This is a genomic window from Bacteroidales bacterium (genome assembly GCA_013141385.1).
In the GTDB taxonomy this organism is placed as follows: domain Bacteria; phylum Bacteroidota; class Bacteroidia; order Bacteroidales; family Tenuifilaceae; genus UBA8529.
On record JABFRB010000002.1, the window covers coordinates 403,700 to 461,370 of the forward strand.

Sequence of the window (57,671 nt, forward strand, 5' to 3'; positions counted from 1 at the left end):
AACAAGCATCACTGGCTGCTGCTCAGGAAAATGGTTCTGCTTCGTGGATTGACTATGATAATGATGGTTTTCTTGATATTTTCGTAGCAGGTTATTCAAGTGGTTATGGCAGCGTTAGCGTAAAACTATACAGAAATACCGATGGCAATACATTTAGCGAGGTTACTCCTCAGTCCTGGCCCACCCTTATAGGTCAAACTTTTTGGGCTGATTTCGATAATGATAATAGAATAGATTTTTTACTAGGAGGATATGGAAATTCATTCACTGGTTTGTATCACAACAACATAAAAACATTCAATACAGCACCACCAACGCCAAGTAATTTGAGTGTTTCCAAGCAGGTTCGGACAGGTACATTTAAATGGGAATATCCAAAGCTAGCAGAATCAGCAAAGTTCAATTTAAGGGTAGGAACATCTTCTGGATCTTCAAATATAGTAACTGCACAGTCGTTAGCTAATGGTACTCGGTTATTATACAATAACTCAACACTTATCAGGGATACCTCATTTACTCTTAATCCATTGAAAGTAGGGAACTATTTCTGGTCTGTTCAGGCAGTTGATGCTAATGGAAAAGCAAGCTCTTTTGCTCCAGAGCAAACCTTTTCAGTTGATACCATTCAATCATCCAATTTGGTAGCCTCCAACGTGAATAGTACAACAATCAAACTAAAGTGGAAACGAGGAAATGGCGATGGGTGCATAGTTTTCTGTAAGGCAAATAAATCAACCCCATCTTACCCCGTAAATGGAGTTATTTACAAACACAGCTCCCGTTTTGGTGAAGGTAGTCGAATTGCAGGAACCGATTGGTTTTGTGTATACAACGGGCAAGCCGATTCTGTTACAGTTTCGGGCTTAAATACAGGTTTAACGTATACCGTTCATGTAATGGAGTACTCTACTCTTAGCAATAGCGATAAGTATTTCCGAAAGGTAGTAGATAATAATATTGGGTACTTTAGCCCATCTCTTTATACAGATATACAAACCCTAGCCTCTGTGGGCGTTTTATATGGTTCTGTGGAATGGGGTGATTATGATAAAGATGGCTACCTTGATATCCTAGTAACTGGCGTCCTCGTTAGTAATCAGTTTTATGCAAGGGTATACCACAATAATGGTGATAATACATTTACACCCCTTGCCACCTTTAATCTCTTACTTCCCGATAATGCAATCACTCGTTATAATGATAGGTTCCTAGGAAAATGGGCTGATTTCGATAACGATGGCTACTTAGATATAGTGATTGTTGATGCTCATAATTACGGAAATGCCAAAATATTACGTAACAATACTGACATAAGCGGTACAACATTTACTCAGCAATTTGATTTTGGAAATGATTTTAGCACTGGAACTTGCGAGGATCTAGATAATGATGGCTATTTGGATGTTGTTCTTACAGGGGCTAATGATACTAGAATCTATAAAAATAATGGAAATTTTACATTCACCCTTCAAACTACCATCCCTTTTATGACCTATAACTCGTCCCTTTCGTGTGGCGATTTTAATAACGATGGTTTATCGGATATTTTATTAACGGGATATCATAAGTTAGGTGAATATAACTTTGCTGGTGCATCTAAAATATATCAAAACAAAGGGAATTTTGAGTTTGTTGAAAAAACTGATGTTACATTGGAGGGAATATGCTATGGTGTTGGTCAATGGGTAGATTATGATAATGATGGTCTTCTCGATATTTTTCTAACTGGCAACCAGCGTTTTAGTGATCCACCATTAACATTGTTATATCACAACGATGGGAATGGAAATTTCACATCTATATCAAATACTGGTATTGGAAGTTTTATGGACTCTAATGCCGATTGGGGCGATTACAATAACGATGGTTATTTAGATCTTATCGTTGGAGGACAGAATGGTGGCTTGTACACGAAAGTTTATCGTAATAATAAAAATGGCACATTCACTGAAGATACCGATTTTTTTATTACTGGTTGTTTCTACGGTTCTGCAAAATGGTGTGATTACGATGACGATGGAGATCTTGATATTCTATTCGCAGGAAATAATAATTTAAAAATATACCAAAACACTACTACTTCAATTGCAGGGAAATATGCTATAAATAAAAAGCCCAATGCGCCTACCAATTTAGAAAATGTTGTAACACCAAATAAGGTTACACTTAGCTGGTCATCAGCACTAAATGATGAAACCCCATCAATATCTATGAGTTATAATTTACGTTATAGAATTGTTGGAGCAACAAATTGGAGCTATGCACCGAGCACCAATGGTACTGTAAGGCTATTTAGCGCGTTAGGAAATGTTCAAATGAACAAACGAATCGACTTAGCCAATCTTCCTGTGGGTCAGTACGAATGGAATGTTCAGACCATTGATCAGGGATATTTGGGTAGCGATTGGTCTGCAAATGGAAATTTTGAGGTTAGGGATCTTCAAACCTTCTTCTCGGCAGAAATCGTTTGCCAGGGGCTACCTACACAATTTACCGATCAATCCGTTTCAACCGATGGTATAGCCTCGTGGAAATGGGATTTCAAGGATGGATCAATTTCAACAGTACAAAATCCTACACACACCTTTGCTGCTGGTGGTGCTTACACTGTAAAACTTGTAATTACTAGTACTGGAGGTGCAAAGGATTCGCTCGAAAAAAGTGTTACTGTAAAACCTAAACCAATTACAGGATTTACAGCAACTACTGCATGCCAAGGAACTTCAACCACAATTACAAATACAACAGATGCTAATGGTTTAACCATTGATTCATGGAGTTGGGACTTTGGCGATGGTCAATCATCAACCATTCAGCAACCCTCACCACACGGATATCTTAATACTGGAGATTATCTGGTTAAGCTTAAAGCTATTTCAAGTAATGGTTGTACCGATTCAATATCTAAAAATGTAGCAGTGGCAAGTTATCCAATAGCAGCAATCACTGCAAATGCCCCATTATCATTCTGTAAGGGCGATAGCGTAACCCTATCTGTTCCATATAATAATAAATTTATTTACACGTGGAAGGTTGACGGAACTAATCTTACTAATTCTGATTCAAGTAAATACATAGCCAAGTTGACAGGTAATTATGTTGTGGAAGTTGTTAATTCAATTGGAAATTGTACAACTTTATCATCTCAAGTAAATATCATTGCGCAAAATGCACCTGTAGTTCCACTAATCACTGCAAATGGCTCATTACAATTCTGTCAGGATGAATCGGTTACTCTTAGCGCAACAAACGTTGATGGTTACACCTATCAATGGAATTTGAATGGTGGTGCGGTTGGAGAAAATTCGAACCAGTATATTGCAAAAGATAAAGGAAAATACTCCTTAACTGTGGCTAATTCGAACGGCTGCTCTGTGAACTCAACCAACTCCTTAGATGTAGATGTACTTCCTAAACCAACCCTTCCAATTTTGAACCTAAGCGGGCCAACTAGTTTCTGCTCAGGGGGAAGTGTTACGCTTAACGCAACATCAAATTCAGAGTACACTTATAGATGGAAGAATGAGCTCGGTGTAATTAGCGGAGCAAATACAAACTCGCTAATAGCATCAACATCAGGAAAATATCAACTTGAGATATCCAATACTCAAGGATGCTCGGTGATAACCCCAGTGGTAAATGTTACAGCTAATACATTACCCGCCAAACCTATTATTGCCGAAGCAACTAACACCACGCTGTACTGTTTAGGCACCGAAGTTGAGCTTAAGGTTACAAACTCCTCATCAACGCTAAACTATCAGTGGAAACGATCGGGCGTAATTGTAGATGGAGCAACCCAATCAAACTATAAAGGTCGTCTAGCAGCGGGCGATTACCGAGTTGAGGCAAGTCAGGGTAACTGCGCTACAGAATCCGATATTATCACTCTAACCACCAAACCTGCACCCGCTAAGCCTAATTTATATGCATGGGGTCCCAACGTTTGGATTCTTGCGTGTGATAATAATTCGGCTAAAGATTATCGCTGGTATTATAACGATCAACTCATTGTTGGTGCAAAGACTAATCAATACGTTGCCAGACAAAACTTTGGCAATTACTACGTAGAAATCAGCGATGGTGGCGAGTGCTACGCCATGAGCGATATAATAAATATCCCAACGGGCAATGTTATTAATGGAATTGACGATCTTGTTGACGATGTGGTAACCCTATTTCCAAACCCAACAGATGGGCTAATTACAGTACTATTGGGCAATACGCTCTCAGGCGATTTGAATGTTGAATTTGTGGACGATTTAGGTAAAGTTATTATCCAAAATCAATATCATAATTCAAATGGATTTTCTATTGATCTTACTGGAGCACCTAAAGGAATATACTTCTGTAAGTTACATTATAAGAACAGTTTAGTTGTAAAGAAAATTATTAAACAGTAGGCCTTTATTCAGATGATTATGAGATACGTGCAATTGTTGAAAAGAAGAGTAATTCTCACAATATGTTTAGTGCTAATTGGAGGATATGCAATTTCGGCCGATTTTACCGATAAGCAAAAGGCTATTATTTATAACGAAGCAATTAAAGCCCTTAAAAACTATCAGCTATACACCAATCAATTGGCTGATCAAGTAGTTGATTTGGTTGAACTTAACAAAACGAGCCAAAAACTGATTGACCTATTCGTTAGCCGCAAGGCTATTGTTTACAACGATCTCGATCCTGCCCACAAATTAAGCGATGTTTATGAGATGGAAACCTATCTTGCAAACCTATTGCTTTGGTATCCCGATGGGATGAAGATCTCCTTGGATTTTGATAACCTTAAGGCAGGAAATATCATTTCGCATGGGAACGATATCTACACCGTTGATATTATGACCTCAAAGCGCATTGATGGCAACTACCTAAATCAGCAAAGAAATAACCTTACAGAGGAATTGCTTTACCGTATTGCATTCTTTCAGAAGAACAACGCATTCGAAAACTATAGGATTGCCGGTATTAGGAGCAATAAAACAAAAACGCTTGCCGATGATTCAAGGCTACTTGCAGAGGTTAAAAGCATCACCTTTTCCGAAAAGGATATGCAGTTGATTAAGGAGCAGACAAAATTCTTGCTGAATGACTATATCAATTTCCTAAACCTACTAACCGATCCCAAGGAGAGCCGTGAGGATAAAACCTATTACAGCATCTCATTTATGGGGCTATTCAAGGATTCAACCCAAAATGTAGCAAACGATATTGAACCAGATCCACAAAAAAGATGGGTGCCATTAAGCGATTACAAGAAAAACATCGTTTCATCGTACCCAGAGGGTATTCGTAATCTTGGACTGAATATCGATTCGGCTCAGTACGGGAAAGTAATACCCGAGGGGAACGAGAAGTATTACATTAACGGGTATATCGATAAGTTTTTCTCGGGGAAATACATGGCAAAAACGGTATTCCGCGATAACGCAAAGTACGACTTCAAGGTATCGTTCGAGCGTGATGAAAACACCTTTAAGAATTTTAAGCTTACAAGTATCGATAAATTTGGGGTTAACCTTTATAGCCAAACTGCTGCCAATGCCACGCAGGAGTTACCCAGCAAGCCCATTTCAACACTTAAAAGAAGCGGTTTATATGTAGGTTTCTCAGTGGGTGGTGGGATTGCAAGTCTTAAAGATCCTAATTTAACCGATAATAAAATACTTTCGTGGTCGGTTAAGGGAAAAAGCACAATAAACCTTCATGCAATAGCTACTTGGTATTTTCACGAGAGGTTGGGGGTTTCAATGGGTCTTGGCTACACTAAATTCAGCGCAAATGCTAATCTCTCAGGGGATTTTCGGAACACAGCATACTCCACCGATTTGAATAATGAATCCTACCTAAAAAATGTTTCCGCAAAATACGACTCCCTCCTAACCGTTAACTGCATATCTATCCCCATAACATTGATATTCCATAGCAATAGCAATCCTGAGAAATGGGGTATTTATGCCGAAACAGGCTTGGTTGCTTCGTTAAATATTAAGTCCAACTTCCATACAACAGGTAACTTTGCAACATCGGGCTACTACGAGCAACACCCTGTTCAGATTATCACTGCGCCTGAATTTGGCTTTGTTAGCCGCTCTAATATCGACAGTAAAGGGAAAAGCGATATTGCAGGTTTTAATTTATCATTTAAAACTTCTGTAGGCTTTACCTATCCTATTAGTTATTTTACAACAGTTTATGTTGGCCCTGAAATTATTTGGGGTTTGAATAACCTATCAAAGGCAAGTGAGTATACCGATGCTTTTGGAAATGCATCCTCGGCAAAAAAGGTTGTAAGTTCAAAATATGGTATTAAGTTTGGATTATCATACAAATTCTAGTAGAAAAATTATAAAACGATGAATATGAGATACGTATTGATTATTATTTTTTGTGGCATCCTTACCAATTCCTACTCTCAGGAGCCCTCAAAAACTGCTGCAAGTAGCAAGGAGGCAAAGATTGTTGATGAGATAAATCTTTCCGATGCCGATATCGAGGTTTTCAAAGAGCAAACAAAGCAGAAGGTTGATGAGTTCCAGCAGCATATTGTTACAATTGGTAGTAAGGATCAACCTGCCGAAAGACGCAGTATGGCTGAAAGGGAGGCGCTAAAGCTCTTCTTCAAAGGTGCAGAGATGCAAACATCCGTTATTATGCCCGATGGCACAGTAACCATCCAATCGCGCCCAATGGAAAAATATCTTGCTCGGTTAAAATCGCTGCCATTTACATCTGTTGTTATCAAATTCTACGACTTAGTTTACATATCAAGCTTTACTAAGGGTCCCGATGGTCGATACTACTCATCGGCAACGGTTATTCAAGAATTCACTGGTTTCACTGGCGATAATCTTGTATACAAAGATGTAACCAAAAAGGAGATTGAAATTGTAATAGATCTAGTTGAAGATAAATTCTTTAACGAGAAAAAATGGAAAGTATTCCTTGGTAACATCAAAGCAACCGAAACCAAGAAGTCATTGTAATGAGCAGGATAAGGCTAATTGCGCTATTTACATTACTCATTGGGAGTAATCTTATCTCCTTTGGGCAGCAAATTCAAGGTTCATCCCTTAGCACCCCAAAGGAGTATTACCTTCAGGTAAAGCAGTTTGGTGAGTTTATCGATAGGTTCAACTACAAATCCGATTGGAAAGGAAACCTAATTAGCGATGAGTTTAAAAAGAAGATATCCCGAACCAGCTACCTTGCATATCTTCTAAATGCCGAAGATCCAAGGCTTAGCAATTCTACCGACTCTTCATACAGGAAAATTTGCAGCGAATTCATTGAATACATTGCAGATTCTATGGCTCCCAAAACAATTAGCCTTTACAGCGGGCAGGTTAAAGCGTTGGCTAAAGTTAATATTACCTACAACGGGAAAGATAATCAGGTTAATATGGAGCTGATCCCCGAAGTACTCTCAGACAGATCAGTCAAATGGGTAATATCTAATATTGATACGGATGTATTCAAATTTAACCCCGATAGCCTACAGAAGTACTTTATTGCGCCCAACAGCCACGAAACCAATTTTATAAACATCCGAAAACTGAATAGCACAAACAATCCCTATTACTTTACATCAACATCGTTGACCAAAACCATTCTTTTTTTGAAAGAGGTAGAGCAAAAACGGATAACCATTCAAAACACCCAAAGCGTTACCTACTATATCAACTTTCCGGGCTGGCAAATCACCGTTGAGGAATTCAACAGAACATCAAACAACTCGGGATGGCTAATTAGTGATATTAGAAAGATTTAAACCCAAATTTAGTTGCTGGTTACTAGTTGCTAGTATCTAGTATCTAGTAACTAGCAACTGCTTCCCTACCTATACCCCACCGATGCATACCCAACCCAATGCCTCAAAGTAGCCTTTGCTGTTTTTCCCATCCGCAAATCCTCAATAGGAATTGGTTTATGATCAATGCTGGTAGAATAACCAACAAATTGCCCCTGTAATGGCTTAGCACCCAGCTGCTCCTGCAAATCTAACGCAGTAATAAGCCCAAAGGGGATGCTATACCTGCCGCACCATGTCCATTTATACTCCTTATAATCATTCTTTTGAACCGTATAATCCACAAACCAACCAACCTTTTCCTTACTTGGAACACCCTTCAAACAGCTATCGATAATTGCATGCTCGTGACTAACAGCCTTTTTATACCCAGCACTATCCACACCATAAGGAGCCATATTCTTACCGCCCCAATCATCATTGCCGTAGTGAACAGCATCTGTAGTAATTAGTAGGGCAATATCATCACCCCATCGCATTTTGCGATTTTTTATCACCTCAGCTATCGATTTTGAAAGGGGCTGCGCAATAGCCTCCATCCTTTCCATTGGCATAAAGGGAACTAGGATTGATACTATTTCAACATCCCTATTAAAGTACTGGAGGAAAGGCAGCATACTCTCAACCGAATGCTCAACCTTTTGTAGGCTATCGTTTACCTGATAGCAACCACTCGGCAACCCTTTAATTATCTCCTCCCTTAACGATGACACTTTGATATTCTTGTATGGCCCATGCCATTGCGTGTAGGAATCGAACACAATTTGATCCGACACATTCATAACCCTAGCCTTATGCGCCACACCAAAAATAATTATCGTTTTAGCCTTTATATTCCCAAGCAGGGCAGGGTATTGCCACCCAACGTAGGTATGATCATCGTGAGGGCAAATGGCAACCCTCCAAGGGGTATCCTGATTAGCCTTGGCATTTGCCAATTCGGCTGTCTGTAACCGATTAATCCTACTCATCACCGAATCAACCTGCCAGCCAAGATGCGCAAAACCAACAGTATCCTTCATTTGCCTTACCTTCTCCTTATTCTTAGCTGATTCTGTAGAATTGCACCCAAGTAGCACAACCGAAACAGCCACAATAAAACTCAAAATCCTTGTCATACCTTAAAAATTTAATAGTTGAAAGCATTGTGATATGCCCAAATATAGGAATTAAGTTGTTGGTATCAAATGGTAAGAGTTCCGAACTTTTTTATCTACATTTATAAGCGTATAACTAAACAAACCATATTCAGCGTCGGTAAAATATCGAAGGGAGGCAAACTCCGATAGGTTCTTCGAACTCTATCGGGTTATCCTTCCACGCAAAAGACCTTCCGGAGTCGATAGACCCGGAAGAGTCTATAAAATATCGCTAGCCAAACAGCACAGAATTGTATATAATAAACTTAACCTTTATGCAAGAACAGGAAAAAGAGACCCAATTGGTTGAAAAAATCAAAACCTTAAGAGCCAGCGGAAAATATCTTCCTGAGATTATTAAGGATCTATCTCCTGACGAGCTCCAACTAATTAACAATGCGGGCATCTCATATAAAACCATCCTCGATGGAAAAGATTACGATAAAATTTACCTTACCAGTGTTTTCTTTTCCATAATTCAACCCGATCCCAATAAAAGTATCCTTTGCCTTAACGAGTTATTAGTAGAATACCACAATGATTACGTATTGTATCGTAATCGTGGCAGTGACAGATCAGATTTAGCGGATTATAAAGGGTCAATTCAGGACTACTCCAAAGCCATTGAGTTGAATCCAGTTTTTGCAGGGACATACTATAACAGAGGGCTTGCTTTCTATGAGCTAAAGCAATTCGAAATGGCAATTCAGGATTACTCCAAAGCCATTGAGTTGAATCCAGATAATGCAATAGTATACTCGCTTAGAGGGATGGTTTTCGGTGAACTAAAACAACACGAAGAGGCAATTCAGGACTACTCCAAAGCTATTGAGTTGAATCCAGCTTTTGCAGGTGCATATAATAACAGAGGGTATGCTTTCGATAAACTAAAACTTTACCAAACAGCCATAGAGGATTACACCAAGGCCATTGAGTTGCAACTAAATTTTGCAGAGGCATATAATAATAGAGGGAATGCTTTAGATAAACTAAAACTTTACCAAACAGCCATAGAGGATTACACCAAGGCCATTGAGTTGCAACTAAATTTTGCAGAGGCATATAATAATAGAGGGAATGCTTTAGATAAACTAAAACAATACCAATTAGCCATAGAGGATTACACTAAAGTCATAGAGTTGGATTCAGATTTTGCAGGGGCATACTATAACAGAGGTCTTGTCTATGAATTATTAGGTTTACATAATTTGTGCTTTCTAGATTTTAGTTCCTACCTATACCTATGTATATACAGTCAGGATATATCCAATCTATCTAAATTAGTTGATTATTTTGAATTCTCTTACCCTCAAAACATTAAAATTATTACAGAAACATTTGAAATTGAACCATCCAGTATAGTATTTTGCCCATTTGAAAGCGCAATAGATAAAATTCGGGATTTTACGCTACTACTAGATTTTTATGAGGCAAAGGAACACTTTAATAATAGCGCTCTGCTGGGCGTTAAGGCACTGCTATACTACTACTTGGGCGGTTCTGTTGCCTCATACATTATTTACGATGAGGAGTTGGATTGCGGCGATTACAAGCTAACATCCCAGGAGCTATACTACTACGCGCTATCGGCCAAGGATGTTAACCTAGAGCATGAAACGGTAATTGCTAATTGCATTTGCGAAATTGCTAAGGAGAATGATACTGACTATTACTATTTAGCCCATTTATACCTGCTACAGAATAGTAAGGAGAATGCCATTGAGGCATTTAAAAAATCCAGTTCGTTTATCTTCTCGCAAATTATGCTTGCTTTCTTAATTGATGATGAGAATGAAAAAGAGGAATATTTAGCCAAGCTAAAAGCCAACCACACCAAAGAGTTTCCTGCACTTGTAAATGCAATAGATAGCCAAGCCACGGATTTATTGCAATTCCAACCCTACTTCCATTACCGTGAATGCTCCGAGGCAATAGAGGACATTAAAACGAATTATGAAATTCCAATTTACTCATGCAATAAACCCTTTTGGGAAACATTCTATTTGGAAGAGCTGGAGAGGGATAGTATAAACGAGGCGATTAACGAAGTAAGAATAAACAAATTGGTTAGCCAGCTAAAAGAGGAATTTACTAAGCATCTGGAGAAAAATATCCCTGAGAATAAGGATGAGATTGTAAATGCATTTTCATACATACTAAAAGAAGTTCTGGAATACGAAGTAACTGATAGATTAGATTACCTGAAAAATCGTATTGATGATGGAAGTGATTTTGAGAATCAGCTTGCAAAGGTTATAAAACATTGGAATCCGGCACAACCAAAACTCTACCTAATTTTTATTCAGTACTATTTTCTTAAAGGCATCATTAACCCCGAGCAAACGTTCTCTCTGTTTATCTATTTAATCAGCATTTTCACCAGGGAAAAGGAAAAGAACTTCGAAAAGTCGTTTGATATTCTGTTTAATATCATAATGGATTCGGGAAAAACCATATTACCCAGCTTAGCGTTGAAAACCACTTTAGGCGTGGCAAAGAATTTAAAGCCTTTCGTTAAAACATTCTTTAACGATTACAATGAATTCGAGATTGAACCCATTAGCGATTACCACAAGTTTAAAGCAAGTATGTGGAAATTTATAGGAATTGAAAAGGAAACGCTATCCGAGAGTCAGTTCAACCAGAAATATAAAGTATTCGAATGGTTCGATACTTACAAATTCGTTTGAAACTCTTAGGAAAGTCAAACTGCCAAGCGCATAAATTCAGTAAAAAAAGTTGCCGCAGGGGATCAGCAAACCGCCAAGTTCTTATACTTATAGGCCGTAGCTCTACGAGGAACAATCTTTACTCTATGGAGATGTGTTGCAGCATTACGGAATATAATCTTTACTCTATGGAGGTATGTTGCAGAGCTACAGGGGTAAATCTATACTATTATGCTGGTGTGCCGTAGCTGTGCGGCACATATATTTAGCCAAAAGTATACCCCGCTGGGAGTAGATTGGTTTCAGCGAATTCGCAAAGTTGTATGGTTAGAGATGCGTAGTTTCATTGTTTTTAAGTAGCGGTTTCTGATGAATTTAGGAAAGGGCTTTCATCAACCAATTTCTCTCAACAGTGTTGAGAGATTTGGAAAACCCTTGTAAATTTCGTAAAACTGCTTCATTCTCCAAAGATTTTTATCGGAAAAGCCTTTGATGTCTGGTTCATTTTGTTGGATATATTTAGCCAATTCTGACACAACAGAATCTCCCCATTCTGCAAGTTCAATTTTTTTGCTAATATGTTCCCCAATGTTCCAATAAAGGTTAATCAACTCTGTATTAACAACTTTTATAGCATTAATTCGAGAATATTTTATGAGCTGAATAATATCAATAAACCGTTTGTCCATTCTTTCAGTTTTGAACAAAGCTATAAATTTTTACCCTTATTTTTTTCAACAATGCTGGGACTTTTTAATTCTTACATGTTACCTTGCTCGGGAAAGTTTACTTTCAGCGAATTCGCAAAACACACTCGGTTCTATTTGGGCTGATGGTGCATTTGGAGTTCTTAACGCTTTTTGGTAGTTTTACTAACGGGGAGATAAGAAAAAAGTTTCAACCGAGCGTTATTTGCGAGCTCACCGAAGGTAAACTCCCAAACACAACAAATACTACCCGCAAGTGTTGTGGCTATTAAAATTTTTTTAGCAAAAACTATTTGGAAATTGTCCCCCTTATAAAGTTTCAATCGTTATGTAAATGAACTTTAAAATTTATAAGCCATGAAAGAATTTGCATTAATTTTCAGATTGAACAAAGAATCGAATACCAAACCATCACCTGAACAAATACAGGAGCGGATGAATTGGTTAGGTAACATCGCGGCTCAGGAGAAATTGGCGGACAAAGGAAATACCTTATCCCCTGTTAATGCCAAAATTGTTAAGCCGGGAAACGTTGTAACAGATGGCCCTTATGCTGAAATTAAGGAGATTATCAGTGGTTATATGATTGTTAGAACGGAAACCATTGAGGAGGCAGTTGAATTTGCCAAAGCTAACCCTATCTTCAAAATTGGTGGAAATATTGAGGTTCGTGAAGTATTGCAACTTTATAACAAAAAGTAAAACCGATTGTGCAAAAACCGTAAATTAGGAAATATGCTTTTGTTAAACCTGTTTTGGTTAGAATATTTCAAGGAGGCTGTCTAAAAAGAATTTTCACGCAAAGAACGCCAAGTTTTCGCAAAGTTCGCTAAGCATATTATTCATTATTTCAACACTTTACGATCTTAGAGGTTTTTCTTTGCGGGCTTTGCGAGAACTTATTTTGACTTTTTAGACAGCCTCTTTGGATTAAACTACACCAGCTAAATGTAGTTTCTATAAAAGAACTATTTTTATCCAATAAATTCTGTTGTGAACATTAAACCTTGCATAATATGAAAGAATTTGCATTAATTTTCAGAGCAACTAAAGGAACTGATGATAAGCCATCCCCTGAACAAATACAAGAACGAATGAACTGGTTAAGCAGCATTGCTGTTCAAAACAAATTGGCAAATAATGGTGTTAGCTTATCGCATATTAGTGCAAAAACCGTTAAAGCAGATAACATTGTAACAGACGGCCCTTATGCCGAAATTAAGGAATTTATTAGTGGTTTTATAATCGTAAAAACGGAGACAATTGAGGAGGCGGTTGAATTGGCAAAGACCAATCCAATTTTCAAAATTGGTGGCAATATTGAAGTTAGGGAACTTTTACATCTTTATGACAAAAATTTAATTTAATGAGTAGTACTTGGGTATCAGAAAATGAACTTTTACCCAACCTGTTCAGGTTAGAGTATTCCAAGATGATAGCTGTATTATGCCGTTATTTTGGATTAAAAAATATTGAGATTGCTGAAGATATTGTTAGTGAAACATTTTTAAAAGCATCGGAAAATTGGCCCATTAATGGCATCCCTGAGAATCCTACCGCTTGGCTTTATACGGTTGCTAACAACAAAGCAAAAGACTATTTAAAGCATGTGTCAATTTTTGAGAATCAAGTTAGGAATGCTATAAAAGAGGATGAAATCCTGAAAGAGCAGGATTTCGACTTTACCCATCAAAACATTGCAGATAGTCAATTAGCTATGATTTTTGCTGTTTGTAACCCCAGTAATTCTAAACAAGCACAAATCAGCTTAGCGCTTCAAGTTCTATGTAGTTTCAGTATAGAGGAAATTGCAAGTGCCTTTCTTACAAAAACTGAGACCATTAAAAAGTACTTGCAAAGAGCTAGAGCCAATCTCCGCAACAACAGTTTTCAAATAAGAAAATTGCCCGAAGCAGATATAAAGTCAAGGCTTGATACAGTTTTAAAGACGTTGTACCTGCTATTTAATGAGGGCTATTTTTCAAAAACCAACAATCAGCTAATTCGTAAAGAACTTTGCTCAGATGCTGTAAGGCTAATGCTTATCCTAACAGAAAACCCATTAACTGATACACCACAAACCAATGCGCTGCTTGCCTTGATGTGTTTTCAAAGTTCGAGGCTTGATGCTAGAACCGATGACAGCGGAAAGATGATTCTGTTTGAAGAACAGGACAGGAGTTTGTGGAATAACGACCTAATTGAAAGGGGTAATTATTATCTGGTCAAAGCTTTTTCGGGTAATGAGATTTCAAAATACCATCTGGAGGCTGGAATTGCCTACTGGCATACTATTACAACTGATAAAAATAAATGGGAGCAGGTATTACAGCTATACAACCAACTTATTATAATCGAGTATTCTCCAATAACTGCTTTAAATAGGATATTTGCTTTTGCAAAAGTTTATGGCAATGAAAAAGCAATACATGAAGCCAAGAAACTGAACCTAACTAAAAACAGCTATTATCATAAATTATTAGGCTATCTATATGAAGAAGTGAACATTGATGAAGCGATTGCCCATTACAACACAACCATTTCACTGACCAAATCCAAAACTGAAAAACAAAATCTTGCAAAAGAAGTGGAACGACTGAAACATAGAAAATTGGGTAGGTAGGAAAAAATCTCTATACAAATCTCTTGATTAACTCTTCAGTCGTGAATTCGCTTTACTTAGTTCTGTTCTTCAGTTCAGTCGTTTATTGTTTGGCCTAATTACCTTCGTTAGTCGGGCTCTCCCCTTGGCCGGGCTAGAGCCTTGTTCTCTCAAAACCACTTTGCTAGTTACCAGTCCTTAAGGAATTCGCAACTAATTGTAAGGTGCTTTTATCCTTAAGTTTGCTCCTCCACTTTAAATAACTTTTGCTATATTTACAATTCAAGGTACATATCCTCCTGCATAAAACAAAATTCTATGGGATAAATAATCCTGATAATACAGCATTGCGAACAGCTTTATGGAGAGCATTGCACATTTTTGCCGATGACAAACCTTATATCATTGAGGATATTATAGGGTTTAACCTAATCAAACCTGAAAAGGATTGGCAAGAACGCCCTGATATGAAATACACAAAACGACTTCGTGCTTCCATTGTTGCTCGTGCCCGTTTTATTGAAGATATAGCCAAGGAACAAATAAAAAAAGATGTAAAACAGTACGTTTTGCTTGGTGCTGGGCTTGACAGTTTTGCCCTACGAAATACGGAAATCGGTTCACAAGTTGACATTTATGAAATTGACCAACCCAACACATTAGTTTGGAAAGAAGAAAAACTTATTGAAAATGGCTATAAAATTCCAGAAAATCTTCATTTTATTCCTGTTGACTTTGAAATTTCATCTTGGTGGAATGAACTATTGAGTAAAGGTTTTGACATCGGTCAAGCGACTTTTGTTTCCTGCACAGGTGTTACGCTTTACCTTACTAAAAACGCAATTATAGACACACTTAAAAAAATGACTTCACTTGCTTCTGGTTCAACTATTGCAGTGGCATTTTATTTACCCTTGGACCAAATTGATATAGAAGACCAACCTTTAATGGAAATGTCGATAAAAGGAGCAGCCGCATCAGGAACACCGTTTGTGAGTTTTTACTCGGTTAACGAAATTGTTACGCTTGCGGAAGAAGTTGGATTGAAAGAAATGTACACCGTTTCAACAAAGGATATGATGGAAAGATACTTTAAAGATAGAACTGACAATCTGATACCTGCAAGCGGAGAGTTTTTCTTGATCGCAAAAACATAAAAACACCTCTAATACAGCGACTTGTACATGAATACGTACAAAATACTAAAACTTGGTAAGAACACTTCTTCTAACAAATCAATCATTTTTTCTGCTGACAATAAATGGGAAATGCAAAGTTGAACACCAAATGAAATGAGTAACATGCGTAAAAAATTATCAATAGCCTACTGCTAGATTACCCTGAAAAAATAAAATGAATTTCCGTGAATAATGAACTATTAATATCGTTTTAGTAGTATGGTGCAAAAGTGCAAAATTTGAACATTAGGCCTCACTTTAATATTTAAAATTTATTGAACAATAGTATTTTGATAACTCCCAATAATTGTAATGTTTGTAAATGCTAGCAGTCATTTCAAGAATCGGTTTTAAGCTCAGCAAAAAAACTGAGATTAACGGTAGAAACATTTGGCCAAATTACTTACAGTTGCTTTTAACAGTTTTATTTGCAGCACATTGCACAACACAGGCATATGTAAATTTTGCATAATTTGATAAATAGAACAATATAAACTATATGAACCCTATTGTTTACAAAGCCTATCACCCAAAAAGGAAAACTAGTAATTGCTATGTATATTCATAGCGTCCAAAATAAATCTATTAAAATGTTCATCTTTTTACTTATTGTAACTCGGGTACATTATTTTTCAATTGCCTATAAAATTGCTACAGAAAGCTGGACTTATTCGGGATTTCCAACTAAACAAAATTAGTTTGTACTTATTACTATGAATTAGGATTTTAATAAAAAGTATTTTCGCAAATTCAAGCAAATTAAAAAATTGGTAACTTTGGATTTCTATATGCACCGCTTTGACAATTGGCTCAAAATACTTGCACAAATGGTAATTACAAAACAATTAAATGAGTTTAATTATTGGAGGATTTATCATATTTTCACATTTCTTACAACACCCATAGCTGTTTAATTTTTATTACAATCTTTAGAAAATTTGCAATTGTTTTTCTATGTGCCTTTGCTTTCAACGGATACAAAAAACTTTCTTCGAAAAGTTTCCTCAATCAAAAAGTATTTATAGATAAAGCGCAAACATTTTTGGGAATAAACTTACTTAACTACATTCATCGATTATTAAAAGGATAAAACATGAAAAAAGCTATTCTAATAACCACAATTATCGCAGGTTCCTTAGATATTTCCGCTGCGTTTATTCAAAGCTATTTTATGTATAACGTTATGCCCTCAGGAGTATTGCAATTTATTAGCAGCGGTATTTTAGGAAGTGCGGCTTATTCAGGAGGGTTTGGTATAATTGCATTAGGATTACTTGTGCACTATTTAATTGCCTTGTCGTGCACAGCTTGTTTCTTTTGGCTATATCCCAAATGGCGTATTTTCAACCTAAGTATTTGGCTTAATAGTGTATTAATAGCTCTAATTACATGGGTGGTTACTTCTCAAATTATAGTTCCATTGAGCAGGATAAAACACAGAAATTTTGATGTTCATAAAGCATTCATAGCTTTAACAATCTTAGTAATTTGTATAGGTATTCCAATAGCTTACTTTGCCAAAAAATACTACGAACAAAAAGATCAATAAAAACTTTTAAAAAGTGTAAACCAATAATTCAATGAAAAAGGTATTATTTACTTTAACATTTTTACTGGCAAAAACTATAGTTTTTACTCAAACCATTGAACGCATTGAACCCAATAGCTGGTGGGTTGGAATGAAGTATAACACCATAACATTGTTGGTTTATGGGAATAAAATTTCTGATTTGCAACCAGCAATTTCTTATCCCAACGTTCAATTGATAAAAACTGATACCGTTGAAAACAAAAATTACCTTTTTATCACGCTTAAAATAAATGCTTCTGCAATACCCGGTATTGCTAAAATAACTTTCAATAAAAAGGGTAAGGTTTTAATAACAAAGGACTTTCAAATCTTACAGCGTGAAAAAAACAGCGAAAAAAGAGAAAGCTATACACAAAAGGATGCAATCTATCTTATTGTACCAGATAGATTTGCTAATGGCGACAAGACAAACGACAATGTTCCTTCACTTCTAGAAAATTCTTCGGATAGAAAAGGTGAAGGCAAAAGGCATGGTGGGGATATTCAAGGAATTATAAACAACTTAGGCTATATTCAATCTTTAGGTCTCACTCAAATTTGGTGTACGCCTTTGATTGAAAATAATGAGCCCGAATACTCATACCATGGATATGCAGCTACGGATTTTTATAAAATTGACCCGCGATTTGGCACAAATGAACTCTTTAGACAATTGGTCCAAGAAGCTAAAAAGAAAGGCATAGGGTTGATTTGGGATGTTGTTTTAAACCATTGTGGAACTGAATACTATTTTATAAAAGATTTACCATCAAAAAATTGGGTTAATTTTCCCGACAAGTATAGGCGTTCTAACTTCTTAAAAACAACATTAACTGATACCTATGCCACAGAAATTGACAAAAAGGAATATACCGATGGTTGGTTCGATAGTTGTATGGCCGATTTAAACCAGCGAAATCCTTTTCTGGCTAAATTTTTAATTCAGAATACTATTTGGTGGATAGAGTATGCAGGCCTCTCGGGTTTAAGGGAGGACACCTATTCTTACGCCGATAAAGACTTTTTATCGCAATGGGCAAAAACTATTCTTGAGGAATACCCCAAATTTAATATAGTAGGCGAAGAAATGACAAGGATTGTATCGCAAGTAGCTTATTGGCAAAAAGGTAAGCAAAACTTTGATGGCTATACATCCTATTTACCCACCCTAATGGATTTTTTGTTAAATGATAATGTTGTTTCTAGCTTAACCAGATCAAATGATTGGTTTTCGGCATGGAGAGATATATACCAGTGTGTTGCACAAGATTATCAATTCCCTAATCCAGAAAATCAGTTAATATTTCCAGATAACCACGATTTGGATAGATTTTATACAAGGTTGAATAAAAAATTTGACCATTGGAAACTTGGTATTGCTATATATATGACCATGCGGGGCATTCCTCAATTTTGTTATGGTACAGAAGTTTTGATGACCAATGATAAATTAGGAAATGATGGACTTCGTAGAGGCGACTTTTATGGAGGATGGGATGGAGACACCAAAAATGCTATAACAGGTATTGGCCTTACGGAAGAAGAAAAATGTGCAAAAGAGTATTTCTCTAAATTACTTTCTTGGCGAAAAACAAATTCCGCTATCACAAATGGCAAATTTATTCATTACGCCCCTCAACAAAATGATGTTTATGTATACTTTAGGTATAATGATAAACAAAAAGTAATGATCATTCTAAATAAAAACAGCGAAAATGTTACACTTGATATTAAAAGGTACTCTCAAATGATATCAAGCAAATTCAAAGCAAAAGAGATAATTTGCGATAAAGAATTTATTGTGGAAGACTCTTTAATAATTCCATCTAAAACTGCAATGATATTGGAAATAAAATAACGTTAGCTCAATGTAAACATAACATATTGATTCTAAGCATAGTATTTGATTGCTGCTCTGTTATGCTGAGCGAAGTGAAATCCAGAGGATTCGCTGAAAGCAACCATCTAGTTTTTAGATAATTATATCCTTCGCTTCGCTCATAACCGAGCTGCCATTTCGGCGCAGCCAATGACACCTTAAATCGACTCACGTTAATTAAATATATCATTAAAAAGGAAGGATTTAGCGATCATTTAAGTCCTATTCTAGCTAGCTGGTTAAAATATCGTGCTATGACTATCATTGTTGTTTGGGCATTGTCAATTTTAATTTCCCTTATTTTCCCTATCATTTCGAGATTTTTTTCCTTCTTATATTTATTTTACAGTATTATATTGACAGGCATTTCAGAAAGGAACAAAAGAAGCACAAAAATTAAAAATAGACGAAAAGGGTTTCTTCGACTTCACTTCTAAATCGAATCTTTCATCGGGCTTGTGACTGAGATTGGCTAAAAATGTAAAACTTGTTTGGTAATTTTCTATTTCATATCAAACTCTTTACTAAGTATGTTTTGTCTTCTAGTGCAGTTGATGCAAATGTGCTACCCTTAAGTTAGTTTTTAGCAGATAAAAAAATCTACAGTAAACTAGCATCTACTGCTCAAACTTTAGTAATTTTAGCAACAAGCCAATGAAAAATAACTTTTTCTGTTATAGGCGCAATTATTTATATTGGAAAACAAATTTTTGAAAATATTTCTAAAACGTTTTAATATGAAAATTTTTGCTAAAAGTAAATATTATCTACTTTTCTCGGTTTTACCAATTGTAATAATTTTTGGTGGTCTTAAAGTTGGAGTTCACTTGCTTGGTTGGGAAGTTATTCCCAAGGAGATGACTTCTTTTTTTCCAAGTATTTTGACAGGAATTATCTTTTTACTTGGCTTTCTATTAGCAGGTGTGGTTACTGATTATAAGGAAAGCGAGAAAATACCAAATGAGTTAGCCGCTTCTCTATATACCCTTTGGCATGAAGTTGAATATGTAAAGCATGTATCAAATTCGAAGTACGCTGAAAATTTGAAATCAAAGATTAAAAACTTTATTCCAACTTTAAAGAGAGATTATTTTGTATTACGAAATGATAATTTGGAAAAGCTGCTAGATTCGTTTTCATCTGATATTATAGATATGGGCAAAGAGGGCGTTCCGCCAAATTATATCGTTAGAATGAAAAGTGAAATAACTACGCTTAAGAAAACCATTAATCGAATATCAATAATTAAAAGCACCGATTTCGTACCCTCTGTTTTTATTTCAATAAATACAATTGCTGTAATATTTCTAATTGTTTATTGTTTGCTTAGCGTTGAACCATGGTGGGTAGGAGTTGTACTTGTGAGCATTTTCACTTTTATAATTTTCTCTATACTTTTCTTGATAAAAGATATGGACGATCCGTTTGAATACGATGAAAGTGACGATGTAAAATCAGACGAAGTTAGCCTTGAAGTTCTTGATAATTTGCAAAAGGAATTCAAAGACAAATGATTTAAAAGGAATGACTTTTGATTAAAAACTTCTTGTTCGGCTTAGGCGTAAAGTCTAAGCCGTTTTTTTTGCTTGTATCTAAGATATAAACTCATCTAACAATTTCTTATAAAAAATTCGAAGGCTTTGAGCCACAAGAACAACCTTTGATAGAATACATTGGCATGCAATAGTTCAGTAATACCTATTTTTATTTTCTTCAAAAATACATTAATCAAAAAAACATGTTTTTGTCTAATCGTACGTTAATTTGTACGAATCGATAAAGGCTTGTTTGTACTATTATATCACTTTTGCAGCATTGGAAATAAATTGAATTAAAAGATAATATAATCCAATAAGGATTTTTATTACTCTATTAATATCAGCATCCAAGAAATTCTTTGAATAGCCGAAGTTAAATGGCATTAGTACAAATTGCTAGGATGTTTCACAAAATTATTTTAGCGTAATAATTATTCTATTTAACGTCATGAAAAACAACTATTTATTGGATAAATAATTTTTCTTTTTTATTAATTTAATTAACCAGTATGAAAAAAGAATTACTCTCACAATTTTCGTTTTTCTTGTTTGCATTGCTTATCTCCTTTCAGGCGACAAGTGTTTATGGTGGAACTGGTTTCCTCCCTGTTGCTGGAACAGACTGCAACGTACCATTTACTGCAGTAAAAGGTATCAACCATTCCGACCACACTGGTGTAGTAGATCAATGGTTTACCTACACAGCAACATCTAATTGCCTAATCACAGTTTCCTCGTGTGGTTACACTACCAAAGCAACAAGTTTTTATGTTTTTGATAATTGTTCTGGCTCTGGACAACGCTATTCCAGACAATGTGGTACAACTACTCCCTATCAAAGCCAAATGGTTTTCGAGGCGGTTTCTGGGCAAACATATTTAATCAAATGGCTCAACCTTGGTGCTGCTGAGAGCTATGACTGGTCGTTAACCGAATCGCCATTACCAACCGGAACAAAATACTCAACAGCTATACCCGCTATTGAAGGTAATAATAGTACTTATCACTATGGGAATTCTGTGGATCAGTGGTATTCCTTCTCTCCAAATGTTGATGGGATGTTTGAATTATCATACCACATAACTGGATTTATGATGGAAAAGGTTGGCGGAATTTTATATCTCGAAACCTCCGAAGGTGTTTTGACTCAAATAGCCAAATTAAGCGATCTAAAAATAAATATCATAGTTGCAAAAGGGAAGAAATACTATTTACGATGGTCAAAGGATAATTCCGATTTACAGTCATGGTCACTAAACTTTCAACCCATGGCGCTTAAACCTGGTGATATGTGCGAATCACCTATAACTGCCATACAAGGTATTAACTCCGCATCAAACGTTACCGGTTCACAGTGGTTTTCATATATCCCTGCTATTGATGGAGTAATGACTGTTTCTACTTGTGGCATGACTACCGAAGATACCAGAGTATATATTTACGATGGTTGCAATGTAGTAGACATAGACAATTCGGATGATGATTGTGGTGAAGGTGAAGGTTTTCAAACCGAAATTTCGGTAAAGGTTACTAAGGATACAAAGTACCTGACAAAATGGGTTGACGACTACACATCGGATACCTATAATTGGAATCTATCCATGAGTCCATTCTCCAATGTAACAGATATAAAATCATTCTCCTTTGCAGGGATTACAACCAGTAGTACTATTGATGCAACGAATCATACCATAAATGTGGTGGTAGGTAAAAATGTAGACAAATCCTCACTAATTGCTACCTTCAACCTTTCGGCTGGAGCTTCAACTACCATTGGAACTGACACTCAGGAAAGTGGTATAACATCTAACAACTTTTCAACAGCCAAAACCTATACTATTATTGCCGAAGACAATACTACCAAAACAGACTGGACGGTTACAGTAACAAACGCCTCAGACCTAAGCAGCGAAAAGGCTATACTTACTTACACGATGACTAGTATTACTGATTCAACGGTGTTTGATGCGGCTAACCATAACATTAAGGTTTACATTCCTTACACTCTGTCTGTTAATAATTTAGTTGCACAATTCACCCTTTCCAACTTTGCAACTGTGGCAATTGGGGCTACTACTCAAATAAGTGGTAGTACTCCTAACGACTTCACAACGGATAAAACCTACACCATCACTGCCGAGAATGGTACAACGCAGAATTGGGTTGTTCAGGTTATTACAAATACTAAACCCCTTGGCGAAACATGCTCGGATCCAAAAATTGCAGTTGAAGGGGTAAACCATTCCGACAAGGTTTTTAGCCCACAATACTACATGTACACACCAACACAAACTGGATACATCAGTTTAACTTACTGTGGTGAAAATAGTAAAGAGGCAATCATTTACTCCGATTGTTCCACCTCGGAATTGGATAATAACATCAATTGTGGCGAAGAAATTAAATGGGCGGTTGAAGTTGGAGTTCCAATCTATATTAAATGGTATAACTTAAATGGTGATTCATGGACATTAACCCAGCATGGCGGTCTTCAATCGGGAAAACAGATTGAGTATATCTCATTTATGGGTGGCAAAATGGATATGGAAACGCCAATCGATCAAATAAACCATACAATAAGTGCAATGGTTGAGCCATTTTTTAACCTGTCGAGCATAATGACCCAGTTTGGACTTTCATTTGGTGCTAAAGCTTATATTGGAACAACTCAAATCTATTCTGACGATATTATTAATTTTACCAACCCCGTAACAATTACCGTTAAAGCACAAGATGGTGGCTCTCAGGATTATCTTGTAACAGTAACCCATAGACCTCTTGAAATAGGCAATAGCATAACTTCTTTCGCCCTAACCCAGCAAACTGGGCAAGCGGTTATCGATAGTACAAATCATACTGTAAAATTGGGAGTTGCCTCAGGCACTGTTATTACAAATCTAATCCCTCGTTTTACTCTTTCTCTAAGTGCTACTGCTAAAATTGGAGCGGTCAATCAATCTTCTGGTCAGTCCTTCGTAGATTTCACAAATCCTGTAGTATATTCGGTAAAATCGGAAGAGGTAGTAATTGGACCACCGATTAAATCGGGAAAAGCAGTAACTCAGGATTGGACTGTAACTGTTACCGTTGGTACCGTTCAAAATATCTATGCCGATATTACCTCGATACGCCTCAATGAGCAAACCCAACCAGCAACCATTGATATTGCCAATAAAACAATTACTTTTTTGGTTGCGCAAGGAACAGATCGTTCGGCTCTTATACCAACATTCTACCTATCATCAGGTGCAACAGCAAAAATTGGTACAACCCCTCAGGTAAGCGGTGTAACCTCAAATAATTTTACAACTCCACTTGTTTATGCTGTTACTTCTGAAGATGGCTTAACCACTAATAATTGGACAGTAAAGGTAAAGAATACTGAAACTAGCATTACTTCTTTTAGTTTACCCGCTCAAATAAGTAGCACTATTGATCCTATTAATAAAACCATTGCAGTAGTTATGCCTCAAGGTTCTAATATAACCAGCTTAGTTTCTACTTTTACCCTCTCAACTGGAGCAACTGCTAAAGTTGCCACAATGGTTCAGACTAGTGGTGTTACTGCAAATAATTTCACAAATGCTGTTGTATATGTTATTACAGCAGAAGATGGAGTTACTATTCAAAATTGGACAGTTAACGTATCTGTTGCAAGTGGTATAAATGAAAATCCTGCTGAAGTAGGATTGGATGTATATCCTAATCCATCGAATGGTATTTTCCATGTTAAACTAAACACTGCATTAAAAGGAACTATCAAGTTGGATGTATTTTCTGTTACTGGAGCAATGGTAATGAGCAAGTTTGTTGATAGTAGAGAAGAACAGATTATTGATATTGACTTAACAGGTAAACAAACTGGTGTTTACTATGTAAGAATTCAATTTTGTGGGGAGAGAAGTACCTTGAAGCTAATTCTTAAGTAGGAAATCTTTAAGGTATATTGGTTTAGAAATGAAATGGCTACCAAAAAATGGTAGCCATTTCTATTTTAAAACTTATGATCATCAATACGCAAACCATATAAAATCCGATAGGAGTATGTTTAAGCGAAATTAAGATCCTAAAAAATAGTATCGATAGTTCGATAGAAATTTACCTCTACAAGAGTTACAAAATATAATATCAAACGTTTGCATAGTGAGTTTTAGCTGAAAAATTTTACTTTTGCTACAGTTTTTATCAAGCCATAAATTAATGTGATTCTATAAATGGCTATAAATTCATTGAATTTACTCAAAAAGAATAACTAAAACACTTTTTATGAGGTGCGAGCATAAGCTGTTTCATGGTAAAACTTTGGCAATACTAACTGGTGGGGGTGATACACCAGCAATAAATTCAAGCATTGAAGCGATTAGAAATAGAGCCTCTTTTTTAGGGTATAAAGTTTATGGTATTCGGCATGGATGGAAAGGCCTATTAGGCAATGGAGATGTTCTGGATCTTACCAATCAACCATACGATGGGTTTTACGGAGGAACAGCATTGCGTTCAAGCCGCACCAACCCATTCCCATCAAATAAAAACCCTGAGGATCGTGTACCTCAGATATTAAGAAACCTTGAGAGATATAAAATTGATGTTATTGTTACTATTGGTGGCGATGACACCAATGGTGTTGCAAAAGCACTATATGAGGCTTACGGCATACCAGTTATAGGCTTTCCAAAAACCATTGATAATGATTTAAGGACAAGAACAATGCATAATTTCAATGGAGAAGAAATTGAAACTGTTCTCTGTCCTGGTTTTCCCTCAGCTGCAAAAGGAGTAATGGAGTACGCTGGGAGAATTAGAACAACTGCCGAATCCCACTCAAGAATTATTGTGCTTGAAGTAATGGGTCGCGATGCTGGTTGGCTGAATGGTGGTGCTTCGTTTGGCGGTGCCGAAATGGCTCTTGTTCCTGAGTTTGAAATCACAAAGGAGCGAAAGGATTTTTTCTTGGAGAGCGTTAAGGAGGAATATTTACGATCCCCAAAAAAATCCTTGGTTATTTCTGTTTCCGAGGGAGTGCGTTGGTACGATGCTGCTACCGATAAGGTTGATGTAGTATATGCCAGCTCAGAGGTTGATGAGTTTGGACATCATCGATTTGGAGGAATAAGCGGAATTGTAGCTTCAGAAATCTCAAATAAACTAGGAATTCAGGCTAGAGCTGAGTCTACAGGGTACTATGCAAGATCGGGCGAATGTAGATTATATGATCGTCGGTTAACCACAACCCTTGCCGATAAAGTGGTTGATTTACTTTTACGGGAAGATTACGGTCAAATGCCTGTTCTTAAAAAAATGGCAAAGTATCAGGAACTTGAGGAGTTTAACACAACCTCAATCGATATGGGTGATATTTGTAACCATCCATTACCCGATGTTTACTATGATATTAATAAGTTCAAATTCTCTGATGCATATATGGATTTTATGTCCTATATCCTCGATAAGCCCCATTTCCTAAAATTTGATTACGATTTTCCTGTGGTAATTCCTGAGGATTAGAAGATACTTACCACCTTAGGCACAATAGACTATATCTGATTGCGATCTAATGTGCCTATTGTGGTTTAACTTTTTTCATCCGTGAGTAGATAAGCTCTCCAAATCTTTTCATAAACGGAACTCCTACATCATCGTACTCATACTGATTATCATTAAGGATTTCATCCTTGTTAACGTACATGTAGATTGATAGAAAGAATTCCACGTTATTTACTGTATCTTTTAGATAGGAGCAATCTGCAAGAAAGCCATAAGCCATTGCAGATTTATTGAAGTATTCGATGTTAGGATATTGAATTTTTTTATCGCGACCAAAAAGTGTAAATCTCAGGAAATTAGAATGGAATACAGAAGTATCGGAGTAATCAGTTGTATTCGGGTGTAATGGGCTTGTTTGAAGGAATTTAATTATTGTTTCTCTTTGGTTTTCAGTAATATTAAAAGGATTTCGATTTACAAGATTTGGATATTTTAGTGATATCATCATATCATGAATATCTCGGATATCAACATAATTGTGGAATTTAAAGCTTTTGGGTTTTGTAATCAACGAATCATTGAGGAAGTATCCAAATCCAATAAGGCTATCCGCCATACCATGCCGGATTGGGGAGTAGATAGAATCGGCAGAATGTCTATAAATAGTGTCACAGGTTGAATTTACAACTGTAACAGGCAATGCAGTTTGGTGGTACTTTGTACTACCCGATTCAAAACGATGAATAATAATTGTATTTAAATACTTCTTTTTAATCAGGTTAATATTTATATACTTGCAACCCAGCATGTTATAGATTCGGTTGAAAGCACGATTATCGCTGGCAGATAGCATAAGCAGCATGTCATCGTTTAGCGATCTTTCTTTTACATAATTGGATGAATCGATTAGAAGGTCGGAAAGATCTGGGTTGAATGTCTTTCTTTTGTTAATAAACTGCGTACTTGTTAAAGCCAGAGGTATTTTGGCTAAGCTTGCTGGGTAAAAGTATTCGGTTACGGTATCGCGATAGCTCCAAGTCGATAGTTTTTTGCATCCAAAATCATCGGAGGATACTTCCGTTAAGATAATTTTAAGCCGATAAAATTTTGAATTAGAAAATACCTCCTTGATCATCAAGGAGGTATCGGCATCAATTATTTTTTGTATGGAATCGGTAAACTGCGATTTTGCTATAAGCGAAAAGCAAAGCGAGATAAGCAGTATACCTCCAAATCGTTTCATTGTTACTTCCTAACAGGGAGTTTCATTACACCTTTTTTAACAGCATAAAGCATGTTAATAGATTTTGTTTTCCAGTTATAGCCAAGTACAAAAGGTACTTTTCGGTAAACTGAATCTTTGTATGCTTTAGCTAAATCAGGTTCATTGATGTTTCCAAATTCCTTGTTGGGTTTTTGGTATTTACCATAAAGACGAATATCCCATTTTGTTTTATCAAAATACTGGTATCCAATGCCGGAATCATCTTGAAGGATGCAATCACTCTTCTCGAAAATTGTATTACGAATCATCGAAAACTCTTTCCATTGCATTAGGTAGGAGGCTGCCTTCAAATAAGAATATGAGTTTGGTAGATGTGATAGGTATTTTCTAAATCCTGGATTAACGTTAAGCCCATCATTAGATAAGTCTGTTTTAAAGTAGAATACGGATTGGGGTTTATTGCTATCAATATCAACAAAATCAATCTTAACACCTTTTGTAACGCCTTTCATGCCTTTAAGACTATCCAAATAATTCCACTTACCAGTTGGATCAACACCTATCGATTTAATCGATACAATATTATGACCTGTACGTTTGATGAATAGGCTAATTAAGGGAACCGTTCCGTTTACGCTATCTTTATTTAAAGCGCCTAGCATTTTCATGGTGATGAAATAGCTGCGCATGAATATATCAGATAAAGAACGATTTACATTAGTGAGATAGTTGTTTATCCCTTTTGGTTGCATCTTGCAAAGATTTGGTATATCACCTATAGGTTCAAGGGCAATCATTATATAATTTTCGGCCTTTGGGAAGAAAACGTTGGCGTTAAGAAAATCGGGTCCCGAAAATGGGTAAAAGACAGTTGTTGGGGCTTGATTATTTACCAGCTCACTATCAGCCCAATTTCTCATTTTCTGCAAACGATTAACTTCAATTTTTTTAAACATTGAATCCATTGCGTAAGAAAATGACTTCCAATTGGTTGTTGTGTCGAGACCACTTAAACACTCTGTTTTACCATGAGCAACACCTGAAATGAATGCTACTCTATTATCGATGATAGTATCGTAAGGGAATGTAATTCTTTTTATTACAGTTGTATCGGCAGAGGTTGTAACGTTTGCAGGTTTCGAATTGCACGAAAGGGCTATTACTGGTAACAGTGCAAGACAAACAATGAGTTTTCTAGTTGACATGTTTCTTCGATTTAATTAGTATGTAGTAGAATATAAATCCTATTAAAGTTATTGCAATTCCAGTTAATGATTGTAATGGTTTGTTTTGAAACACGTAAATCATCATACAGCCCTCAATTAATATAAAGAGTAGAGGAATATATGGGTATCCAAATGTATGATAAATATTTTCGCCGTTCTTTTTCAACCTATATCTAAGTACGAATATTCCAGATACAGAAGATATTGTGAAAATACTTAAGGTGAAGCCGATTATTGTCATTATTTGCTCAAAGGTCGATGTCCAAATAAGTAGAAGAGAAATAATGGTTAAAAAGATTGTGGAGTAAACTGGAGCACCATGCTTATTTTCAATGCCAAACCAACGAATTGCTTTGTAATCTAATGCAATTGCCTGGCTAACTCTAGGTCCAAGGATTAGTAATGAGTTTATTGATGCAATTAGTCCTATTGAAATAAGTACAGCTACAAATTTCCCTCCAGTTTCACCGAATATTTTTTGTGCTGCTATAAAAGCAACATCTATCTTACCTGATAGTTCAGGAATTGGAACAACGTAAAGGAATATGAAGTTGAGGAAAGTGTATAAAATCATTACTATAAGAGTTCCAATTATTAGAATAAATGGAAGATTCTTAACAGGATCTTTTATTTGATGGGTAATATAGGCTGCTGAATTCCATCCTGAGTATGCGAATGAAACGTAAACTAGTGAAACTGCAAACGAAGAGCTGAAAATTTGCTTAATATCACTTACATGAGCAGTGAAATGAAAATCAGCGTGATGTCCTTTGAATAGTCCGAAGATGCAAAAAGCAATAATTAAAACAATATTTATTGTAGTGGCAATAAAATTGAAGTTGGCTCCAATCCTAAAACTACTTGAGTTTAGTATTGTAAGTATAACTATAACAGCAATTGCAATTACAATTGGAGAAACAGCCAAAAAGTTACCTGCATATGTGCCCAAGGCTATTGCCAACATGGCCATAGGTGCAGCAAACCCAATTGTCATGGATATAAATCCTGATAAGAAGCCAAATGATGGGTGAAATAATTTTGATAAAAAGATATACTCACCACCGGAACGGGGCATCCGTGCTGCCAACTCCCCATACGTTAGTGCTCCACAAATGGCAACAATACCACCTGTTATCCAAATAAATATTAGAGCAAGAATTGAGTTGATTCCCATAGCTTGAAATCCAAGGCTTGTGTAGACTCCAACACCTATCATATTTGAAACAACTATGGCAATTGCACGCGAGGGGCTAATAAGCTTTACAGATTCCAATTGTATTATAATTTAAAATTGAACAAAAATAGTAAAATGATTCATACCGTGACTGCAATGGGTTCAATCGTGACAAAATTTTTATCTAGTGGTAGTGTCGAAAATTGTAGCGAAGGTCTAGATAAATTCCTAGCCAAATATAGACTAATTGGTTTAAAGGATGATAAATTGAAGATTGAATATACTTGGATGTAACTGTTAATTTATACAAAAAGTAAGCAAATTATTACATCCTATAATTTACTAATGCTTATTACGTGGTGTTTACATTAGAACCTAATTCTGAGTTGCCCATAGATTGTGTTAAATCTATCTTTTTGTTGAAAAGTTCCTTCGTAGTTTACGGATAGTAAGATATTCTTATAGATTTGCCATGAAACATTTATATCACCTACTTGTTGATGGATATCTAACTTGCTTATTAAAAGATCGTAATCTAAAAAACGACATCCAAGTTCAGCTTGAAATTTCCCTTTTAACAGGACTCGGGAAATGTTAATGCCGTAAATTTCTCCTATTATATAGTTCGATTTCAAATAGGTACCTGAAACAGTAGCTGAGATATTTATGCCTGGAATATTGTAATAGGTTAAATAGCCGTATGCGTTGTAGGTAGGATGTGGATCCGATTTCAGAGATCGATAACCTCCTTGTAATCCAAACATAATGTTCTTTGTAATCTGGTAATTTGCTTGAAGTCTGTAGCTTTGTCGTTTCTCCTTTTCAAAAGTGCTATCTATTAGGGTCTTGAATGACTCATAGTAAATAATGTTTTTTCGTGCATCGTATGAGCCAGTTAAAGTTAACCTTTTAGTCATCCTATATCGTAACGACAGGTACATTCCTGTAAGATTTGCGGTACTTTGAGGTTGATTATTCTTTACTTTATATAAGTCTAATTCGAATGTACTATAAAAGTAAATGTTCTTAATAAGTGAGTTTGAATGCTGTAGGTAAAGGAATCTACGATCAGTTTTGGAACCATTCATCTGATTCATGAACGCCACTGAACTCTCGGTAAATGTATTTTCTGATTTAGTATCAAATGCCAAATATGCTCCATATTGAAGGAGTTTGGAGTTAAATCCATAATCCATATAATCTGGTCTTGAACCAACAACAGCACCAAAACCAAATCCTTTTATCTTCTTATCAAATTGAAGTCCATCCATCGCTCCAATACTGGAAATCCTAGAATTCAATTTACGACCAAAGCTGATTTGAGTAGTTTTGTTAAGGTCGTATCTAACTGCCAAATTATATACTTTCAGAGCATTAAAAACATTGCTTTTTACATCAGCCCAATCTCCAATCTTATGACGAAATGATAAATAACTTTCAAAAGACAATCTTGAGTTTGAGATGTTGTCAGCATTAATCGAAAATGTATATCGAAAGAGTTGAGAATTTTTGGCTGTAGTATTTGAGAAATATGAATAGGAATTAGCTGAAATACTCCCCCTAACTTTTTCACTGTATTCGTTATCTATATGCATTTTATCTGGTTTTTTAGTCTCTTGAATTTGATTCTTAGTATCAAGTTTTTCAATAACCTTTCCTTGCTGATTTTCTTTAACAATTTTGGGCTTTGCTATAATCTTATCGGTAACAGAAAGACTTACTTGCGATAAAAATGAGCAAACACAGGATATTGACGACAGGTTATTAACCTTCAGAATTGGTGTTAAATTACTGTTGGGAGAGGAGTAGAGCGTATCGCCAATAGAGATACCTTTAGTGGAATTGAATTTTACATACACATTTTCGGAACTCATAAATGTTACTTGACCAGCTATTTGCACACCAGTCACTTGTCCGAAAAGCGTATTACCAAAGGCTATAATGCAAATAGCAAAGAATATCTTTTTCATCTGTACAGAAATTCATAAATAATTACTATAGAATTAGTTATCATTTCTCATCTGAATGATACTAATTACCTAGGCTCAGATGAACCCCAAAGGGCTCAGCGAAGCTAAATGTCCATGTTTTGATCATTGTGCTTGGTGTTCTTTATCAACATGGACATTTCATAAATCAACATTAATCACTGGTACCTCGTGGATGACATTGGAAGCATGCAGCACTAGTATATGAATATCCAGTTCTCCCTCGGTGTTTATTATCCATATCTGTTTTATTATGCTCGTGACAGGTAATACATGTAAACTGCGCATAACTCGAAGGATTTGAATGACAGTCAGTGCATGAGTTCCATTGATTTCTATGTTTTCCAGAATATATTGGAAATGATTGGCTATCGTGTTGTAGATATGATGCCGGTTTCCAACCGGGATTAGTTGTATGGCATTGTGTACATACGCTTGAAAATCCTAATGTTTGATGGTTAGGATTGACCGTCTTATTGTAATCAGTTTGATGGCATGTGATACAATCCGATGATGTGGAACTATAGTTTCCTTTATGACAATCATTACAAGTCGGAGTGGAATGCCCTAAGGTAAGCGCAAAACTGTTGTGATTAAAGGTTGTTGGTTTCCAGCCCGGATTAGTTGAATGACATTGAGTACATGACGTTGAAAAACCTGAAGTTATGTGGTTTGGATTGGTTGTGGATTGAAAATCCTTTTGATGGCATGAATAGCAATCCGAAGAAGTTGAGGCATAATTGCCGTTGATATGACAATCTGTACATTTTGGGCCAGAGTGACCTAACGTAAGAGGAAATTTGCTATGGTCGATTTTGGCTGGAGTCCAACCTGGATTGGTTGTATGGCACTGCGTGCAAACTGTTGAGAAACCTGAGGTACTATGGTTGGGATTATTAGTTCCTGCATAATCCTTTTGGTGGCATGTGTAGCAATCGGTAGATAATGAACTATATGTACCGCTTGTATGACAATCAATACATTTTGGGACAGAGTGACCTAATGTAAGAGGGAAACTTCCATGATCAAAACTTGCAGGCTTCCATCCAGGATTAAGAGTATGGCAATTCCCGCAAGTTGTAGGAAAACTGGATGCGCTATGATTTGGATCTGTTGTTGAGGTGTAATCCTTTTGATGACATGAGTAACAGTCAGTTTTTGCATCTGAATATCTACCTGTTGTGTGACAATCAGAACATTTTGGAGTTGCATGTCCTTGTACAAGAGCAAAGAAACTATGATTAAAACCTGTACCATTCCATTGCATAGAGGTTGATGGATGGCAAGTATAACAATCTTCGGAAAATCCTGCCTGAATGTGATTGGGATTTGTGGTTGCCATGTAGTTTTGCCTGTGGCAGTCAATGCAATTTACGCCAGCAACATCAAAACTAGTTTGACTCTCTGACTTATGGCACTGAATGCAGTCGGCAGTTTTGTGAGCACCTAACAATGGGAAGTGGCTCAATTGGTGAATTTCGCCTATATTGTTTACCAACCATGAATTTGGAGTGTGACAATGTGAGCAGTCAGGGACAGTTGTTGTTTTATGCACATCTGTATGACATTCGTTGCATTTGTTTTTTGCTTCCTTAAATATAAGATTTTTATGACATTGTCTACAACTCACATCAGCATGATGACCAACAAGCGGAAATTTAGTTGTGTTGTGGTCAAAGGAGTATGTTTCCTTATCAAGTTGCCAACCTTTGGAACTATGACATGTTTTGCAACTAACTTTAAAATCAGCACCATGAGGCGATTGGGTCTTCTGATTTAAAACGATTAGCAATGCAGGGATGATCAAGAGTGACAAGATTCGCATGTGAAAGTTTTTAGTTTATATTTAACATAAGTCCGTGATCCTTCTTGTTGCAGTTTATGGCATTTTATGCAAGGTACGCTAATATGTTTACCATCAAGTTTAAAAGCTGCTATATTGTGATCGAATTTAGAATCATTCCAATTATCAGTACTATGACATTCAGTACAATTTGTTATCCCGTTTTTTTCAAATTGCTTAAAGTGATTATCGGTATGGCAACTTGAACAATTTGTTGGTAATCCAGAAAATTTTTGTTGTTCAATGCCATTAGCATCTTTTTTAAAGTGACATTCTTTACAGTTTTGTTTAAGATGAGCACCAGTTAGTTTAAAGTTGGTTTTTGAGTGATCGAATGAAACATCTTCCCATTGGGCTTCATTATGACAGATTTTGCAATTTGAGTTGGGATAGTATTTTGATGGAATATATGTTTGGTGTATATCGGTATGGCAATCTTTGCAATTATTACCAATATCCTTGAAACTCCACTTTTCCTGCTTTTTGTGACATTCATTACATGCTGTGGCTTTATGAGCACCCAAAAGCGGAAAGAAACTTTTATTGTGCTGCTCAAAGGTGTAAGTGACGAAATTAAATCCCTTCACAACATGGCATTGCGAACAATCAGGTGACTCCCCGTTTTTAGAAAATTGATTATTGTGGTAATCGGTATGACAATCTTTGCAATTTTTCCCAATATTCCTGAAACTCCATTTCTCCTGTTTCTTATGACATTGGTTACAAGTTACTGGTGCATGAGCGCCAAGTAGAGGGAATGAACCTACATTATGCTGTTCAATTGTAAATGAGTATAAATCAAAACCTTTTGTGGTATGGCATTGGGAGCAGTCAGGTGAAATGTTGTTTTTAACGAATTGATTGTTGTGGTAATCGGTATGACAATCGGAACAACGATCATGTTTAATTGGGTCAGTAAGTTTTGTCTTATGGCACGATTTGCAGTCAACGCTAAGATGTTTATCCACCAGGTTGAAGTTTGTCTTACTGTGATCAAAGTTTTTGCCCTTAATTGCATGGAATGATTCCTCGCTATGGCATTGACGGCAATTCTGCCCGAACTGATTCTGATGAGGATCTTTATGGCAACTTGTACAATTAGTATGCGCAACTCCCTGAAATTCCTGAAATCTTTTCCCGTCTTTCAAATCAACTTTATGGCATTTTAAACACTCCACATTAACATGTTTTCCCACCAATTGAAATTTAGCGTTAGCATGATTAAATCTAGTGGCTGGCTTAAATGCATCAGGATTATGACAGTTCAAGCAGGAGGAGGAAAGCGTTTTTTGGTGATAATCTTCGTGGCAGGTTAAACATTCCTTATTTACACCCATGTAGGTGTATTTTTTTGACTTTATCTTCGAATCGGAAATGAATTTAGCATTATGACAATCTTTACATTCCTTTTTAGAATGGGGAAGAGACAAAGGAAATCCAGTAAGATTATGGTTAAAAGTTTTAACATCAAGGCGAATAAGCTGAAAGTTTTTTCCATGATGATCGTTATGGCAGTCAAAACATTGTTTGCCTTTAACATCGGTTGATGAATGATACCCTTTTTGAAGACTAATACTTGCTTGTATTTCGGTATGGCAAGCCAAACATTTTTCACTAGATACTTTGCTGCCGAGAACATGGCATTGAGTACAATTTGAAATACCTTCGAGATGCGAATGAGGGTTAGATAAATCACCGGGTGAAATTTGCGCTGTGGCGTTAAAAAACAGCAACATCAACGTAAGAAAAACTCCTAAAGTTATTCCTGATTTATCGTGCATATTCGTTTAGTTTTTGTCTTACCACTAGTGTTTTAAAACTGTTTCACCAAATTTCTTCGTAATTTTAATTCCCGCTTTTTCAAGAAATTGAGTTGGTAGTTCGCCCCCTGCAAAGATATAAACAAGATCATTTTTTAATGTGAGATTTTCACCCTCTTTACCAACCGAAAGTATAACAGTATCGTCTTCGATTGATAAAAGATTTGAACTTAGCCTAACCTCAATCCTTCCCTCAGCCACAGCCTTATTCAAGGCCATACTATTTTGTGGTTTAATGCGATTGAAAACCTCATTGCGGTAGGAGAGGATTACATGGTTTTGATCTGCTAGGAGTAGGGCTGATTCAACAGCAGAGTCGCCACCTCCTACAACAATTACATGTTTACTAGATATTGCCTCGGGTTCCAAAAGGCGATACGCCACTTTTTCTTTCATCTCTCCTGGGATATTCAATTTTCGAGGTGTTCCGCGTCGTCCTATTGCCAGTAATACAGTTGCAGAGGTATGTTGATCACCCTTTAATGTAACCACTTTAAATATCTCATCTTCAGAAATAATAGAATCGACCTTGGAATTCTCATTGACGGTAATATTGTTTTTCTTCAGTACGGTTTGCCAAAGATCAAGCAGCTCAGTTTTACTAGTTTCATAAAGTTTGATTTTCCCGAAAAGGGGCAAATCCATTGGAGATGTCATCACAATTTTTTTTCTGGGAAAAGTGAATACAGTTCCTCCAAGGGTATCCTGTTCCAGTAGTAAAAACTTTAACCCATGCTTTTTTGCCATAAGACTTCCTGATATACCAGCAGGACCTGCACCTATAATGATCAAATCGTATGAGGCGTTATGATTATTTTTTATTGATTTAACTATGTTTTCAACAGCTTGCTTACCTTGCTCAACTGAATTCTTTATGAGCCCCATTCCTCCTAACTCCCCTGCAATAAAGATTCCTGGCACGTTAGTCTCAAAAGTCTGGTTTACATGAGGAAGTTCAACACCACGTTTCTCAGTTCCTATGCGTAAGCTAATGGCTTCGGTTGGACAAGCATGAAAACAAGCTCCGTGCCCAATACACTGGGAAGCATTGATGATGGTTGCTTTACCATTTCTTATTCCTAGAATATCATGTTCAGGACAAGCCGCAACGCATGCTCCTGTTGCTATACAACTATTTATGTCAACTACTGGATGAAGTGAGATGGGTTCGTGAAGGCCATCTTCTTTTGCTTTCTTTATTTTTTCATCAACGATTTTTGATTCTCTCTTTTTCTTACGCAGATAAATTGCAACTACAACAATACAAAGGATTGCTGCAAAAGAGTAAATCAATATACTTTCAATTAATTGTTCCATACTCAAAAAATCCATCTATAACCAAATGCAATAGTTACAGCAACATGAATAATCATTATAATTAGCATTACAAGTGCAAAAGGAGAATGAACCACATGCCAGTATTTGAATAAATTTTGCACCGTATCGAGTCGTTCAATTTTCCGATTCAGCGTGATATCGTTTTTAACCAGGGCAAGTATCTTTTTATATTCAGTTCTGGTTAGATTATTCTTTTTTAGTAAGGTCTTAACTGTGTAAATAGATTTACGATCATCGAAATATTTTCTAATATAACGGACAATTGCAAATTTATGATATAATTCAACTTTCTTTTTAATGGAATCGGCTAAAATGTTATAGCTTTCCTCATCAAGGTTGTAAGATTTTCTTACTATACCTGCTACATCGCTTTTCATCTCCCTAACTTCATTTAGGCTAAGCTCACGACCTTCAATTGATCTTGGAATTTGGATATAAATGAACCGTCCGATTATCCCACTCAAAAAAACGGCAACCATGCTCCAGAAACTTATAGCAACTAACCCACCAAACTTAAAGGCAGTATGAAAAAGAATTAGTATTGGACCCAATGTGCATAGGAAGATGTGAAATTCGAGCCAGTGTTTTAGTAGTCCCAGTCGTGATAATAACCGATATCTTTTCCGAACCATATAAATACTTACCCCAATAATCATTGATAAAGATCCTAAAATTCCCATTCCATGACCCCAAATGCCACTCGGTTTTAATAGGCTATGATCCGGGTGATAAAATCTTTCCTCAACGCTAACTTTGTAGTAAGATATTCCATTATAAAGCAGTACAATTAGTGTGGTTACTACAATAATAACTAATATACTTAAAAATATTCTGTGAGCGATTTTAGACATTTTGAATGATTATTTTATTTGAGGTTCTCCAAATTTAAGAAAAGTAATGATTCAACCAGTAAATTCCCCAGCATTATCAGCTGAATTTACCTTTCCAGAAAAGAAACAATTAATTAAAGTAATTGTTGTTTTTGTAACATTTTGGTAATTGTCAACCTGATTTTTAAGACAAAATAGAATTGATAATTGACAAAATAGGAGCAAGCACTGAAACATTAATTTATTAATTGAAAAAATCTATCAGTTTCTTGTTTTTGATAGTCAAAAAGCAAATATGTGGACAAATATGGAATCACACATATTTGTCCATATATTTTAAATGAACTTAACACCAAATTTTATACCGCAGCAAATTTAATTGCAGAACTATCCCATTTAGGAGCGTTTTCAATGGCTGGAATTATATCTTCAGGTTGATCAACGAACTGCCATATTTCAACGTGTTCAGCGCGCATAAAATGTTCGTGGATCATCTTTTCGAGAAGCAATTTAAGGTGGTCGTAAAAGCCATTAGTGTTTAGGATAATTATTGGCTTAGTGAATTTGCCAAGCCTTTTTAAGGTGATAACTTCCATAAGTTCTTCTAGAGTTCCACAACCGCCTGGTAGTGCAACAACCGCATCAACATCCTTTATTAGCAATTTTTTACGTTCATGCATATCCTTAACAAGGGTGAGTTGGGTAAGCCCTTTGTGTCCCCATTCAACCTTATCCATAAACCTTGGAAGTATTCCTACTACTTGGCCTTTGTTTTTGAGCACATTATCTGCTATACATCCCATTAAACCGGCAGATCCACCACCGTAAACAAGAGTAATTCCTCTTACAGCCATATCTTCGGCTAACTTTTGAGTGGCTTCAAAATAGGCTTTATCTACCTTTGAGCTTGAGGCGCAGTAAACACAAATTCGCATTAATTGAAATGTATTTGTTTAAAGTAAAAACTTAATGAATGCTAGATTTAGCATTAATTAGATAAAAACAAACCGAAGGGGTTACCTCCGGCTTAAACATTCGGAAGCAATTGTTATAGTAAAGCTTCAAGCTTAGAAACAAGACCGCTTTTAGGCACTGCACCAACCTGTTTATCTACAACCTGGCCCCCTTTTATGAAGAGAATGGTTGGGATATTCCTAATACCAAATCGACCTGCAATACCTGGGCAGTTGTCTACGTCAACTTTTACAATAAGAGCTTTGTCTTTGTACTCGTCAGCCATTTGCTCAACGTAAGGAGCAATCATTCGGCATGGGCCACACCATTCAGCCCAGAAATCGACCATTGCTGGTTTGTCAGATTTAATTACAATCTCCTCGAAATTAGAATCGTTTACTGCTAATGCCATGGTTTCATTTATTTAAATTTCACACTCTAAAATTATAAAAAATAACACTTAAAGCGCAAAAATGTTTTAACAAGTTACTCTCTTACCCTAAATTCAAATTCGTTACTTCTAAGATAGTTTAAGAATTTAGGTGATAAATTCACCTTCATCGTTCTGGAAAATAGGTCGATAGATATTTTGCTTTCAGGATCAATAACTTTGAATTTTAGTTGAATTTTTCCTTTGTTAGATTCTACCTGTTTTTTAATCTCATCAACTAAATTATCGGTTATGTCGTGAATTGGGATGGTGATATTCACCATTTTTATCATCTCCTCCTTAACGTCCGATAGCATATTCATGCTTTTAATCTTAAACTCTAATTCCGCAGGATTATAGGATTTTGGTTGAACTCTTCCTTTGATTAAAAGCGAATACCCTTCGAAACAAAACTTTCTGTAATTTTCAAAATCCTTACCGAAAAGAGCCAACTCCCAAGAATCGGAGTAATCCTCAAGGCTGATTTTCCCAAAATAGTTGCCATTTTTACTCGTAGCAACCTTTGCCGAGGTTATCATCCCTGCAATAGTAACATCTTTCCCATTAAGTAAAGGCAAATCTTTCATTTCGGTTAGTGAGGTGTTGCTGAAATTATCAATCTCTAACCGGTAATCGTCTAGAGGGTGCGCAGAAAGGTAAATCCCGATAACCTCCTTTTCACGATTTAGTTTTTCAAGTTTTGACCAGTCTTCGCCCACTGGCGTTTCAGGCTTTTGTAGATCGTAGCCAGTACTTGCTCCAAATAATGAACGCTGATTGTTGCTCTTTTCAATTTGAACTTTTGAACCGTAGCGCATTATCTGTTCGATGAATGATACTCCTTTTGAATCCAATGCAAAGTATTCGCTACGTTTAATTGAGCCAAGACCGTCAAAAGCACCAGCAACGGCTAATGCCTCGAAATTTTTCTTATTTACCGTTTGGAGGTTAACCTTTTCGGCAAAATCGAAGATATCCTTGTATTTACCATTGGTTTTTCGTGCTTCGATGATATTTGCAACAGCGTTTTCGCCAACCCCTTTAATTGCACCAAGTCCAAAACGAATATCGCCACTTGGGCTAACAGTAAATTTGTAGGCACTTTCGTTTACATCGGGTCCGAGAACCTGCATTCCCAGCCTCTTGCATTCATCCATGAAGATTGTAATCTTTTTGATATCGGAGATATTTCGGCTAAGTACAGCGGCCATAAACTCGCCAGGAAAGTTAGCCTTTAGGTAAGCGGTTTGATAGGAAATGTAAGCGTAACAGGTTGAGTGCGATTTGTTGAATGCGTATTGTGCAAAGGCCTCCCAATCGTTCCATATTTTATCAATCTTTTCCTGTTCATAGCCATTTGCAAGGCAACCCTTGGTGAACTTCTCCTTAAGTTCATTCATCACCTTAATAAGCTTCTTTCCCATGGCTTTGCGGAGACCATCGGCTTGACCCTTGGTGAAACCAGCCAATTTCTGGGACAGGAGCATAACCTGTTCTTGATATACAGTGATTCCGTATGTATCTTTCAGATATTCCTCCATTACAGGAATATCATATTCGATTTTCTCTCTACCGTGCTTACGATTAATGAAACTTGGGATATACTCCATTGGCCCTGGTCGGTAGAGCGCATTCATAGCAATCAGATCTTCAAACCTATTGGGTTGAAGCGCCCTGAGGTGCTTTTTCATCCCTGGCGACTCAAATTGGAATAGAGCGGTGGTTTCACCTCGTGAGTATAGCTGGAATGTTTTTTTATCGTCGAGGGGGATTGCATCAATATCAAGATCAATACCTTTTGATTCTTTGATAAAATCAAGCGCATCCTTAATTATAGAAAGGGTTTTGAGACCCAAGAAGTCCATCTTTAGTAGGCCGATATCCTCAACCTGTGATCCCTCATATTGTGTTACAAATAGATCAGCATCCTTGGCAGTGCTTAGCGGAATGTACTCCTCCAGATCATCACGACCGATGATAACACCACATGCATGAACACCTGTTTGGCGGACATTGCCTTCAAGAACCTCTGCGTATTTTAATGTATCACGAATCAGTTCATTCTCCGAATTTCGGGCTGCGGCAAGTTCAGGAACCTCCTTGAATGCCATTGCTAGAGTCGTACCTGGTCGTTCAGGAACTAGTTTGGCTAGTTTATCCGATTCAAAAAGAGGTAATTTTTGTACACGTGCAATATCACGAATAGCCATCTTGGCGGCCATTGTGCCAAAGGTGATAATTTGGGCAACCCTTTTTCTGCCATACTTTTCAACAACGTATTTCAGAACCAGTTCACGACCATCTTCGTCAAAGTCGATATCGATATCGGGCATAGAAATACGCTCTGGGTTGAGGAAACGCTCAAACAGCAGATCGTACTTAATCGGGTCGATATCGGTAATTCGTAAGCAATATGCAACTGCTGAACCGGCTGCTGATCCTCTGCCAGGACCAACCGAGACTCCCATTTCACGTGCGGCCTTGATGAAATCCCAAACGATAAGAAAATATCCAGGATATCCCATTCGGGCAACAACCTCAAGTTCAAACTCAATGCGTTCCGTGACTGTTTCGGAAAGATTATCTCCCCAACGCTTTTTTGCCCCTTCGTAGGTTAGATGCCGTAGATAATCGTTATCATCCTTGAATCCCTCTGGAAGAGGGAAATAGGGCATAATAGGGGCATTGGATAAGCTAAAGATTTCTACCTTATTGGCAATCTCTGCGGTATTATAAATTGCTTCAGGAAAATCGGGGAAATTGCCAAGCATCTCCTCCTCGCTCTTGATATACTCCTGAGTAGTGTAACGCAACCTATCAGGATCATCAAGGTCTTTTCCTGTACTTAGGCATATTAGTCTATCATGTGCCTCAGCATCTGATGCATTTATGAAGTGAGCATCGTTGGTAGCAATGCACTTTGTGTTTGTTTTCTTTCCAAGGTCAACTAGCACTTTGTTAACCTTAAGCTGATTCTCATACACTTCCTGATCGATTCTATAATCGCCCGATTGGTGAAGTGTTAGTTCGAGGTAAAAATCTTCACCAAAAATTTCTCTATACTCATAGATTAGTTTCTCAGCGTGATCTATATTACCTGCAAGGATTGCCTGAGGAATTTCACCGCCTAAACATGCGCTGCTGGCGATTATACCTTTACTGTACTTCCTTAGCAGTTCCTTGTCCATTCGGGGTTTGTAGTAAAACCCTTCGGTCCAGCTATACGAAACCAGTTTTACAAGATTATGGTAACCCTCGTTGTTTTTGGCAAGAAGGATTAGGTGATATCCTCCGCGATCATCCTTATCAGTGCGGTCGAAACGGCTATTCTTGGCAATATATGCTTCACACCCAATAATCGGCTTAAATAGTTTACTTTTCTCAGATTGTAGTTGCTTGGTAAGTTCATCAAACTTTTCAGGGTTTTCGCTCTGGATAATGCCATCAAGTTCGCATTTTACCCTCTTAATCTCGGCATTAACGGGGTCATTCTTCTTTTCAACTGTATTGATGAACTCCTTAACACCAAACATGTTACCATGGTCAGTAATGGCAACGGCTTTCATGTTCAGCTCCTTTGCCCTTTCGATTAGGATTTTGATATTCGAAGCCCCATCGAGGATTGAATACTGAGTATGGACGTGTAGATGAACGAAACCGCTCATTGGATTAGTATTGAGATATTTACAGTGATTACTATTTTGAATTATTCCTTCTTCAAATGTAGTACAATAAAAGCCTCGGGCGGGTGATGTTGATAACTATTGGATAAAATAGATTCGAGTTAGAAGTCCGAAGTCGAAAGACCGAAGACCGAAGGTGGAAGTCAGAAGTTAGGAGATGGACGTATGAAGACCGAAGATGGGGGATAAGAGTCAGAAAGGAAGGGGCAGAAATAAAAATCGAAATATATAACTATAAGCAAAAAACCTTTCAGAGTCCGAAGAACCTGAAAGAGTTTTCTAACCAAGTAAAAAATAATGAAACTTCCCAAAGATATTATCTGTAATAATAAGATATATAGTGAGTTGTGAATTATATTACAACCTATGGGAATTAAACAAAAATTTCATATAATTTTATAGTGGTTAAGGAAACGTACAATTTATTATAGTTGTGCGTTTTTATTTTGAGAAAAAAAAGAAATAAACCATGCAATTAGCAGAATGATTTATAACATGAATTTCGTAACTCTGACAGGGTTTTAAACCCTGTCAGAGTTAAACATAATTGACTTTTGAATTAAATAGAAACTACTAAGTAATAACATAAAACTTTAAAACAATGAAAAGAATAGTACTAGTACTCATCGCTTTTTGCTTATCGCAAATTATATACAGCCAAACCAATACATTTCCTGCTACTGGTAATGTTGGGATTGGGACGACAACGCCAAATAGCAAGATAGAAGTATACGAAGGGAATTTTAGAATCTCGAAAGTTGCGGGTGTAGGTGGCACATTTGGACAAATAGAGTGGTATCAAATGCATGGTACAGGTCAAGGATTAGCAGCATCTATTGAAGCATATAGAGCTCCTAGTAATTGGAAGAAATCATCCATAATTTTTAATACAAGCGATGATATTAATCTAGTTGAACGAATGCGTATTAATTATGATGGCAATGTTGGGATCGGAACAACAATACCCTCTACTAAATTAGAAGCAACTGGAACGATTAGCTCTTCAATAGCGTCAGCAAATGTCGTTTATTTTAATGGTTATATTAATGGAACGTATCCGAATAGAGTAACATTGGGTACATCTGATTGGAGTGGATATGCTTCATTATGGAATAGTGGTAGTGTTAAAACAGTTCATTTTAATAGTAGTGGGGATTCATACTTTAATGGCGGCAATGTTGGTATTGGGACAACAACCCCCACTCAAAAATTGCACATATCAAATATTGGTGGTAGTTCTGCGACCAGTGGAACTATACAAAATGGTATGATTAGACTTTATGAAGAAGGTTTTGGTAATGTATTAGATATTGGGATTACTTCAAATAATGCAGGTAATTCTTGGATACAAGCGGGTTTTAAATTTGACTTGAGCGTTAATAAATCATTGTTATTAAATCCTAATGGGGGCAACGTCGGCATTGGCACTACCACTCCTCAGAACAAACTTGATGTAGCAGGTACTATCCGTTGCACTGAGGTAAAGGTTGTGGCATTGCCATGGTCAGACTTTGTCTTCCACCCCACCTACAAACTCCGCACACTTGGCGAGGTGGAGCAGTTTATCAAAGCCAACAATCATCTTCCCGAAATCCCTACAGAGAGCGAGGTTAAACAGAATGGCGTTGGCCTTGGTGAGATGAACGCTAAGTTGTTGCAAAAGATTGAAGAGTTAACACTTTATATGATTGAGCAGAATAAGAAGATTGAGAGAGTTGAAGCACAGAATAATCTATTAATGAAAGAGGTGGAGCAATTAAAGGCTAAATAGATTCTAAGGTTTTCTGAAATTTAGCTTGTAAATTAAAACTTAGCTCAAGTTGTAAGTTCATCGAGGTCAGGTTGTACCTTGCAACTTGAGTTAAAATTTAGCTAAGTATGTGAATATTTTCCCCTTGTTTTTTTGACTGATTAATTGGTAATTTGTAGCAGATATGAGTAAATCCTATGGAAAGTCAAGATGCAATTGATAAGTTTAATAGTTATCTAAAAACAATACCGGGTTATAGTAAGGATGCATTTGAAATGGCTTTACCATTCATTCAGGTTCGGAATCTAAAAAAAGGAGAGCATTTTGTTGAGAGAGGTAAAACATGCCGACATTTTGCCTACGTTGCAGATGGTATTATGAGGGCTTATTCTCTCTACGATGGAGATGAAAGCACAACCTGTCTTTGTAGCGATAATACCTTTGCAACCTCTACTATAAGTTTTATTACCCAAACCCCTTCGAATGTTAGCATACAGGCATTGGATAATGTAACGCTTGTGCTAATTAGTCACGAGAACTTACATCAGTTATATGCAAAATCGCCTTTTTGGGAGAAAGTAGGCAGAGTAGTGACCGAACGGGAGTATATTGAATTGCAACAATCCAGCTGGCGAAATGGTCCCATACCCGCTCACGATAAATATTTAATTCTACTTAAGGAAAATCCTGGCATTACAAACAAAGTACCGCTTCAATATATTGCTTCTTACATTGGTATTACCCCCGAAACATTGAGCCGAATAAGAAAAAAGATTGCTAAAGGAAATTCTTGATCTAGATCAAGAGATATCTTTTTGCGCCAAACGACCTTTGTATCATAAAAAAACAATAAAAAGGAGGTCGTTATGATATCGCAAATTTTAAATGTTCTGTCAGGTATACTGAACTATCTGGTTCATACCTTTGCTGCCAATTGGGCAATACTACTATTTGGAATAGTAATAGCAGTTATTATCTCCGTTTACGTTGATGCTGAAAAAACACGTAAACTATTCCTACGTCGTCCAAAATATTTGATACTTGGGAGTGTGCTATTTGGCGCACTTACCCCGCTCTGTGCTTGCGGAACAATGGCTGTAGTACTTTCACTTATATCAAGTACAATACCTTGGGGGGCAATAATGGCTTTTCTAGTATCATCGCCGTTGATGAGTCCAGATACTTTTGTAATGTTATCAGGATTTTTGGGTTTAAATTTTGCAATTGCATTGGCTGCTTCATCAATTATTCTGGGACTTGGTGCAGGTTGGATAACCCATTTGATTGAGAAAAGAACTAGTTTTTTAGATAATCAGCTAAGGCTAAAAAATCAATCGTTGGAGAATAAAGTAGAGGTACAATCTCATGAAAATGAAGGAATTTATGTGAAAAAAAATAAACAGAGAGTACCTTTGGCAAATCTTGGTATGGTTACACTAACTGTCGATGGAAGATCAACTACAACTTGTTGTAGCACTGTTTCCAATGATATTTGTTGCGATGAACAATCTACAATCGCATCAACTGAAAATTCTTTTTTAGGCTTTATTAAGAGAGTAAGCAAGAGTCTTAAACTTAAGAAATTCTTAGTAAACTTCATTGATCTTGGTATTGTGAAAGTGCTACCCTTATTCATACTATTTGTTGTAATTGCATATTTAGTAAAGGAGTATGTTCCTACCGAATGGATTGTAACGCTTTTCAGTGGTAAGCATTTCTATTCGATTCCGCTTGCTGCACTAATAGGATTACCAATGTATGTATCTGATGCTACTGTTTTACCCCTTTTACAGGTTCTTAGAGATGCTGGTGCGAGCGATGGAGCAATACTAGCCTATATGATATCTGGCCCAGCAACTAGCATTGGTGTTATTGGTGGTCTTTCAGTAATAATGAAACGCAGAGCAATATTTCTTTATGTTGCAATAATATTGATTGGTTCAATTTTGCTAGGCTATGGGTATGATTTGGTGCTTACAATAATTTAAATAGTTCAATTTTGCTGTGGCGATGCTGTAATTCTGTGTCACCGCTTAATAGCATAATTGCATCACATTTTCAAATATTTATTCTTACTTTTATTGCCTGATAATCAAAAATTCTACTACCTTTGCCGCGCTAAAAATATGTAGGATAATTAAAAAAAGCGTAAAGTATGCCTGTAAAAATCAGACTAAGCCGTCAAGGAAGAAAGAAACTTCCTTTTTACCACATTGTGGTAGCGGATAGCAGGGCGCCACGTGATGGCAGATTCATCGAGAGGATTGGTTCATACAATCCTATTACTAATCCTGCTACTATTGAATTAAATTTTGATAGGGCATTAGATTGGCTGCAAAAGGGCGCTCAACCTACCGACACTTGTAGGGCTATCCTATCGTACAGAGGTGTAATGATTAAGAAACATCTACTTGATGGTGTGAAAAAAGGTGCTTTCACCCTTGATCAAGCGGAAGTAAAGTTCCAAGCATGGATTACTGATAAAGATTCAAAAATCCAAGCTAAAAAAGATTCTCTTGTAAAAGGGAAACGTGACGACATGAAACAACGCATCGAGGCTGAGAATAAGGTGAAAGAGGCTCGTGCACAAGAAATCGCTAAGAAAAGAGCCGCTGAGGCTGCAAAAGAAGCAAAACCTAAGGCTGAAGAAGCTACAGAAGCTGCAGCTGAAGGCGAAACCGCAGAAGCTTAAAGCTTTTGCCTATGAGTTCTAATCAATTTACTGAAATTGGTACAATTCAACGAACTCATGGAGTGAACGGCGAGTTCCAAGTAATTTGGAATCACGACTTTTACCTCGAAGAACAAAATTTGGAATCGGTATTCATCGAATTTGAAGGAATACCGATTCCTTTTTTTATATCATCAATCCGCACTAAAAGCGAAGATAAAGCTTTGATAAAGTTCGAAGATGTTGATGATGTAAATATTGCCAACGAGTTTGTTGGAATGAAACTTCTGCTCCCCTCGGATCAAATTGAATTGGATGATGAACTACTGATGAGCGATTTAGTTGGTTATACCTTGATAAGCAATCACAACCAACTGATTGGCAAAATTATTGACTACCAAGAATTTCAAACAAACTCAGTTTTTACGGTTATTCATCAATCAGGAAGTGAATTAATGATTCCTGCTGCTGAAGAACTAATTATAGAAGTTGAACCAGAAGGGAAAACAATTGTGATGGAAATCCCGGATGGACTTATTGATCTATACCTTGAATAGAATATCGTGTTCGTAGGTAATGATTCTTTTTCGCCAACGTTCAGGAATAATAACCGTCATCTCTTTGGCGTTATTATAGCCAACCATTGTAGATTTACTGGTTGCAGCAATTTTCTCTGTTGATTTATTATAGAGTTCCTGAGCCATCTTAAGGCTTTTGTTACCAATATGATGAATCTTGGTGCGAACAATTACCTCATCGAATAGTTTTATAGGATTAAGATAGTCGATACTAATACTTGCGAGGATTAATCCCACATCCTCCCAGTCCATCTGCTCTTGGAGAACATCGTTGAAATAATCCATTTTTCCCAAATCAAAATATTGTTGGTAAACCGAGTTTGTAGCATGACCCAGTTTGTCGATATCGTTGAAACGAATTTGAATAGGGGTAATGTGGAAGTAGTTAACCGGCCTTTGTTCTGTCATTCACTATAAATTTTTTATGGCGGTCAAGTTCTTCGAATATAGAGTTTTGACTCTCAAATTCAGGAACAATCTCCTTCATCAACCCAACTAATTTAAAGTTGTTGTGTAATGGCAAGTTTTCGATTAGGTTGTTGATTTGGTTGAAGATTAGCATTGGGTCATACTCCCTGACCTTTGCAACCATTATCTGTGGATGATGTGTTGAGATTGTATTTTCTTTATTGTTGAGAAGTTCTTCGTAAAGTTTTTCACCAGGGCGTAATCCTGTAAAATTTAGTTGAATATCTCTTCCTAGGGTTAGCCCAGAAAGTTTAATCATCTTTTTCGCCAAATCGATAATTTTCACAGATTTTCCCATATCGAAAATGAAGATTTCGCCCCCTTCACCCATTGCTCCTGCTTCAAGGACTAGCTGGCAAGCCTCTGGGATTGTCATAAAAAAACGAGTTACCTCAGGATGGGTAATAGTAACGGGTCCGCCATTTTCAATCTGTTTTTTAAATCGTGGAATTACAGAACCATTAGAACCTAGAACATTACCAAATCGAGTTGTAATAAAACGTGTTGAATTGTGTTTATTCAATGTTTGAATATATATCTCGGCAATTCGTTTGCTGGCACCCATAATATTTGTGGGATTAACAGCCTTGTCCGTAGAAATCATAACAAATTTATCAACTCCAAACTCCACAGCTAAATCAGATATTACCTTAGTACCATAAACATTATTGTGAATAGCTTCGGATGGGTTATTTTCCATTAAAGGAACATGCTTGAATGCTGCAGCATGAAAAACAATTGAAGGCTTAAATGCTTCGAATACCTTTCTGATTCGGTACTCATTTGTGATACTTCCTATAACAATTTCAAAATCAAAAAAATGTAACGTTTCTCTTAGTTCGATATCAATATCGTAAAGGGGGGTTTCAGCATTATCAAAGAGAATAATCTTTTTTGGATTAAATCTGGCGATTTGTCGAACCAATTCGCTCCCAATTGAGCCTGCAGAGCCAGAAATCAATACTACTCGACCTTTAATGTCAGTTTGAATCCTCCTTTTATCAAGTACAATGGGTTGACGTTCAAGAAGGTCTTCAATTTTGATGCTTTTAATTTGATTAAGACTAAGTTCCCCGTTTATCCAGGTATCGGCATCGGGTACAGTTAACGCTTTAACATTGTATTTAAAACACTTTTCAACAAGTTTATTCTTTTTAACAGGATCAATACTTTTTTTGGCAATGATAAGTTTTGATATTTTATGCTTTTGCATTAAATAGTCAAGTTTATCAGTATTGTAAATACTTATGCCTTCAAGTTTTTTCCCCTCATTTTTATTAAAGGGATCGATATATCCGATAACTTTAAAGTTTGTTCCCGCATCCCTATCTAAAGTTTTCTTTGTTAACACCCCAAATTGATCAACTCCGTAAATGATTATGTTCTCTTGCTCAGAACTATCATTTATAATACTGTAGTAGATGGCTTTTACAGCTAATCTAGATCCAATAAGTATAATTGATGTCGCAAAATAGTCAATAACCAAAATTGAGTTAGGAATGATATATGTTCCAAAAGATTTAAGGTATATTAAGTTTGCAACGAACAAAAGAAGGCTACCCGCAGTAACAACAATAAAAATTCTCTCAGCATCTTTCGCACTAGTGTATCTAATTAATCCTGCAAAAGTTCTGAAAATTAGAAAGGTTATTGCTCTAATAAAAAGTAATATAGGTATAGCTATTTTTAGGGCTTCCATTTCAGATTCCCCAATTCGAAATTCAAATCTAACGTAGTAAGCAATGCTTAAAGAAAAGAGACAGATTAAAAGATCAATAAGAAATACAATCCACCTAGGGGTGTGTTTAATTGGTGCAGACATTTGAATTAAGTTTGTGTCCGAAAATTTAGTTAATAAAATACGATGTAAAGTTAAAAAACTTTAGTTATATGCAGCGTTAAGATACCTAATTTCGTCAATATGTATAAAACTATTATACTTAATTTTAGTAATTTAACATTAAAAATCTATAGGTATGAAAAAATTATCATTTTTACTTAAAATTGCGGCTGCATTTGTTCTAATCATTTTCCTTTCTAATTGTGCTAGCGCACAACAGCGTGATGTTCGTAAAGTATCTGGTTTTACAGGGATTGGTTTATCAATTGCTGCTGATATTTATCTAACCCAAGCAAACGATTATAAAGTTGAGATTGAAGCTGATGCCGACTACCTTGAGAAAATTGAAACCGTGGTTGATGGTGATGTTCTGAAGATTAAGAACAAGGATCATTTTAACTTTGAATTCCACTCAAAAAAGGTAAAGATTTATATTTCAATGCCTCATGTAAGTAGTATAAGTATATCTGGTTCAGGAGATGTTTTGGCTCAAACTGCAATTAAATCTGAGGATTTAAAAATCAAAATTAGCGGCAGTGGAAACGTAAAGGTTGAAAACTTATCGGTTAAAAATTTAATGCTCACCATTTCAGGTTCTGGTGATATAAAATTGGCTGGAACAGATGTTGCCGAAAGTGCTTCATATGCAATAAGTGGTTCAGGAGATATTGATAATGAAAATCTACAGTGTAAAAAAGTTGAGATTCATGTTAGTGGCTCAGGAGATGTTCGAGTTTGGGCTGTTGATGAACTTAATGCTCGTGTATCGGGTAGTGGCGATGTATACTACAAAGGACGTCCAATAGTTGATGCAAAAACTTCAGGCTCTGGTGGAATTCATTCTATAAAATAATTAATTTTAATCTGTAAGATATTTGGGGGGCTATTAAATGGCCTCCCATTTTTTATTCTCTTATTATTTTAATCTCGCCTTTTAGTCCAAGTTTAATAATTCCAGATGGCTTATCGGAAACGGGATTGTCAAATTCCTGGGAAACAATAAAGTCAACTTTTTCCTTAATTTCTTTATCAATATTATTGAATGAAGAGGGGGATGGTTTACCCGATATATTTGCTGATGTAGAAACAATGGGCCTCCCAAAACGCCCAATTAGTTTTTTGCAAAACTCATGGTTAACTACACGTATTCCAATTGAACCATCGGGTGCAATTAGGTTTGGAGCCAAATTCTTTGCTTTCGGGTAGATAATTGTTAGTGGTTTATCTGCAAGTTCAATTAAATCCCAAGCAATTTCAGGCATTTCTGATATATATGAAGGAATTCGCCTGGGTTGGTCGATAAGGACAAGCATGCTCTTTGAATCCTCACGTTGCTTTAGCTGATAGATTTTTGAAACTGCTTCGGGGTTGGTTGCATCGCAGCCAATGCCCCAAATCGTATCAGTTGGGTAAAGAATAATACCTCCCGATTTAAGAATTTTAACAGCCTGATTGATATTTTCTTGCATTAGAAATATTTTCTGATTTAGATTTTGATTGTCGAATTTAATAATTTTCTATTTCTCTTTTGATGGGGTGTTATTGTAGGAAAATTTGCCTATTGTTTTTCCAGTTCCTTTAATTAGCCATAAAAATCTTTTAATATTTCCCTTCAATAGAGATTTTTTTAAACCTGAATCATTAGGATTTACAACTATTTCACCTTGATATTCTTGACCTCTCTTTAAAAAATACCGAGTAAAAGCGGATGATGTAATTCCCCATTTATTTAGGAACTGCAAACTGCCATTGTTCATGGTAATTCGTCGGGTTGATTTTGAGCCGAAATGGTATGCACGGCTAGCATCAACGCCCTTAAAATGGCGAACACCTGCTTCGTAGAGTTTCATTGAAAAATCGGGGTCGGAGTAAAGCCCTGGATAATACTCAATGCTATACCCTCCAATAAGATCCCAGATTTCTCTATGGACAATATTAGGAGGCCATGTTGCCCCATTCCAATCTTCCCCTTTTATCGTTTTATAATCTCTTAATAATTCAGTTTCCTTGAAATTCTCTGGGTTTGTGCCATAATCATAGGGCGAAATTATTTCTCTATGAGCAGAGACTTTAGGTTCGATAATGGTTGAGGATAAAAAGAAAAACTTATGGGGTATGCTTTCAATCTCTTTCCATAGTTCAAGATCCCAGTTGGGTAAAAAGTACATATCATCGTTCATGTAAACGATATAATCGGTTTTAACAAGCGATCTACATGCATTTACCGCCCAGCAAATCCCAACGTTTTCTGCACTATGAGTATGATCATATCCTTGTTGACGTACCCATTCAAGCGTACCATCAACTCCCTCGTTTACGTGGATTACAAGTTGATGCTTGAATGCAGAATTCTTCTCTATGCTTTTGATACAAAGTTTGAGCAGTTCTAGATTATTCCATGTTGGGATAATGATGGAAAATCTGCTATTCTCGTTGTTGTTAATACTGGGATGCCAGCTAATCATTACTTTATTTTTGGTAAGTATTTATTTTACAATCTGATAATTGATTCGTCTTATGGTATGATTCTGTAGTTTTTGTATTCAAATAGTCTATAGCCAAAAAATTTCTCAATCCAAAAGAGAATGTAACCCTTAAAATTAAACTTTATTTTACTTTCATCGATTTGTACGTGCCAGTTCAGATTTTTCACCAAATCCCCCATAATCTTGGGATGTGTATCGTTGAATCGTTTTACTGCATCAATCTCCGAATAATCAAAATCGGCTACCTCAGTCACTTTTTCTTCAAGTGCCGTGTCGGAGTGATATAACGCATGAAAACTTCTCATTTTGTTCTTGATTACCTCTGGAGGTCTAACCCAGCCATAGTGATAGATATAAGCATCAATAAGTTTTACATTTAACTTTCTATCCTCTTTTCTAAAACCTTGGGCATCCTTAAAAGATCTTATCTTTTTATCATTCCTTACAATTCTAATTTCCCTACGATACCATTTCCTACTAACACCAACAAAATCGAAAGTACCCCAGAAGTGTAAATACTTGAAAAGCAACCCCTCTACTTTTGGGTGGTTCAACCAGCGGTTCATTTCGTTTCTAATTATTGGTAGATACTTTTCGTGAACCACCTCATCGGCCTGAATATAGAAGCACCAATCGAAATCCTCTGCTATAGCATCCAGAGCTTTATTGGTTTCAACAGCAAGAACCTGTCCGCCGGCTCTGAGGGTATCGTCCCAAACCGTTTCTATAATAGTAATTTTATCGGGGTGGATGCTTTTAATTAATTCGAGAGTTCCATCATCGGAGTTTCCAACTGCAACTACAACTTTGTCGCAAATTGGTAGAATAGATCTTATTGATTCTACTACAGGGTAGCTATATTTGATGGCATTTCGAACAATGGTAAAACCGCAAACTTTCATGCTAAATTTGTTAGTGGTTATTTATAGTAGGGATTTATATAAATTCATAAACTTATCTGCTATAACTTCGGGCAAGAACTGTTTAGCATGTTCAATCCCATGTTTAGTTAAATCAGATCTTAGCTCTTGATTTTCAATAATTTTTAGGATTGCTTCTCCTATTTCATTGGGGTTTTGAGGATCTATATAAATACTTCCTAAACCGCCAGTTTCCTCGAAACAGCTGCCTTTACTTGTAATTACAGGTATTCCTGAAGTTAAAGCTTCCAATATTGGTATTCCAAACCCTTCAAATATCGATGGGTATACAAAGCATAAAGCATTTTGGTAGATTGCTGGAAGTTCATCATTTTTAACCTTTTCGGGGAAAATAATGGTATCTATTCTATTATCCACCAGATATGGTTTTACTGATTTGTGGAAATATTCTGTTTTACGACCAACCACAACCAATGGCATTTCAACCCTTTTTTCTTTCAGAGCCTTAACGATGTTTAGTAGATTTTTTCTCTCTTCAATAGTTCCAACATAAAGTAGGTATCTGTCTGGGAGGTTGTACTTTGCCTGAATACTTTGAAACTCTTCTTGGCCTATTTTCTGTTGATATACGGAATTACAACTTTGATATATTACCTCTATCTTTTTGGGATCAACTTTAAGGAAATCAATTAAATCATCCTTGGTTTGAGTGCTAATGGCTACAATCTTATCGGCAACTTTACAGGCATACTCCAATTTTTTCTTGTAAATAAAAACGTTGACTGCCCCATAAAATTTAGGAAAGCGCAGGAAAATGAGATCGTGAACAGTTAGAACAGTTTTAGCACCAGATTTTTTTATTCCGTAGGGCAGTTCATGGCTTAAACCATGATAAATGTTGATTTTTTGTTTTTTGATATCCCTAACAATAAACTTACTACGCCATAATGACCCAAAAGTTTTGCGATAGATTTTGCTTGGGGAAATTATGCTAATGTTGTTTTCTGTATGTTGATTTAGGATTATCCTATTTTCTATTTTAGGTGTGAATAGGATAAAAGTGTTAGTGTTATCAGTTTTCGCTAATGAATCGATTAGATTTCTGCTGTAGTTACCAAGTCCACTCCTGTTATAAAATGCACGTTTAGCATCAAATCCAATTCGAAAACCCTCTTTTGCTAGCAATGGGTGTTGGTGGTTCAACTTAGAGTTGTTGGCTAAATAGAGATGACGAAGTTTTACGTATTTCAGCTGGTTTAGCTTTGCAGCTGAAATGCTGACAAAAAATCCGCCATAGCCATCTAAAAATCCTAATCGAATAAAGTATGAATGAATAAACCGCCAAAGAGGGCTGATAACAATTTTAATGAAACTCGATTTTTTTCCTCTATTAAAATATTCTTTGGCTGAAAGGGTGCTATACTTATTCATTACTTCAACTAGCTGCTCGTAGGAGTTGTATGTCCAATGTAGAAGATCACCTTTTAGAACGCCAACCTTTGAACCCTCTTTCATTTCTACTACTTCGTGGATATTTGCGCCACACCATTCCCCTTTTCTTCTATCTAATAGCCTTATTTTTCTGTCGGGATACCAATCTGTATGTTTTATCCATTGTCCGCAGCAATAGTTAAGCCTGTTAAACTTGTAAGCATCGTGCTGCCAATTCTCTTTGATTTTGAGGATTGATTCTTCTAATTCAATTGATAATGCCTCATCGGCATCAAGAGATAACACGTAATCGTAGGTGGCTTGCTGAAGGGCAAAGTTCTTCTGGTCACGATAACCATTGAACGGGTGTTGAATAAATTTAGCCCCTAATTTTCTCGAAATCTCTTCGGTTTTATCAGTTGAGTAGGAATCAACAATTATAATTTCATCGGCCACTCTTTGCATTGAGTTAATACAACGCTCAATAACTTTCTCTTCATTTAGGGTGATGATAACAGCCGATATTTTTACCATTATATTCGGATATTTGTGGTTGTTGAATGTACGAAAAAATTACAAAACTGATAATCGATAATAAATAAAAATCATACAGTTAAGCACTTACTCCATAATCTCTAAGTGCATCGTTGAGCGATGTTTTAAGATCTGTTGATTCTTTTCGCTCACCTATTATAAGAGCACATGGAACTTGATAATCACCAGCAGCAAAAGTTTTAGTGTAAGAACCAGGGATCACAACTGAGCGAGGAGGAACAACACCTTTATACTCTTTGGGAGTATTGCTAGTAACATCAATAATTTTTGTTGACATAGTAAGAACAACATTTGCTCCAAGTACAGCCTGTTTGCCAACCCTAACCCCTTCAACAACTATACATCGTGAGCCAATAAAGCAACCATCTTCAATAATAACTGGCGCAGCTTGCACAGGTTCAAGTACACCGCCAATTCCAACACCACCGCTTAGGTGAACATTCTTTCCAATTTGAGCGCAAGAACCCACAGTTGCCCAAGTATCAACCATAGTACCTTCATCAACATAAGCACCAATATTTACGTATGATGGCATCATTATTACCCCTTTTGCTAAATACGAACCATAGCGGGCAATTGCATGTGGAACTATTCTAACACCCAATTGTTTATAGCCTGTTTTAAGTTTTATTTTATCGTGAAATTCAAATGGACCAACTTCAATTGTATTCATCTCTTGAATTGGAAAATAGAGGATAACAGCCTTCTTAACCCATTCATTAACAATCCATCCTTTCTCGGAAGGTTCAGCAACCCTAATCTCACCCTTATCAAGGAGTTCAATAGTACCTCTAATTATTTCTTGTGATTCTTTATTTGTAAGAAGGCTCCTGTTTTCCCAAATATTTTCAATTGCTGCCTTTGTTTCGATCATCGTTTATGAGTTTTTGCAAATTTATAAATAATAGTATTTATCTGGCATAATTATTAATTAATGCAAAAAAATCTCATCAACTTAAATGGTAATAATGAATCCATATTTAGTGTTGTTTGAATAAATTGTTGAAAACACCATTTAAGTTGAACTACAGTAATTTATGATCAAATAAATTTGTATTTTAAATGCTCTCGGTTTTCAAAAATTTGGTTGATTGACAGCTTAGTTGTAATTATTATCTGGTTAAAATTGGTTAAATCAGCTGATGGTATTAATATCTTTTCTGCATAAACTATTATTTTTGAATCCATAAATAGTTGATAATTGAAAAATCATACACTTCTAGTTTTAGCTTTAATTTTAGTCTCACTAAACTCCATTGCAGAAAAACGAGATTCTGTAAAGGTTGTCAATTTTCGTGTAATAAATGCTTCATCAGGGGTTTCTGTAGAGTTGGCGCATGTTATTAATAAAACTCGTAGAGAGGTTGCAATCGCTGATAAACTCGGATATTTCAAAATTCCAATTTTAACTGGCGATACGCTCAGCATTACATCTTTAGGTTATTTTAGCCAAATTATATTGGATTGGGGCCAATTCGGTTGTGATTCCACTTTTTATACAATTGAGATGAAACCACGTTCATACCAATTGAAGGAAGTAAAGGTATCGTGGTTTTCAAACTACGATAAGTTCCTAAAAGGGGTTTCAGAATTACAAATCCCTCTTACAAAAGAGGAGGTGGCATTGGGTAAAATAACCGAGTATTTTGATAGGGCAATTCGTAAACTAAATCTAATAGATTTGCCTTCTGCGGCTTCTGGGGCAGCATTTGGTAAGGATTGGTTGGCAAAACAAAATGAAAAACTCGACGAAAAGTTAGAGAAGGAGCGTAAACGTAGGGCCATTGAGAGAAAGTATTCCGCAGGAATAGTATCAGCATTAACAGGTTTAACTGGGAATGAGGTCCACTGGTTTATGGAGTACTGTGCATTTACAGAAGAATATCTTCTGAAAGCTAGCGATTATGACATAAGAACAGATGTG

At 36.4% G+C, this 57,671-nt stretch carries 42 protein-coding genes (2 of these 42 running past the window's edge); 22 read left to right on the top strand and 20 right to left on the bottom strand.

All coding sequences use genetic code 11. The features are described 5' to 3' along the window. The 4 genes in view from HOO91_02855 to HOO91_02870 are tightly spaced (at most 24 nt apart) and all read left to right on the top strand, a layout consistent with a single transcriptional unit that may run on beyond the window. A protein-coding gene (locus HOO91_02855) for a PKD domain-containing protein (GenBank protein NOU16482.1) crosses the window boundary here: on the top strand, positions 1-4,403 show its 3' portion. The gene continues 3,286 nt to the left of window position 1, outside the view; the window shows 4,403 of its 7,689 coding nt (coding positions 3,287-7,689); its start codon lies off the left edge, out of view; the stop codon is at positions 4,401-4,403. 18 nt (positions 4,404-4,421) lie between these two features. Continuing rightward, positions 4,422-6,338: an outer membrane beta-barrel protein gene (locus HOO91_02860; protein ID NOU16483.1), complete on the top strand. Its 1,917-nt coding sequence runs from the start codon at positions 4,422-4,424 to the stop codon at positions 6,336-6,338. Positions 6,339-6,362: 24 nt separating this feature from the next. After that, positions 6,363-6,986 carry a hypothetical protein gene (locus tag HOO91_02865; GenBank protein NOU16484.1) on the top strand — a complete coding sequence of 208 codons (624 nt, stop codon included), beginning with the start codon at positions 6,363-6,365 and terminating at the stop codon, positions 6,984-6,986. After that, positions 6,986-7,771: a hypothetical protein gene (locus HOO91_02870; protein ID NOU16485.1), complete on the top strand. Its 786-nt coding sequence runs from the start codon at positions 6,986-6,988 to the stop codon at positions 7,769-7,771. Before HOO91_02865 ends, HOO91_02870 begins: the two co-directional genes overlap by 1 nt. A 65-nt stretch (positions 7,772-7,836) precedes the next feature. On the opposite strand, the gene amrB is transcribed toward HOO91_02870, so the two are convergent. Continuing rightward, a complete protein-coding gene (amrB, locus tag HOO91_02875; protein NOU16486.1) occupies positions 7,837-8,928 on the bottom strand; it encodes an AmmeMemoRadiSam system protein B in 1,092 nt (363 codons plus the stop codon). Positions 8,929-9,224: 296 nt separating this feature from the next. Between amrB and HOO91_02880 the strand changes: the two genes are divergently transcribed. After that, positions 9,225-11,639 carry a tetratricopeptide repeat protein gene (locus HOO91_02880; protein ID NOU16487.1) on the top strand — a complete coding sequence of 805 codons (2,415 nt, stop codon included), beginning with the start codon at positions 9,225-9,227 and terminating at the stop codon, positions 11,637-11,639. Positions 11,640-12,010: 371 nt separating this feature from the next. Here the strand turns inward: HOO91_02880 and HOO91_02885 are convergent, their stop codons facing one another. Beyond that, on the bottom strand, positions 12,011-12,307 hold the full coding sequence (locus tag HOO91_02885) for a hypothetical protein (GenBank protein ID NOU16488.1): 297 nt from the start codon (positions 12,305-12,307) through the stop codon (positions 12,011-12,013). Between the two features lie 375 nt (positions 12,308-12,682). Here HOO91_02885 and HOO91_02890 point away from each other — a divergent pair, with 375 nt between their 5' ends. The 9 genes from HOO91_02890 (at position 12,683) to HOO91_02930 (ending at position 26,597) form a co-directional block, all read left to right on the top strand. Then, the gene (locus HOO91_02890) at positions 12,683-13,027 is read left to right on the top strand and encodes a transcription initiation protein (protein NOU16489.1); all 345 of its coding nucleotides are present in this window, start codon (positions 12,683-12,685) and stop codon (positions 13,025-13,027) included. 314 nt (positions 13,028-13,341) lie between these two features. Continuing rightward, complete coding sequence (locus HOO91_02895) at positions 13,342-13,692, top strand: transcription initiation protein (protein NOU16490.1); 351 nt, start codon at positions 13,342-13,344, stop codon at positions 13,690-13,692. Positions 13,693-13,757: 65 nt separating this feature from the next. Continuing rightward, positions 13,758-14,948 carry an RNA polymerase subunit sigma gene (locus tag HOO91_02900; GenBank protein ID NOU16491.1) on the top strand — a complete coding sequence of 397 codons (1,191 nt, stop codon included), beginning with the start codon at positions 13,758-13,760 and terminating at the stop codon, positions 14,946-14,948. Between the two features lie 302 nt (positions 14,949-15,250). Next, positions 15,251-16,084, top strand: a complete 834-nt coding sequence (locus tag HOO91_02905; protein NOU16492.1) for a class I SAM-dependent methyltransferase — start codon at positions 15,251-15,253, stop codon at positions 16,082-16,084. A gap of 1,114 nt (positions 16,085-17,198) precedes the next feature. Further along, positions 17,199-17,654 (top strand): hypothetical protein, encoded by a 456-nt coding sequence (locus HOO91_02910; GenBank protein NOU16493.1) that lies wholly within the window; start codon positions 17,199-17,201, stop codon positions 17,652-17,654. 31 nt (positions 17,655-17,685) lie between these two features. After that, positions 17,686-19,533, top strand: a complete 1,848-nt coding sequence (locus HOO91_02915; GenBank protein NOU16494.1) for a glycoside hydrolase family 13 protein — start codon at positions 17,686-17,688, stop codon at positions 19,531-19,533. Positions 19,534-20,291: 758 nt separating this feature from the next. Then, on the top strand, positions 20,292-21,068 hold the full coding sequence (locus HOO91_02920) for a hypothetical protein (protein ID NOU16495.1): 777 nt from the start codon (positions 20,292-20,294) through the stop codon (positions 21,066-21,068). A 533-nt stretch (positions 21,069-21,601) separates the two neighbouring features. Then, a complete protein-coding gene (locus tag HOO91_02925; GenBank protein NOU16496.1) occupies positions 21,602-25,021 on the top strand; it encodes a T9SS type A sorting domain-containing protein in 3,420 nt (1,139 codons plus the stop codon). 337 nt (positions 25,022-25,358) lie between these two features. After that, positions 25,359-26,597, top strand: a complete 1,239-nt coding sequence (locus HOO91_02930; GenBank protein NOU16497.1) for a 6-phosphofructokinase — start codon at positions 25,359-25,361, stop codon at positions 26,595-26,597. Between the two features lie 55 nt (positions 26,598-26,652). Here HOO91_02930 and HOO91_02935 read toward each other — a convergent pair whose 3' ends face one another. From HOO91_02935 to HOO91_02945, 3 genes are read right to left on the bottom strand one after another with little or no spacing between them, the layout of a single operon-like run. After that, positions 26,653-27,819 carry a hypothetical protein gene (locus HOO91_02935; protein NOU16498.1) on the bottom strand — a complete coding sequence of 389 codons (1,167 nt, stop codon included), beginning with the start codon at positions 27,817-27,819 and terminating at the stop codon, positions 26,653-26,655. A 2-nt stretch (positions 27,820-27,821) separates the two neighbouring features. Continuing rightward, positions 27,822-29,006, bottom strand: coding sequence for a hypothetical protein (locus tag HOO91_02940; protein ID NOU16499.1), 1,185 nt, complete (start codon positions 29,004-29,006; stop codon positions 27,822-27,824). Further along, a complete protein-coding gene (locus HOO91_02945; GenBank protein ID NOU16500.1) occupies positions 28,996-30,300 on the bottom strand; it encodes an amino acid permease in 1,305 nt (434 codons plus the stop codon). Before HOO91_02945 ends, HOO91_02940 begins: the two co-directional genes overlap by 11 nt. Before the next feature lie 36 nt (positions 30,301-30,336). Between HOO91_02945 and HOO91_02950 the strand changes: the two genes are divergently transcribed. Beyond that, positions 30,337-30,495 (top strand): hypothetical protein, encoded by a 159-nt coding sequence (locus tag HOO91_02950; protein NOU16501.1) that lies wholly within the window; start codon positions 30,337-30,339, stop codon positions 30,493-30,495. Positions 30,496-30,569: 74 nt separating this feature from the next. Here the strand turns inward: HOO91_02950 and HOO91_02955 are convergent, their stop codons facing one another. The 8 genes from HOO91_02955 to dnaE form a co-directional block, all read right to left on the bottom strand. After that, positions 30,570-32,171: a hypothetical protein gene (locus tag HOO91_02955; GenBank protein NOU16502.1), complete on the bottom strand. Its 1,602-nt coding sequence runs from the start codon at positions 32,169-32,171 to the stop codon at positions 30,570-30,572. Positions 32,172-32,343: 172 nt separating this feature from the next. Continuing rightward, positions 32,344-34,014, bottom strand: a complete 1,671-nt coding sequence (locus tag HOO91_02960; protein NOU16503.1) for a hypothetical protein — start codon at positions 34,012-34,014, stop codon at positions 32,344-32,346. Then, positions 33,993-35,813: a hypothetical protein gene (locus HOO91_02965; GenBank protein NOU16504.1), complete on the bottom strand. Its 1,821-nt coding sequence runs from the start codon at positions 35,811-35,813 to the stop codon at positions 33,993-33,995. The genes HOO91_02960 and HOO91_02965 overlap by 22 nt, the downstream gene beginning before the upstream one ends. 24 nt (positions 35,814-35,837) lie before the next feature. Further along, positions 35,838-37,169 (bottom strand): NAD(P)-binding domain-containing protein, encoded by a 1,332-nt coding sequence (locus HOO91_02970; protein ID NOU16505.1) that lies wholly within the window; start codon positions 37,167-37,169, stop codon positions 35,838-35,840. Between the two features lie 2 nt (positions 37,170-37,171). After that, positions 37,172-38,041 carry a hypothetical protein gene (locus HOO91_02975; protein ID NOU16506.1) on the bottom strand — a complete coding sequence of 290 codons (870 nt, stop codon included), beginning with the start codon at positions 38,039-38,041 and terminating at the stop codon, positions 37,172-37,174. A gap of 338 nt (positions 38,042-38,379) precedes the next feature. Continuing rightward, positions 38,380-38,955 carry a TIGR00730 family Rossman fold protein gene (locus tag HOO91_02980; GenBank protein NOU16507.1) on the bottom strand — a complete coding sequence of 192 codons (576 nt, stop codon included), beginning with the start codon at positions 38,953-38,955 and terminating at the stop codon, positions 38,380-38,382. 113 nt (positions 38,956-39,068) lie between these two features. Continuing rightward, complete coding sequence (gene trxA / locus HOO91_02985) at positions 39,069-39,386, bottom strand: thioredoxin (GenBank protein NOU16508.1); 318 nt, start codon at positions 39,384-39,386, stop codon at positions 39,069-39,071. 74 nt (positions 39,387-39,460) lie between these two features. Then, positions 39,461-43,069 carry a DNA polymerase III subunit alpha gene (dnaE, locus tag HOO91_02990; GenBank protein NOU16509.1) on the bottom strand — a complete coding sequence of 1,203 codons (3,609 nt, stop codon included), beginning with the start codon at positions 43,067-43,069 and terminating at the stop codon, positions 39,461-39,463. A gap of 619 nt (positions 43,070-43,688) precedes the next feature. On the opposite strand from dnaE, the gene HOO91_02995 reads away from it, so the two are divergent. The 5 genes from HOO91_02995 (at position 43,689) to rimM (ending at position 48,065) form a co-directional block, all read left to right on the top strand. Then, positions 43,689-44,858 (top strand): hypothetical protein, encoded by a 1,170-nt coding sequence (locus tag HOO91_02995; GenBank protein NOU16510.1) that lies wholly within the window; start codon positions 43,689-43,691, stop codon positions 44,856-44,858. 176 nt (positions 44,859-45,034) lie between these two features. Next, complete coding sequence (locus tag HOO91_03000) at positions 45,035-45,631, top strand: Crp/Fnr family transcriptional regulator (GenBank protein NOU16511.1); 597 nt, start codon at positions 45,035-45,037, stop codon at positions 45,629-45,631. 72 nt (positions 45,632-45,703) lie between these two features. Next, a complete protein-coding gene (locus tag HOO91_03005; protein NOU16512.1) occupies positions 45,704-46,825 on the top strand; it encodes a hypothetical protein in 1,122 nt (373 codons plus the stop codon). Between the two features lie 167 nt (positions 46,826-46,992). Beyond that, positions 46,993-47,529, top strand: a complete 537-nt coding sequence (locus HOO91_03010; protein NOU16513.1) for a 30S ribosomal protein S16 — start codon at positions 46,993-46,995, stop codon at positions 47,527-47,529. A gap of 11 nt (positions 47,530-47,540) precedes the next feature. Further along, positions 47,541-48,065 (top strand): 16S rRNA processing protein RimM, encoded by a 525-nt coding sequence (gene rimM / locus HOO91_03015; GenBank protein ID NOU16514.1) that lies wholly within the window; start codon positions 47,541-47,543, stop codon positions 48,063-48,065. Here rimM and HOO91_03020 read toward each other — a convergent pair. After that, complete coding sequence (locus tag HOO91_03020) at positions 48,051-48,494, bottom strand: acyl-CoA thioesterase (GenBank protein ID NOU16515.1); 444 nt, start codon at positions 48,492-48,494, stop codon at positions 48,051-48,053. The genes rimM and HOO91_03020 overlap by 15 nt on opposite strands. Continuing rightward, on the bottom strand, positions 48,472-50,376 hold the full coding sequence (locus tag HOO91_03025) for a polysaccharide biosynthesis protein (GenBank protein ID NOU16516.1): 1,905 nt from the start codon (positions 50,374-50,376) through the stop codon (positions 48,472-48,474). The genes HOO91_03020 and HOO91_03025 overlap by 23 nt, the downstream gene beginning before the upstream one ends. A 154-nt stretch (positions 50,377-50,530) precedes the next feature. Between HOO91_03025 and HOO91_03030 the strand changes: the two genes are divergently transcribed. Further along, complete coding sequence (locus HOO91_03030; GenBank protein ID NOU16517.1) at positions 50,531-51,247, top strand: DUF2807 domain-containing protein; 717 nt, start codon at positions 50,531-50,533, stop codon at positions 51,245-51,247. A gap of 52 nt (positions 51,248-51,299) precedes the next feature. On the opposite strand, the gene HOO91_03035 is transcribed toward HOO91_03030, so the two are convergent. The 5 genes from HOO91_03035 to HOO91_03055 form a co-directional block, all read right to left on the bottom strand. Continuing rightward, entirely contained in the window at positions 51,300-51,863 is a 564-nt protein-coding gene (locus HOO91_03035) for a threonylcarbamoyl-AMP synthase (GenBank protein NOU16518.1), read from the bottom strand. Positions 51,864-51,911: 48 nt separating this feature from the next. Continuing rightward, positions 51,912-52,859 carry a glycosyltransferase gene (locus tag HOO91_03040; GenBank protein ID NOU16519.1) on the bottom strand — a complete coding sequence of 316 codons (948 nt, stop codon included), beginning with the start codon at positions 52,857-52,859 and terminating at the stop codon, positions 51,912-51,914. 50 nt (positions 52,860-52,909) lie between these two features. After that, on the bottom strand, positions 52,910-53,782 hold the full coding sequence (locus HOO91_03045) for a glycosyltransferase family 2 protein (GenBank protein NOU16520.1): 873 nt from the start codon (positions 53,780-53,782) through the stop codon (positions 52,910-52,912). Positions 53,783-53,803: 21 nt separating this feature from the next. After that, the gene (locus tag HOO91_03050) at positions 53,804-55,726 is read right to left on the bottom strand and encodes a glycosyltransferase (GenBank protein NOU16521.1); all 1,923 of its coding nucleotides are present in this window, start codon (positions 55,724-55,726) and stop codon (positions 53,804-53,806) included. Positions 55,727-55,805: 79 nt separating this feature from the next. Beyond that, positions 55,806-56,621: a 2,3,4,5-tetrahydropyridine-2,6-dicarboxylate N-succinyltransferase gene (locus HOO91_03055; protein ID NOU16522.1), complete on the bottom strand. Its 816-nt coding sequence runs from the start codon at positions 56,619-56,621 to the stop codon at positions 55,806-55,808. A 327-nt stretch (positions 56,622-56,948) separates the two neighbouring features. Between HOO91_03055 and HOO91_03060 the strand changes: the two genes are divergently transcribed. Continuing rightward, a protein-coding gene (locus HOO91_03060; protein NOU16523.1) for a hypothetical protein crosses the window boundary here: on the top strand, positions 56,949-57,671 show its 5' portion. The gene runs 51 nt beyond the window's last position; the window shows 723 of its 774 coding nt (coding positions 1-723); it begins with the start codon at positions 56,949-56,951; its stop codon lies off the right edge, out of view.

Excerpts from the sequence above, each read along its gene's own strand:
- HOO91_02860 (NOU16483.1), top strand. The coding sequence starts at position 4,422 with ATGAGATACGTGCAATTGTTGAAAAGAAGAGTAATTCTCACAATATGT.
- HOO91_02865 (NOU16484.1), top strand. The coding sequence starts at position 6,363 with ATGAGATACGTATTGATTATTATTTTTTGTGGCATCCTTACCAATTCC.
- HOO91_02870 (NOU16485.1), top strand. The coding sequence starts at position 6,986 with ATGAGCAGGATAAGGCTAATTGCGCTATTTACATTACTCATTGGGAGT.
- amrB (NOU16486.1), bottom strand. The coding sequence starts at position 8,928 with ATGACAAGGATTTTGAGTTTTATTGTGGCTGTTTCGGTTGTGCTACTT.
- HOO91_02880 (NOU16487.1), top strand. The coding sequence starts at position 9,225 with ATGCAAGAACAGGAAAAAGAGACCCAATTGGTTGAAAAAATCAAAACC.
- HOO91_02885 (NOU16488.1), bottom strand. The coding sequence starts at position 12,307 with ATGGACAAACGGTTTATTGATATTATTCAGCTCATAAAATATTCTCGA.
- HOO91_02890 (NOU16489.1), top strand. The coding sequence starts at position 12,683 with ATGAAAGAATTTGCATTAATTTTCAGATTGAACAAAGAATCGAATACC.
- HOO91_02895 (NOU16490.1), top strand. The coding sequence starts at position 13,342 with ATGAAAGAATTTGCATTAATTTTCAGAGCAACTAAAGGAACTGATGAT.
- HOO91_02900 (NOU16491.1), top strand. The coding sequence starts at position 13,758 with ATGATAGCTGTATTATGCCGTTATTTTGGATTAAAAAATATTGAGATT.
- HOO91_02910 (NOU16493.1), top strand. The coding sequence starts at position 17,199 with ATGAAAAAAGCTATTCTAATAACCACAATTATCGCAGGTTCCTTAGAT.
- HOO91_02915 (NOU16494.1), top strand. The coding sequence starts at position 17,686 with ATGAAAAAGGTATTATTTACTTTAACATTTTTACTGGCAAAAACTATA.
- HOO91_02920 (NOU16495.1), top strand. The coding sequence starts at position 20,292 with ATGAAAATTTTTGCTAAAAGTAAATATTATCTACTTTTCTCGGTTTTA.
- HOO91_02925 (NOU16496.1), top strand. The coding sequence starts at position 21,602 with ATGAAAAAAGAATTACTCTCACAATTTTCGTTTTTCTTGTTTGCATTG.
- HOO91_02930 (NOU16497.1), top strand. The coding sequence starts at position 25,359 with ATGAGGTGCGAGCATAAGCTGTTTCATGGTAAAACTTTGGCAATACTA.
- HOO91_02935 (NOU16498.1), bottom strand. The coding sequence starts at position 27,819 with ATGAAACGATTTGGAGGTATACTGCTTATCTCGCTTTGCTTTTCGCTT.
- HOO91_02940 (NOU16499.1), bottom strand. The coding sequence starts at position 29,006 with ATGTCAACTAGAAAACTCATTGTTTGTCTTGCACTGTTACCAGTAATA.
- HOO91_02950 (NOU16501.1), top strand. The coding sequence starts at position 30,337 with ATGATTCATACCGTGACTGCAATGGGTTCAATCGTGACAAAATTTTTA.
- HOO91_02955 (NOU16502.1), bottom strand. The coding sequence starts at position 32,171 with ATGAAAAAGATATTCTTTGCTATTTGCATTATAGCCTTTGGTAATACG.
- HOO91_02960 (NOU16503.1), bottom strand. The coding sequence starts at position 34,014 with ATGCGAATCTTGTCACTCTTGATCATCCCTGCATTGCTAATCGTTTTA.
- HOO91_02965 (NOU16504.1), bottom strand. The coding sequence starts at position 35,813 with ATGCACGATAAATCAGGAATAACTTTAGGAGTTTTTCTTACGTTGATG.
- HOO91_02970 (NOU16505.1), bottom strand. The coding sequence starts at position 37,169 with ATGGAACAATTAATTGAAAGTATATTGATTTACTCTTTTGCAGCAATC.
- HOO91_02975 (NOU16506.1), bottom strand. The coding sequence starts at position 38,041 with ATGTCTAAAATCGCTCACAGAATATTTTTAAGTATATTAGTTATTATT.
- HOO91_02980 (NOU16507.1), bottom strand. The coding sequence starts at position 38,955 with ATGCGAATTTGTGTTTACTGCGCCTCAAGCTCAAAGGTAGATAAAGCC.
- trxA (NOU16508.1), bottom strand. The coding sequence starts at position 39,386 with ATGGCATTAGCAGTAAACGATTCTAATTTCGAGGAGATTGTAATTAAA.
- dnaE (NOU16509.1), bottom strand. The coding sequence starts at position 43,069 with ATGAGCGGTTTCGTTCATCTACACGTCCATACTCAGTATTCAATCCTC.
- HOO91_02995 (NOU16510.1), top strand. The coding sequence starts at position 43,689 with ATGAAAAGAATAGTACTAGTACTCATCGCTTTTTGCTTATCGCAAATT.
- HOO91_03000 (NOU16511.1), top strand. The coding sequence starts at position 45,035 with ATGGAAAGTCAAGATGCAATTGATAAGTTTAATAGTTATCTAAAAACA.
- HOO91_03005 (NOU16512.1), top strand. The coding sequence starts at position 45,704 with ATGATATCGCAAATTTTAAATGTTCTGTCAGGTATACTGAACTATCTG.
- HOO91_03010 (NOU16513.1), top strand. The coding sequence starts at position 46,993 with ATGCCTGTAAAAATCAGACTAAGCCGTCAAGGAAGAAAGAAACTTCCT.
- rimM (NOU16514.1), top strand. The coding sequence starts at position 47,541 with ATGAGTTCTAATCAATTTACTGAAATTGGTACAATTCAACGAACTCAT.
- HOO91_03020 (NOU16515.1), bottom strand. The coding sequence starts at position 48,494 with ATGACAGAACAAAGGCCGGTTAACTACTTCCACATTACCCCTATTCAA.
- HOO91_03025 (NOU16516.1), bottom strand. The coding sequence starts at position 50,376 with ATGTCTGCACCAATTAAACACACCCCTAGGTGGATTGTATTTCTTATT.
- HOO91_03030 (NOU16517.1), top strand. The coding sequence starts at position 50,531 with ATGAAAAAATTATCATTTTTACTTAAAATTGCGGCTGCATTTGTTCTA.
- HOO91_03035 (NOU16518.1), bottom strand. The coding sequence starts at position 51,863 with ATGCAAGAAAATATCAATCAGGCTGTTAAAATTCTTAAATCGGGAGGT.
- HOO91_03040 (NOU16519.1), bottom strand. The coding sequence starts at position 52,859 with ATGATTAGCTGGCATCCCAGTATTAACAACAACGAGAATAGCAGATTT.
- HOO91_03045 (NOU16520.1), bottom strand. The coding sequence starts at position 53,782 with ATGAAAGTTTGCGGTTTTACCATTGTTCGAAATGCCATCAAATATAGC.
- HOO91_03050 (NOU16521.1), bottom strand. The coding sequence starts at position 55,726 with ATGGTAAAAATATCGGCTGTTATCATCACCCTAAATGAAGAGAAAGTT.
- HOO91_03055 (NOU16522.1), bottom strand. The coding sequence starts at position 56,621 with ATGATCGAAACAAAGGCAGCAATTGAAAATATTTGGGAAAACAGGAGC.